51 protein-coding genes (1 of these 51 running past the window's edge) are annotated in these 57,671 nt (G+C 40.7%); 25 read left to right on the top strand and 26 right to left on the bottom strand.

Translation table 11 applies throughout. From position 1 onward, the window contains the following. Nucleotides 1-889, top strand: partial view of a TonB-dependent receptor gene (locus GGR22_RS06640; protein ID WP_182493017.1) — the 3' portion only. 1,808 nt of this gene lie to the left of the window's left edge; only the last 889 of its 2,697 coding nucleotides appear in the window; its start codon lies beyond the left edge, outside the window; the stop codon is at nt 887-889. Nucleotides 890-935: 46 nt separating this feature from the next. On the opposite strand, the gene GGR22_RS06635 is transcribed toward GGR22_RS06640, so the two are convergent. The 3 genes from GGR22_RS06635 to GGR22_RS06625 form a co-directional block, all read right to left on the bottom strand. Then, the gene (locus tag GGR22_RS06635) at nt 936-1,634 is read right to left on the bottom strand and encodes a DedA family protein (protein ID WP_182493016.1); all 699 of its coding nucleotides are present in this window, start codon (nt 1,632-1,634) and stop codon (nt 936-938) included. 26 nt (nt 1,635-1,660) lie between these two features. Next, complete coding sequence (locus GGR22_RS06630) at nt 1,661-3,904, bottom strand: cation:proton antiporter (RefSeq protein WP_121375566.1); 2,244 nt, start codon at nt 3,902-3,904, stop codon at nt 1,661-1,663. Nucleotides 3,905-3,977: 73 nt separating this feature from the next. Next, entirely contained in the window at nt 3,978-4,391 is a 414-nt protein-coding gene (locus GGR22_RS06625) for a hypothetical protein (protein ID WP_182493015.1), read from the bottom strand. 171 nt (nt 4,392-4,562) lie between these two features. On the opposite strand from GGR22_RS06625, the gene GGR22_RS06620 reads away from it, so the two are divergent. The 11 genes from GGR22_RS06620 to GGR22_RS06570 all read left to right on the top strand — a co-directional run bounded on the left by GGR22_RS06620 (nt 4,563) and on the right by GGR22_RS06570 (nt 14,683). Then, nucleotides 4,563-5,012, top strand: coding sequence for a hypothetical protein (locus GGR22_RS06620; RefSeq protein WP_121375564.1), 450 nt, complete (start codon nt 4,563-4,565; stop codon nt 5,010-5,012). Between the two features lie 85 nt (nt 5,013-5,097). After that, nucleotides 5,098-5,577, top strand: coding sequence for a septal ring lytic transglycosylase RlpA family protein (locus tag GGR22_RS06615; protein ID WP_121376245.1), 480 nt, complete (start codon nt 5,098-5,100; stop codon nt 5,575-5,577). Between the two features lie 11 nt (nt 5,578-5,588). Further along, the gene (locus GGR22_RS06610; RefSeq protein ID WP_182493014.1) at nt 5,589-5,969 is read left to right on the top strand and encodes a septal ring lytic transglycosylase RlpA family protein; all 381 of its coding nucleotides are present in this window, start codon (nt 5,589-5,591) and stop codon (nt 5,967-5,969) included. Between the two features lie 131 nt (nt 5,970-6,100). Further along, on the top strand, nt 6,101-6,580 hold the full coding sequence (locus GGR22_RS06605) for a GbsR/MarR family transcriptional regulator (protein ID WP_121375562.1): 480 nt from the start codon (nt 6,101-6,103) through the stop codon (nt 6,578-6,580). 30 nt (nt 6,581-6,610) lie between these two features. Next, on the top strand, nt 6,611-7,762 hold the full coding sequence (locus GGR22_RS06600; RefSeq protein WP_182493013.1) for an efflux RND transporter periplasmic adaptor subunit: 1,152 nt from the start codon (nt 6,611-6,613) through the stop codon (nt 7,760-7,762). 6 nt (nt 7,763-7,768) lie between these two features. Beyond that, nucleotides 7,769-10,939: an efflux RND transporter permease subunit gene (locus GGR22_RS06595; protein ID WP_182493012.1), complete on the top strand. Its 3,171-nt coding sequence runs from the start codon at nt 7,769-7,771 to the stop codon at nt 10,937-10,939. Then, nucleotides 10,929-12,329 (top strand): efflux transporter outer membrane subunit, encoded by a 1,401-nt coding sequence (locus GGR22_RS06590; RefSeq protein ID WP_121375560.1) that lies wholly within the window; start codon nt 10,929-10,931, stop codon nt 12,327-12,329. Before GGR22_RS06595 ends, GGR22_RS06590 begins: the two co-directional genes overlap by 11 nt. Nucleotides 12,330-12,466: 137 nt before the next feature. Beyond that, nucleotides 12,467-12,745, top strand: coding sequence for a hypothetical protein (locus GGR22_RS06585; protein ID WP_182493011.1), 279 nt, complete (start codon nt 12,467-12,469; stop codon nt 12,743-12,745). Between the two features lie 89 nt (nt 12,746-12,834). Beyond that, on the top strand, nt 12,835-13,284 hold the full coding sequence (locus GGR22_RS06580) for a DoxX family membrane protein (protein WP_182493010.1): 450 nt from the start codon (nt 12,835-12,837) through the stop codon (nt 13,282-13,284). A gap of 76 nt (nt 13,285-13,360) precedes the next feature. Further along, nucleotides 13,361-14,059 (top strand): GNAT family N-acetyltransferase, encoded by a 699-nt coding sequence (locus GGR22_RS06575; protein ID WP_182493009.1) that lies wholly within the window; start codon nt 13,361-13,363, stop codon nt 14,057-14,059. A 12-nt stretch (nt 14,060-14,071) separates the two neighbouring features. After that, a complete protein-coding gene (locus tag GGR22_RS06570; protein WP_182493008.1) occupies nt 14,072-14,683 on the top strand; it encodes a DapH/DapD/GlmU-related protein in 612 nt (203 codons plus the stop codon). 2 nt (nt 14,684-14,685) lie between these two features. On the opposite strand, the gene GGR22_RS06565 is transcribed toward GGR22_RS06570, so the two are convergent. After that, entirely contained in the window at nt 14,686-15,603 is a 918-nt protein-coding gene (locus tag GGR22_RS06565; protein ID WP_182493007.1) for an alpha/beta hydrolase, read from the bottom strand. Nucleotides 15,604-15,632: 29 nt separating this feature from the next. Further along, on the bottom strand, nt 15,633-16,106 hold the full coding sequence (locus tag GGR22_RS06560) for a CYTH domain-containing protein (RefSeq protein ID WP_182493006.1): 474 nt from the start codon (nt 16,104-16,106) through the stop codon (nt 15,633-15,635). Nucleotides 16,107-16,187: 81 nt separating this feature from the next. Between GGR22_RS06560 and GGR22_RS06555 the strand changes: the two genes are divergently transcribed. The 3 genes from GGR22_RS06555 (at nt 16,188) to GGR22_RS06545 (ending at nt 20,023) form a co-directional block, all read left to right on the top strand. Continuing rightward, entirely contained in the window at nt 16,188-18,269 is a 2,082-nt protein-coding gene (locus tag GGR22_RS06555; protein WP_182493005.1) for a recombinase, read from the top strand. Between the two features lie 70 nt (nt 18,270-18,339). Beyond that, the gene (dinB, locus tag GGR22_RS06550) at nt 18,340-19,428 is read left to right on the top strand and encodes a DNA polymerase IV (protein WP_182493004.1); all 1,089 of its coding nucleotides are present in this window, start codon (nt 18,340-18,342) and stop codon (nt 19,426-19,428) included. A gap of 79 nt (nt 19,429-19,507) precedes the next feature. Then, complete coding sequence (locus GGR22_RS06545; protein WP_317169775.1) at nt 19,508-20,023, top strand: PAS domain-containing protein; 516 nt, start codon at nt 19,508-19,510, stop codon at nt 20,021-20,023. A gap of 235 nt (nt 20,024-20,258) precedes the next feature. Here GGR22_RS06545 and GGR22_RS06540 read toward each other — a convergent pair whose 3' ends face one another. From GGR22_RS06540 to GGR22_RS06515, 6 genes are all read right to left on the bottom strand, one after another. Further along, entirely contained in the window at nt 20,259-21,032 is a 774-nt protein-coding gene (locus tag GGR22_RS06540) for a Bax inhibitor-1/YccA family protein (protein WP_182493003.1), read from the bottom strand. Between the two features lie 113 nt (nt 21,033-21,145). Next, on the bottom strand, nt 21,146-22,576 hold the full coding sequence (gene pyk / locus GGR22_RS06535; protein ID WP_182493002.1) for a pyruvate kinase: 1,431 nt from the start codon (nt 22,574-22,576) through the stop codon (nt 21,146-21,148). 2 nt (nt 22,577-22,578) lie between these two features. Continuing rightward, nucleotides 22,579-23,067 (bottom strand): IPExxxVDY family protein, encoded by a 489-nt coding sequence (locus GGR22_RS06530; protein ID WP_121375551.1) that lies wholly within the window; start codon nt 23,065-23,067, stop codon nt 22,579-22,581. A gap of 114 nt (nt 23,068-23,181) precedes the next feature. Beyond that, nucleotides 23,182-23,922 carry a ribonuclease III gene (gene rnc, locus GGR22_RS06525; protein WP_121375550.1) on the bottom strand — a complete coding sequence of 247 codons (741 nt, stop codon included), beginning with the start codon at nt 23,920-23,922 and terminating at the stop codon, nt 23,182-23,184. Nucleotides 23,923-23,929: 7 nt separating this feature from the next. Further along, on the bottom strand, nt 23,930-25,183 hold the full coding sequence (gene fabF, locus GGR22_RS06520; RefSeq protein ID WP_121375549.1) for a beta-ketoacyl-ACP synthase II: 1,254 nt from the start codon (nt 25,181-25,183) through the stop codon (nt 23,930-23,932). Nucleotides 25,184-25,361: 178 nt separating this feature from the next. Next, nucleotides 25,362-25,598: an acyl carrier protein gene (locus tag GGR22_RS06515; RefSeq protein ID WP_007137004.1), complete on the bottom strand. Its 237-nt coding sequence runs from the start codon at nt 25,596-25,598 to the stop codon at nt 25,362-25,364. Between the two features lie 175 nt (nt 25,599-25,773). Here GGR22_RS06515 and purN point away from each other — a divergent pair, with 175 nt between their 5' ends. From purN to rnhA, 3 genes are read left to right on the top strand one after another with little or no spacing between them, the layout of a single operon-like run. Then, nucleotides 25,774-26,334 carry a phosphoribosylglycinamide formyltransferase gene (purN, locus tag GGR22_RS06510; RefSeq protein WP_121375548.1) on the top strand — a complete coding sequence of 187 codons (561 nt, stop codon included), beginning with the start codon at nt 25,774-25,776 and terminating at the stop codon, nt 26,332-26,334. Between the two features lie 2 nt (nt 26,335-26,336). Next, the gene (locus tag GGR22_RS06505; RefSeq protein ID WP_121375547.1) at nt 26,337-26,936 is read left to right on the top strand and encodes a hypothetical protein; all 600 of its coding nucleotides are present in this window, start codon (nt 26,337-26,339) and stop codon (nt 26,934-26,936) included. Further along, nucleotides 26,936-27,415, top strand: coding sequence for a ribonuclease HI (gene rnhA / locus GGR22_RS06500; protein WP_182493001.1), 480 nt, complete (start codon nt 26,936-26,938; stop codon nt 27,413-27,415). Before GGR22_RS06505 ends, rnhA begins: the two co-directional genes overlap by 1 nt. Nucleotides 27,416-27,475: 60 nt before the next feature. Here the strand turns inward: rnhA and GGR22_RS06495 are convergent, their stop codons facing one another. From GGR22_RS06495 to GGR22_RS06440, 12 genes are all read right to left on the bottom strand, one after another. Then, the gene (locus GGR22_RS06495; RefSeq protein ID WP_182493000.1) at nt 27,476-28,069 is read right to left on the bottom strand and encodes a hypothetical protein; all 594 of its coding nucleotides are present in this window, start codon (nt 28,067-28,069) and stop codon (nt 27,476-27,478) included. A 71-nt stretch (nt 28,070-28,140) separates the two neighbouring features. Further along, the gene (locus GGR22_RS06490; RefSeq protein WP_182492999.1) at nt 28,141-28,653 is read right to left on the bottom strand and encodes a hypothetical protein; all 513 of its coding nucleotides are present in this window, start codon (nt 28,651-28,653) and stop codon (nt 28,141-28,143) included. A gap of 23 nt (nt 28,654-28,676) precedes the next feature. Further along, entirely contained in the window at nt 28,677-29,204 is a 528-nt protein-coding gene (locus tag GGR22_RS06485) for a hypothetical protein (RefSeq protein ID WP_121375530.1), read from the bottom strand. 208 nt (nt 29,205-29,412) lie between these two features. Then, nucleotides 29,413-29,868 (bottom strand): hypothetical protein, encoded by a 456-nt coding sequence (locus tag GGR22_RS06480; RefSeq protein ID WP_182492998.1) that lies wholly within the window; start codon nt 29,866-29,868, stop codon nt 29,413-29,415. A 16-nt stretch (nt 29,869-29,884) separates the two neighbouring features. Continuing rightward, complete coding sequence (locus tag GGR22_RS06475) at nt 29,885-30,298, bottom strand: hypothetical protein (protein WP_182492997.1); 414 nt, start codon at nt 30,296-30,298, stop codon at nt 29,885-29,887. A 319-nt stretch (nt 30,299-30,617) separates the two neighbouring features. Then, a complete protein-coding gene (locus GGR22_RS06470; protein WP_182492996.1) occupies nt 30,618-31,151 on the bottom strand; it encodes a hypothetical protein in 534 nt (177 codons plus the stop codon). 176 nt (nt 31,152-31,327) lie between these two features. Then, nucleotides 31,328-31,723, bottom strand: coding sequence for a hypothetical protein (locus GGR22_RS06465; RefSeq protein WP_182492995.1), 396 nt, complete (start codon nt 31,721-31,723; stop codon nt 31,328-31,330). Between the two features lie 202 nt (nt 31,724-31,925). After that, the gene (locus tag GGR22_RS06460) at nt 31,926-32,243 is read right to left on the bottom strand and encodes a hypothetical protein (protein WP_182492994.1); all 318 of its coding nucleotides are present in this window, start codon (nt 32,241-32,243) and stop codon (nt 31,926-31,928) included. Then, nucleotides 32,231-33,592 carry an RHS repeat domain-containing protein gene (locus GGR22_RS06455; RefSeq protein ID WP_246336918.1) on the bottom strand — a complete coding sequence of 454 codons (1,362 nt, stop codon included), beginning with the start codon at nt 33,590-33,592 and terminating at the stop codon, nt 32,231-32,233. Before GGR22_RS06455 ends, GGR22_RS06460 begins: the two co-directional genes overlap by 13 nt. Before the next feature lie 158 nt (nt 33,593-33,750). Beyond that, entirely contained in the window at nt 33,751-34,260 is a 510-nt protein-coding gene (locus GGR22_RS06450) for a hypothetical protein (protein WP_182492993.1), read from the bottom strand. Continuing rightward, nucleotides 34,260-40,856: a DUF6443 domain-containing protein gene (locus GGR22_RS06445; protein ID WP_182492992.1), complete on the bottom strand. Its 6,597-nt coding sequence runs from the start codon at nt 40,854-40,856 to the stop codon at nt 34,260-34,262. The genes GGR22_RS06450 and GGR22_RS06445 overlap by 1 nt, the downstream gene beginning before the upstream one ends. A gap of 194 nt (nt 40,857-41,050) precedes the next feature. After that, nucleotides 41,051-41,800 carry a hypothetical protein gene (locus GGR22_RS06440; RefSeq protein ID WP_182492991.1) on the bottom strand — a complete coding sequence of 250 codons (750 nt, stop codon included), beginning with the start codon at nt 41,798-41,800 and terminating at the stop codon, nt 41,051-41,053. A gap of 437 nt (nt 41,801-42,237) precedes the next feature. Here GGR22_RS06440 and GGR22_RS06435 point away from each other — a divergent pair, with 437 nt between their 5' ends. Both GGR22_RS06435 and GGR22_RS06430 read left to right on the top strand, forming a co-directional pair. Then, complete coding sequence (locus tag GGR22_RS06435) at nt 42,238-43,173, top strand: PfkB family carbohydrate kinase (RefSeq protein WP_121375524.1); 936 nt, start codon at nt 42,238-42,240, stop codon at nt 43,171-43,173. Between the two features lie 182 nt (nt 43,174-43,355). Next, nucleotides 43,356-45,254 carry an amidophosphoribosyltransferase gene (locus tag GGR22_RS06430; protein ID WP_182492990.1) on the top strand — a complete coding sequence of 633 codons (1,899 nt, stop codon included), beginning with the start codon at nt 43,356-43,358 and terminating at the stop codon, nt 45,252-45,254. 471 nt (nt 45,255-45,725) lie between these two features. On the opposite strand, the gene GGR22_RS06425 is transcribed toward GGR22_RS06430, so the two are convergent. Then, complete coding sequence (locus GGR22_RS06425) at nt 45,726-46,334, bottom strand: superoxide dismutase (RefSeq protein WP_182492989.1); 609 nt, start codon at nt 46,332-46,334, stop codon at nt 45,726-45,728. Between the two features lie 99 nt (nt 46,335-46,433). Between GGR22_RS06425 and GGR22_RS17170 the strand changes: the two genes are divergently transcribed. The 5 genes from GGR22_RS17170 to GGR22_RS06405 all read left to right on the top strand — a co-directional run bounded on the left by GGR22_RS17170 (nt 46,434) and on the right by GGR22_RS06405 (nt 55,374). Beyond that, a complete protein-coding gene (locus GGR22_RS17170) occupies nt 46,434-46,556 on the top strand; it encodes a hypothetical protein (RefSeq protein ID WP_262888863.1) in 123 nt (40 codons plus the stop codon). A gap of 29 nt (nt 46,557-46,585) precedes the next feature. Then, nucleotides 46,586-49,741 (top strand): UvrD-helicase domain-containing protein, encoded by a 3,156-nt coding sequence (locus GGR22_RS06420; protein ID WP_182492988.1) that lies wholly within the window; start codon nt 46,586-46,588, stop codon nt 49,739-49,741. 98 nt (nt 49,742-49,839) lie between these two features. After that, nucleotides 49,840-51,033: a glycine C-acetyltransferase gene (gene kbl / locus GGR22_RS06415; RefSeq protein WP_121375520.1), complete on the top strand. Its 1,194-nt coding sequence runs from the start codon at nt 49,840-49,842 to the stop codon at nt 51,031-51,033. A 110-nt stretch (nt 51,034-51,143) separates the two neighbouring features. After that, a complete protein-coding gene (locus tag GGR22_RS06410; protein WP_121375519.1) occupies nt 51,144-52,553 on the top strand; it encodes an OmpA family protein in 1,410 nt (469 codons plus the stop codon). Nucleotides 52,554-52,617: 64 nt separating this feature from the next. Further along, complete coding sequence (locus GGR22_RS06405) at nt 52,618-55,374, top strand: PD-(D/E)XK nuclease family protein (protein ID WP_182492987.1); 2,757 nt, start codon at nt 52,618-52,620, stop codon at nt 55,372-55,374. 20 nt (nt 55,375-55,394) lie between these two features. On the opposite strand, the gene GGR22_RS06400 is transcribed toward GGR22_RS06405, so the two are convergent. Next, nucleotides 55,395-56,177, bottom strand: coding sequence for an alpha/beta fold hydrolase (locus GGR22_RS06400; RefSeq protein ID WP_182492986.1), 783 nt, complete (start codon nt 56,175-56,177; stop codon nt 55,395-55,397). A 126-nt stretch (nt 56,178-56,303) separates the two neighbouring features. Beyond that, nucleotides 56,304-57,596: an aminopeptidase P family protein gene (locus GGR22_RS06395; RefSeq protein WP_182492985.1), complete on the bottom strand. Its 1,293-nt coding sequence runs from the start codon at nt 57,594-57,596 to the stop codon at nt 56,304-56,306. Nucleotides 57,597-57,671 lie beyond the last annotated feature (75 nt).

The following is a 57,671-nucleotide window of genomic DNA, read 5'->3' as shown; positions in this document are numbered from 1 at the left end:
TTCGGTCTACGTAAATGCAGGCTACTATTCTCGCCAGCCTTATCATGACAATATCTACCTGAACTTTACAAACCAAGTAAATCCATTAACTGAAAATGAGAAAATCTTAGGACTTGAAGCAGGATATAGCTTTAAGAGTACTTACTTCACGGCCAATGTGAATGGTTATAGAACTTCGTGGAAAGACAGGGTTAAGACGACTTCAAGAATCGCGGCGGCAGACGAAGTAATCAACGGAAACCCTGTATCGGCTGGAACAGAAATCTTTTCTACCAATGAAGGAGTGGAGCAGTTGCATACAGGAATCGAGTTTGATTTTGTGGCAAAACCATTGTCTAACTTAGATTTGAGAGGTTTTGTTTCTGCAGGAAATTGGGAATACAAAGGCAATGTTGTTACAACAGTAAGAGATCAAGATAGAAACGTCTTGAATGTTACAGAAGCGGATGTTGATGGCGGAAAAGTAGGAGATGCAGCTCAATTTTCAGCTGGTGCTGGATTTAAATTTACAGTTGTTGAAAGACTGTCTATTGATGCAGATTACAGATTTTACGATAAAATCTATTCTAATGTTGGAGCTGTAAAAGACAACCTTGAACTTCCTTCTTATGGTGTTGTCGATGCGGGCTTGACTTACAAAATGCTGGTAGGAAAAGATAAATCGAAATCTGTAAACTTCAGGCTTAATGTAGACAATTTATTGCATACCATTTATATCTCAGAATTGAGAACAAATATCAAGGTTACAGATAGAGTAAATCCTAGCAGTTCTACAGATTTCTCTACGTACCAATCTTCCGGAAAAGTATATGATGGAATCGCAGATGCCAACCAAGGATATTTCGGCCTAGGCAGAACTTGGAACTTTACGATTCGTTATAATTTTTAGTTTGTGTGTAGTTAGTTGAAAAAGCCTCTCATTTGAGAGGCTTTTTTTATTCTTCGGTATTATTTTCTGGTGTCTCTTTATTTCCTTTAAGGAATTTAACCACCAAAGGAATGGTCGTTGCCGCTACGATAATAAGAATGATGATTTCGATATGCTTTTTCAAGTCGATATCAAATTTGCTCAAGAATAAGCCATACAGATAATGTCCAGCCATGATCAAGCTGAATGCCCAAAGAAAAGAGCTTAAGATATTATAAAACATAAAACGTTTCTTGTCCATTTGTACGATACCCGCAATAATAGGAGCAAAAGTCCTTAATACAGGCATAAAACGCGCAATGATGATCGCTTTTCCGCCATATTTTTCGAAAAACACGCGTGACTGCTCAAGGTATTTTTTCTTGAACCAGAAGCTGTCTTCTTTTTTATATAAGTACCAGCCGCTTTTGGCGCCAAACCAATAGCCGACAGTATTTCCGATAATTCCAGAAAGAGCGACCAGAGTGGACAGCAGGGCCACATTCCCAAAATCATTTTCAATAAACACTAGATTCTCGATGAGTTCCCGGCTGTAAATTCCGGCTAAAAACAAAAGGCTATCACCTGGGAGGAAAAATCCGGCAAACAATCCAGTTTCTGCAAAAACAATAAAAAGCACAACATACAGTCCAATGCTAACGCCTCCAAGTTCCATGGCTATGTAGAATTCGGGGTTAATGAGCTGTTTCCAATCAAAATTATCCATTTGAAAATTTAGTTAAGTAAATAATATTAAGAAGCATTTAGTGTAATAGAATTCATTTTTTTCTTGTCGCCAACAATCCAGATGATGTCATCTTTTTCCAAAACGACATGCGATTCCGGATTCATCATTCGTCGGCCTTCCCGCTCGATTCCGACAACGAGTCCGTTTGTTTTTTCCCGCAATTGCGATTCGCGTATTGTCTTTCCGATAAAATCCTCATTTTTCAATTCGAAATTCTTCAAGACCGTTTCGGCATTGTCTTCGGGAACCGCGACAATACTCTGCTGCATGTAAATCTTGAATTTATCAATCTGTCTGTCGGTCCCGATGATATAAAGAACGTCGTTCGGATAAATCTGTTCGTTGCGATTCGGTACATTAATCGTAATATTCCCGCGCTTGATGGCCGCAATATTGATTCCGATTCGTTCTCGAAGCTCAAGCTGATACAATGGTTTTCCGACAATATTCGATTCGGCGCTGATTTCAAAAGTCGTCATGTGCGCATCCCAAGGAGAAAGTTCTTTCTTGCTTTTTGAAGCTTCTGTGTTTTCTCGGTCGTTTAAATTCTGCATAAAACGGTTCTCAATCTTGTCATACAACAATTGCAGTTTTTTCGGGAAAGCCAGATAGGCCACCACAAAAATAACTAGCGCGGCAAAAGCGATAAAATTAGAGAAGAAGCTGTTTAGTAGAAGTCCGATAAAAAATAGCGTGAAAAGAATCCGGATTAAATTCACGATTCGGATTGGTCCGAGAAACTTTCTTTCTTTTTTTAATTCTTCATAAGCGTTTACGGCAACCTTTCGCAAAGACAAAGCCCATAAAAAAGGAGAAATGCACAAAAGCGTTACTACTGCGATAACAACGTTGGCCCATTGCGAACCATTTACCATTGGCAACAAGACTCTCGAGGAAAGCAAGATAACAGCGATAATAACCACAGAATGTATGATAATCTGGATGATACTGGCTCGTAAGAACAATACCCAGTTGCTCGTAGCCTTGATGGTTTGCGAGCTTGAGCTGTAGCTTTCAATTGCCTTGGTCCATTTTTTCGGAAGATTTTTTTCCAGCATGTTGTACACCGGAATCGAAAGCTTGATCATAAAAGGTGTCGTAAATGTGGAAATAGCCGAAACGGCAACCACAATAGGATATAAGAAACTGCTGGTTACGCCAAGTGTCATACCCAAAGTCGCAATGATAAACGAAAACTCCCCGATCTGTGCAAGGCTCATTCCAGTCTGTACGGATTGTTTTAAAGGCTGTCCAGAAATAAGCGTCCCGATAGTAGAACTCAAGGTTTTTCCAAAAACGGTCAGCAAGGTGATTACAACTACAGGAATAGCATATTCAGCCAAAGTACTCGGATTGATAAGCATTCCTACCGACACGAAGAAAACGGCCCCAAAAAGGTCTTTTACAGGTTTTATAAGATGTTCGATACGTTCTGCCTTGGTAGTTTCGGCAATAATCGAACCCATAATAAAAGCTCCCAAAGCAGGCGAAAATCCAGCCATAGTTGCTAAGATTACCATCATCAAACATAAAGCTAGGGAAACAATCAGCAGCGTTTCATCACTCAAGAGATTCTTCGCTTTTTTTAATAATGTCGGAATGAAGAAAATACCACCGACAAACCATAATATCAAAAAGAACAAAAGTTTCAGTACCGATTCAAAAAGCTCCATTCCCGAAAACTGCTGACTGATAGCGACCGTAGAAAGCAATACCATCATCAAGATGGCGACAATGTCTTCAACAATCAAGGCGCCAAAAACAATTCCCGCAAATTTCTGGCCTTTTACACCCAATTCGTCAAAAGCCCGAAGAATAATAGTTGTAGATGAAATCGATAAGATAACGCCGAGGAAAATACTGTCCATAGACGACCAGCCCATCATTTGTCCGCACCAATAACCTAAAAATACCATGGAGACAATCTGGACGAGCGCGGTAATCGAAGCGGTTCCTCCAACCTTCATTAATTTCTTAAAGCTGAATTCCAGTCCCAAACTGAAAAGCAAGATGATGACGCCGATTTCTGCCCAGACTTCTACGTTCTGAACATCTTTTACTGAAGGGAATAACGTAAAATAAGGCCCTGCCAAAAATCCGGCAATCAAATACCCTAAAACCAAAGGCTGTTTTATTTTCTTGAAAAGCAAGATAGCAACACCAGCGGTCATCAGGATTAATCCCAAATCGCTTATCAGAGGATAAAGATGGTGTGAGGCTGCCGTTGCCGTATTTTCTAATTCATTCATGCTGTACTAATTTAATTGGACATTCTTTGAGAAGATTCTAAAAAGAATCTCAAAAACAAAACTCAATTAGTTATTACCAGAAAGCCTGAAAAGAATAAAATATGGAAAGCAGTTTCCCTTTAGGACAAAAAGAATTGTGCAAGGAATGCTCGGATGAAAAGACCAGCGATTCAAAATGCTTTTGGAATACAAATTTTGAATAAGGAATAGCGCCTAAAACCAAAGAAGAACTATAGCATTTTGATAGTCTTGCTATGCTATTATGAAAGGGATTTAAAAGGCGTTTCTTTTTATGGACTTTGTCAAAAGTATCATTGGCAACAGAAAATTCTTTTTTAGAAAGGCTTTGACGGCACTCTTTTGAGTACTGTTTTGCACTGTTTTCAAAAAAAGGCAATGATGAGTTTTTCTTATTGCTGGCATTACATTGCATTCCCAGCAGAAAGAATAAGCACAAAAAGGTAATATGTACGGCTTTTTTCATCATTTCCGCAAATTTAGGATATTGAATTTTAAATCATAACCCAAATCGATTAAAGAAATGTTAATTGTTAAGGTTTTATTTCGTAATTTGGATTCATTATTTATTGAATTGGTTACTTGTCAATAATTTTCGGACATTTCATTTTTTGATATATTTGTAAAAAACAATTTGACCATGGATACTTACAAAATTATTCTAGAAGCCCATTCAGGCATTGCCTACGTTGCACTTTTTACTGTAGGAGTTGCCGCAATCAATGCGTTGATTGGCTTATCTGCAAAAAATGAATTCAAACCAAAAGACAGAAGAATTGCCCTTTTCGGACTGATTGCTGCCCACATTCAATTTGTAATTGGACTGATATTATATTTTGTCTCGCCTAAAGGATTTTCTCTTTTTGGACAAGCAGGAATGAAAGAAATCATGGGAAATAGCGAATTGCGCCAAATGGCAGTTGAGCACCCAATCATAAATATTTTAGCTATTGTGTTTATAACGATAGGATGGAGCACGCATAAAAGAGCAGAAGGTTCTAACGCAAAATTCAAAAAGATAGCCATATTTTTTACCTTAGGATTGCTCTTGCTGTTGTCAAGAATTCCGTGGAACGTCTGGTTCTCATAAAAACATAAAGCTCAATTTTTTGAGCTTTTTTAATTTTGGGTATAGTAATTGTAAGATGAATTGGCCAAACATAAAAATATTTATCATGAAGTATAAGACTACAATTCTATTGCTGGCCTTTATTGCTTTGGTTTTTTCAAGCGGTTTTTCTTTAAGAGACAGGAACTTTCAAAAAACTCCTCCAGAAAAAACTCAGGCGTATCAAGATTCAGTAAAGAAAGTTGCAGTAGAAGATAGCTTAAAATTAGCCGAGTCAAAAAAATACAAGCTCCATAAAAAAAATGCCCATGCGTCGTATTATGCTGACAAATTCACAGGCAGAAGAACGGCAAGCGGTAAAATCTTTGACAACAAAAAATATACGGCAGCACATAGAAAGTTTCCTTTTGGTACAAAACTTCGAATCACGAATGAAGCCAACGGAAAATCGGTAATCGTTGAAGTTACCGACCGTGGTCCTTTTACAAAAGGAAAAGAAATTGATCTTACGAAAAAAGCGTTTATGGAAATCGCTTCGGCCCGATATGGCGGACATCTAAAAGTAACGATAGAAATTATTCAATAAACTAAGGAGTCATGAAAATCAGGATATTTTTAATCATAGCAGTCGTTGGAAGTATCTTGGCCAGCTGTTCTTCCAGCAAATCGGCTTCTGGGAAAGTATATAAAAAGAATGTCCACGCTTCTTATTATGCTGATAAATTCAACGGAAAGAAAACGGCGAGCGGGGAAAAATTCCACAACAATAAATACACAGCGGCTCACAAGAAGTTAGCATTCGGAACAAAGGTAAAAGTAACCAACATCGCCAATGACAAATCAGTCGTCGTAGAGATAAATGACAGAGGGCCATTTACGCCTGGGCGAGAAATCGATCTCACCAAAAAGGCTTTTATGGAAATAGCCGACAATAAAAACCACGGCTCCTTGAGAGTAACGTTAGAAATTATAAATTGACCAAAAGCCAGCAGAATACTGCTGGCTTTTTTAATGCTTAAATTTCATGAAAAAAAATTAACATAAATTTAAGTTCGTTTAGTTCGGTAATTACCGAACCTGATTTAAATTTGCATCAAAATTTTAAATCAATGACAGACATATCGAAAGAAAGAGAAGAGTTGGTGGAGATGTTTGGAGTTCATTTTGAAACCTATTTGAACTTTTCGCCCTTGTCAGGACGAATATTAGGTTGCCTTATTGTATGGAATGACGCAAAAGGATTGACGTTCGATGATTTGGTTTCAAGGCTAGGAGCAAGCAAAAGCTCAGTTTCTACAAATCTGAATCTTTTGCTGAAAATCGGAAAGATTCAGTATTATACTTTCCCTGGAGACAGAAAAAAATATTACAAACCGTCTTCTTTTAGCGACAGAATGCAAAACCACCTTAGAATGGTTTTAGATGAAAAAAAGATGGTCGAAAGAATGATAGAATATAGAAAAATGACCGCTGATACTGATGAATGCAGTGACTTAGAAAAAATTAAAATTTATCAAGAACATGTCATAGACTTCGAGAAATTCTTAAACAAGACGATTCAAAAATTAGAGAAAGTAGAGAACAAATAAAAATCAATCAACCAATTTTATAAAATGCAAATGAAGAATAAATCACTATTCAGTATTTTAATCGCAATAATTACCCTTTCCTCTTGCGGTAAAAAAGAAGAGCAGATGCCCCCACAAGGACCTATGCCTTTCCCAGTTCAAACTGTTGCAAAACAAGACGCCGTAGTCTACCAAGAGTATACTGCCAATCTTGAAGGACAGCAGAATGTAGAAATCCGTCCGAAAGTTAACGGATTCATCCAGAAAATTTATGTTGATGAAGGACAAGTTGTCAGAAAAGGACAATTGTTGTTCAAGCTAGAAACACAGACTCAAAACGAAGACGCTTCAGCAGCAAAAGCGGCCGTACAGGCAGCTCAAGTTGAGGTAGACCGATTGAAGCCTTTGGTTGACAGAAAAATCATCAGCAACGTACAATTAGAAACTGCCAAAGCAAAATTGGCGCAGGCAAAAGCATCTTATGGAGCGATTGCGGCTAACATTGGTTTTGGAACAATCACTTCGCCTGTTGATGGAGTTATCGGCGGACTTCCATTCAGAGAAGGAAGCTTGGTAAGCTCTAGCAGCGAAATGCCTTTGACTACCGTTTCGGATACACGAGTTATCCGTGCATATTTTTCTATGAACGAAAAACAACTTTTGTTTTTCAACAAAACGTTTAAAGGAGCTACAACTGCCGAAAAGCTAAAAGCTGCTCCAGAAGTTTCATTGCTTTTGGTTGACAATACAGAATACGACCAAAAAGGAAAATTGGCAACTATGAACGGATTAGTCAATCCACAAACAGGAACGACTCAGTTCAGAGCTGAATTCAAAAATCCAGAAGGAATTTTGAGAAGCGGAAGCAGCGGAATCGTTCGTTTGCCGATTAATGAGAAAAATGTAATTCTAGTACCGCAAAATGCTGTATTCGAAGTACAAGGAAAACAGACGCTTTACGTAGTTGGAAAAGACAACAAGGTAAAATCAAAAATTGTCCAAACAAGCGGTACATCTGGATTGAATTTCATCGTAACAGGAGGTCTTGAAGAAGGCGAGGTAATCGTAATCGAAGGAACTTCTAAGCTAAAAGATGATATGGAAATCGTACCTCAGCAAGGAAAACCAGAAGCTGCTGCTCCAGCCGGAAATGCTGTTGCCAAAGATTCTGCAAAAACAACTACACCACCAGCTAAAAAATAATTCTCAATGCTAAAGACATTTATAGAAAGACCAGTTCTTTCGACCGTAATATCCATCCTGATTACCATTTTGGGAATCTTGGGATTGATGTCCCTGCCGATAGAACAATATCCTGAAATCGCTCCGCCGACGGTTCAGGTAAACGCTACATACACTGGAGCCAATGCGGAAACGGTATTGAACAGTGTCGTGACACCGCTCGAAGAAGAAATCAACGGTGTAGAAGGAATGACCTATATGACTTCTTCTGCTGCCAATGACGGTTCTGCCAAAATTTCGGTGTATTTCGAGCTTGGAGTGGATCCGGATATTGCAGCCGTAAACGTTCAAAACAGAGTTTCTCGTGCCACAAGCAAATTGCCTCAGGCAGTTGTGCAGACTGGGGTTACTACCCTAAAAAGCCAGACGAGTGCCTTGATGTTCTTTGCACTTTATTCAAAAAACAAAGACTTTGACGAGACCTATATCCAGAACTACGCTAAAATCAATTTGGTTCCAAAATTACAACGTGTAAAAGGAGTCGGACAGGTAAACGTATTCGGAGCGAAAGACTACTCGATGAGAGTCTGGATCGATCCAGAAAAAATGGCTACGTATGGCGTATTGCCAAAAGACATCCAAGCCGCACTGCAAGAACAAAATGTGGAAGCCGCGCCAGGTAAATTTGGTGAAAATGCCGAAGGAGTGTATGAATACGTAATCAAATATAAAGGAAGGCTTTCCGAAATTGAAGATTATGAAAATATTGTAATCAAATCTACAGGAAATGGTAACTTCCTTCATCTGAAAGACGTTGCTACCGTAGAACTAGGAGGTTTCAACTACGGTACGAAAAACATTGCGATGGGCCAAGAAGGTGTAGCCGTTGGGGTATTCCAGACTTCAGGTTCTAATGCGCAAGATATCATCACCGAAGTAATGTCGATTTTGGAAGAAACAAAACCTGACTTCCCAAAAGGAGTAGATTACGTAATTCCATACAACACTAAAACCTTCCTTGATGCGTCGATCAGTAAAGTAATCTCTACTTTGGTAGAAGCGTTCATCTTGGTATTTATCGTGGTATTCCTCTTCCTGCAAGATTTCCGTTCTACGTTGATTCCTGCTATTGCTGTACCAGTAGCAATCATCGGAACGTTCTTCTTCCTTCAGCTCTTCGGATTCTCGATTAACATGCTTACGTTGTTCGCGATGATCCTTGCGATCGGTATTGTCGTCGATGATGCCATTGTCGTCGTCGAGGCGGTGCACGCCAAACTCGACGAAGGAGCCAAATCTGGAAAAGAAGCTACGCTTTCTGCGATGAGCGAAATCTCCGGAGCGATCGTTTCGATTACATTGGTAATGTCGGCGGTATTTATTCCGGTATCGTTCCTAAGCGGACCGTCGGGAGTATTCTACCAGCAGTTTGCGATTACGCTGGCGATATCGATTTTGATTTCGGCAGTAAACGCCTTGACATTGAGCCCGGCATTATGTGCCCTGTTCTTGAAACCGCATAAAGATTCAGATCATCATAAAAAGAACCTGAAAGACCGATTTTTCTTAGCTTTCAATACAGGGTTCAACAAGATGAACGACAAATATACAGGCTCGTTAAGATTCTTGGTACGAAAAAAATGGGTAACTGGAGTAGCATTATTGGTTTTTGTAGGGATTACTTATTTCTTGTTCCAGACGACTCCTGCAGGATTTATTCCTAATGAAGACAGGGGAATCATCATGGCCGATTTAACACTGCCTCCAGGAACAACATTAGAAAAAACACAAAAAGCAGTAAACGAATTAGATTCTATCTTGGCCTCTATGGATATCGTAGAAGCAAGGATGAGCGTTGTCGGATTCAGCTTGCTGAACAACGTAAACGGAGGTTCGTATGCCTTTACCGTAATCAAATTGAAAGATTGGGCTTATCGTAAAGAAGCCAACCAGCAAGTAGATGCTGTAGTTGGAGAGCTTTTCGGAAGAACTGCCCATTTCAAAGACGCTAGAGCTTTGTTCTTTACACCTCCGAGTGTTCAAGGATTTGGTACAGCAGACGGTTTCGAATTCAAGATTCAAGATAAAGGCGATGATGATTGGGCAACCGTCAGCAAAGTCAGCAACGAATTCTTGGGCGAATTGATGAAAAGGCCGGAAATCCAATATGCGATGACCAATTTCAACCCAAGCTTCCCGCAATACCAAATGGATATCAATGTGGAAAGAGCTAAAGATGCTGGAGTATCCATTTCAGACATCTTCAATACGATGCAAGGGTATTATGGAGGATTGTATACGACTGATTTCAATAAATTCGGTAAACAGTACCGTGTAATGATTCAAGCGAAACCATCAGACAGAGCGACAGAAGAATCGATTAATAATATCTACGTAAGAAATGCCAACAACCAGCAAGTTGCCATCAGCCAGTTCATCGATTTCAAAAGAATTTATGGACCGGAAGCTGTAGCGAGATTCAACATGTTGAAGGCAGTTAACGTAAACGGAAAAGCGAAGCCGGGCTACAGTTCTGGAGATGCTATCAAGGCAATTCAAGAAGTAGCGGCGCAACATTTGCCAAAAAGCTATACGTATGAATTTTCGGGTATGACCCGTGAGGAAATTTTGGCTGGGACACAAGCAGCAGGCGTATTCCTTTTAAGCTTGATATTTGTTTACTTCCTGTTGAGTGCGCAGTATGAAAGCTACTTAGTTCCATTGTCTGTATTGCTGTCTTTGCCTGTAGGTATTGCCGGAGCAATCGGATTTGTGAAGCTGGCCGGATTAGAAAATAACATCTATTTCCAAGTAGCGCTAATCATGCTTATCGGACTACTCGCGAAGAATGCCATCCTGATCGTGGAATTTGCCATCCAACGGCGACGCCACGGAATGGACTTGATGCAGTCTGCGATTGAAGGAGCAAAAGCACGTCTCCGACCAATCTTGATGACTTCCTTGGCTTTTATCTTCGGTCTGTTGCCATTGGCATTAGCTTCTGGAGTTGGAGCTGTAGGTAACCGATCTATTGGTATGGGTGCTGTTGGTGGTATGTTAATCGGAACCATATTCGGAGTATTCGTAATTCCGGTATTGTTCGTGATATTCCAGTCACTGCAGGAAAGAATTTCCGGCAAGCCATTTCAAGAAAAAGAGTCTGACGTTATACTTTTAAACGAAGAATATGAAGAATAAGATATATAAAATAAGCCTACTTGTCCTAGCGGCAGTTGTGATGCAGTCTTGCTTCGTCGCGAAAAAATACGACAGGCCGGAGATGAAAACAGAGGACCTTTACAGGACAGAAGTCGTTTCTACAGATTCTACTTCGCTTGCCAATGTTTCATGGGACAAAGTATTTACAGATCCTATCCTGCAAGGCCATATCAAAAAAGGATTGCAGAATAACTTGGACATCCGAATTGCCATGCAGAATATTGTAGCGGCAGAAGCAACGATGAAACAAGGAAAAGCAGGCTATTTCCCGACACTTTCAGGAAATGCTGATTGGACACACCAGCAGCTTTCCAAAAACAGCCAATTGGGTTCCTTTTTGCAAGACAGAAGTACCGACCAATATCAGTTGACAGGAACGCTTTCTTGGGAAGCCGATATCTGGGGGAAAATCAGAAGTAACAAGCGTGCAGCGAATGCAGCGTATCTTCAGACAATAGCCGCCAACCAAGCTGTAAAGACACAGCTGATAGCTAATATCGCATCTACTTATTACCAGTTGCTTTCTATGGATGCCCAAATCAAAGTAGCAGAACAGACATTGATCAACAGAAACGAAAGCATCGAGACTATTCTTGCCCTTAAAGATGCAGGAAATGTAAACGAGGTCGGAGTAAAGCAGACAGAAGCACAGAAATATGCTACCGAAATAATCATAGCCGATTTAAAAAACAATGTAATTATTTTGGAGAATGCCTTGAGTATTCTTTTAGGAGAATCGCCTAGAAAAATAGAAAGAAGCACGTTAGAAGACCAAGCGATGCAGCCTGAAATTACATTGGGTGTTCCAGCAACATTGCTTCGTAATCGACCAGACGTTATTGCGGCAGAATACAACCTAATTTCTACTTTTGAGCAGACTAATGTAGCCAGAAGCAACTTCTATCCTACATTCAAAGTAACGGCAACCGGCGGTTTTCAAAGTATTGATTTGCAGCAATGGTTCAGTGCCAACTCCTTTTTTGCGAATGTAGTTACAGGATTGACACAGCCGATTTTTAACCAAAGACAAATCAAGACTCGTTTTGAAGTGGCAAAGGCCAATCAAGAAAAAGCCTATCTGCAATTTGAGCAATCATTGCTTACGGCAGGAAGAGAAGTTTCTGATGCTTTGGCGCAATACAATAACGAAACGGCAAAAATTACGATTCGTGAAAAGCAAGTCGATGCCCTTAAAAAAGCAGCCGACTATTCTGATGAATTATTGACTTACGGTCTGGTAAATTATCTAGAAGTATTGACGGCTAAAGACAATGCCTTGAATACCGAATTGAATTTAATTGACAATAAATACAAACAATACAATGCCATTATCCAATTATACAGGGCCCTTGGAGGCGGATGGCAATAATATAGTTCCGCTTGCGGAATTATGATTGATTTTGTTTTTGTTCAAAACCACCGGATATTTCGATATTCGGTGGTTTTTTGTTTTTAGTGGCATTGATTTTGGTACGCCTCAAGAAACAATCTTAAAAACAATACATTATGAAGACAGATTTTTATACAAAACTGGTTTTAACGATCATTGCGCTATGCTTGACAATTCTGACATTGCAAAACATTGAGATCATTCCTAAAGCCTATGCAGCAGGACCAAACAATACGATGATTCCATCTAAAAATTACGCACAAGTTCCCCTCAATGCAGATGGCTCGATTGATGTGAATATCAGAAGCATCAATACTTCTGATGAATTAGATGTAAATATTGATGAGGTAGGAGGTTCGTCGGTATACCGTTCTATCCCTGTCAAAAACGAATAAGGCTACATAAATTACTGAGCCTGCATTTCTTAATGTAGTTTAAGTTTTCGTACGAGAATATTTTTGAAATTTGCTAAAAATAAATCGCTATGAAAATGAAAACTTTCTCTCAGGTTTTTTTAAGAACGGCCCTTTCGGTATCGTTCCTGTCAGCAGTAGCAGACCGTTTTGGACTATGGGGTGCGCCCGGCAGCAAATCAGTCAGCTGGGGAAATTGGAGCAATTTTCTTGAATATTCAAATTCGGTCAATTCCTTTGCTTCCCCAGAAGTTGGAACACTGCTGGCGTATGTCGCAACAGCCTTAGAAATATTGCTGCCTTTATTATTAATTATCGGTTACAAGCTAAAATGGGCTTCACTATTTTCGGGTATCCTGCTTGTCAGCTTTGCCATAGCAATGACGTTGAGCTTCGGATTAAAACCGCCGTTAGACTATTCCGTATTTACGGGAGCCGCTGCAGCCTTTCTTTTGAGTACGATCGGCAGCTATAACTATAGCCTAGATAACTATATTTTGGCAAAAAATAAGCAAGTATAGCTTGCTTTAGAAAACCTTGAAATCGCTATATTTGTGAGTGTGCGCCTGTTTCAGATAGCCACATCCTAGATTGATTATGAATTTTCAAGACGATACAAAATTAGACAATCCCGTTTGGCATTCTTTATCCGAAAGTCATCGGGATTTTGCAATGAATTACAAAAACATAAAATTTTACCATCCAGATTATTGTCCGTTTGGAGGTTTTCAAATCCAAGAAGACAACTCAGGCAATATCGATGCTTATTCCTTATTAGCCGATAGTTTTTTTATAGTAGGAGATAAGCCTGTGCTTTCTGACCAGTTGGTATTGAAGAACGAATTAATATGCGCCCAAATGATTGTTGATAGCAAAATTGCTGTTGAGCCGAAAGACACTATCATTCAATTGACAGAAGAACACATAGATGCCTTATATGATTTGGTCAATTTGGTTCAGCCGGGCTATTTCAAAAAGAAAACAGCCTTACTAGGGAACTATTTTGGGATTTTCGAAAACGACCAGCTAGTTGCCGTAACAGGAGAGCGCATGAAGATGAAAGATTTCGTCGAGATCAGCGCTGTAATTACGCATCCAGAACATACGGGAAAAGGCTATGCCAAGCAATTGGTCGCTCATGCCGCAAACGCCATCTTTGCTCAAAATAAGACGCCTTACCTGCATGTAGTCGAAAATAACGAAGGCGCCATAAAGCTTTATGAAAAACTCGGATTTAGAACAAGACGCAAGATTAGTTTTTGGCATATAGTAAAGCACAAAGAAAGCAAGATTTAAATACCAATGACAATGATTTCGATACATGATTTTATAGACAATTTTACGCAAAACTTCCCAAACCATACAGAAATGCTTCCGTGGGAAATAACCAACAACCTCAAAGAAATTCTATATAAGATTATTTCTGGATTGGGGGACGACTATAAAATACAAGACGGAATTGCCATCCATAAGACAGCCGTAATCGAAAGCGGAGCCATTTTAAAACAGCCGACCATAGTTGGAGAAAATTGTTTTGTTGGAGCCAATGCCTATTTCAGAGAAGGCGCCTATCTTGATAAATCGGTTAAGATTGGTCCGGGATGTGAAATCAAAAACAGTATTATCTGTTCTGGAACTGCTATTGCGCATTTCAATTATGTCGGAAATAGCATTGTAGGTAGGAATGTCAATTTTGAAGCCGGTTCTATTGCGGCCAATCACTATAACGAAAGGGAGGTCAAAAATATTTCTGTGCTCTATAAAGAACATGTCATCGACACAAAATCAGATAAGTTCGGCTCATTAATTGGTGACGATTCTCGGATTGGAGCCAATGCGGTACTGTCACCCGGAACGATATTAGAGAAGAAATCAATTGTGAAAAGACTAGAATTGATCGAACAATACAAGCCAGAATAATATCAGTCGCAAAATGTATAGGCAGCCGATTTGTCGTTTTTCTTTCCCGTAGCAATGATTTCATGATTTTGAAATTTCTTCCCTTTTGAGACATCATTTAAGAAATTCAAGATATGATGCTGTTCCTTTTCAAACAAGTAGCCGCTGTATTCATGGCCGCCGCCGCAAAAAGTATAAAGCGATACCGAACCATCCATCTCTAACAAACGGTTATAAATCGAATAAGACCCAAAAAGCATCAGCCAGCCCGAAGCATTTGTCTTGCAATAATGATGTGGCGCTGTTCCATAAGGTACGGTCGAATCGCCATTTCCGTGAAAAAAGAACATCGGGATTGTATTTTTCTGCGTAATAAGATTCAGGTCCATGATAGCGCCTGCTCCCGAAACAAGGCCCGCATATCTAAAATTCTCCGGCAACGAATTGTTGTAAAGATTCATTGTCTTGAAATCCCAAAAAGCGGCATGAAGCACGGTTTCGGCTCCAGCGCTAGAACCAGCAATAAAAATCTTTGAAGTATCAATAGTATATTTGGCGCTGTTTTTTATAAAAAACGAAGTGGCCAGCCACAAATCGTTCACCGCATATTGAAAAGCTTTTATTTTTTCTGAAAGAATACCGTCACAGCTGAATTTCTTGCCTTTCGCATATAAAGTGTACGTTATAGTTGCGCTTGCGTAACCATTTTTAGCCAAATAGCGACAGAGGTCATAACCCGACTGCCTTTCGCCTCCCGAAAATCCGCCGCCATGCACATACAAAAGCAAAGGAAGCTTTTCACTGGAAGCTTTTTCGGGAAGAAACAAATCCAAGTCGAGCTTTAACGTATCATTCTGGAAATACGTCAGCGTTGTCATTTTTTGGGCAACCATAGCGTAAGCTGCCAACAGCAATAAAAATGCGATAAAGTATTTTTTCATTCTATAAATAATGCAATTATAATCTGGAGTTATTTTTTCCAAGTCGTATACGGATGATTGCTTAAAAAAGCATTGTAATAGCGTTCATCGTTGGTAACTTCTTGACCTAGCCATTCGGGTTTCTCAAAAGCTTCGTCTTCCGATTGGAGCTCGATTTCAGCAACGACCAATCCTTCATTGTCGCCAAAAAATTCATCTACCTCAAAAATATGATTTCCTGCTTTTACTTCATAACGTATTTTATCGATAACGCCATTTTCACAAAGCTTGATGAGGCTTTTGGCTTCTGTTAGCGGAATTTCAGTTTCCCATTCAAGACGCGAAACCCCACTTTCATTGCCTTTTCCTTTTATGGTCAGAAAGCCGCTTTCTCCTTTGATTCGGATGCGTACGGTTCTTTCAGGATGGCTGTTGAGGTAGCCTTGTGCAATCTGGTTTTTGGCGAAAGCAACAGCCTTGAAATCATCAGATTTGACAAGGAATTTTCTTTCTATTTCGAGCATAAGATGTGTTTTTATAGACGAAGTTACTGATAAATGCCCTTCTATTCGTATTTTTACAATATAAGCTTAAGTTAAAACTCCATGAAAAACAGAAAATCCAAGCCGAAAATTTCCATCACCTCTTTTTTGACGCACTATTTTGACGAAAGCCAGTTATGGACGCAGGCGAATGATGAAATCGAACTATTAGTGCAGTTAGTCAGTATCATACGGCCGAAAAAACCAAAGACAGTGAAAACTGTCGACATACAAGAATTGTTAGATTTTCTTCATAAAAACGACTTCATTAGACTGCAGTTTTCGTACTATCTGAAAAAACTGCTTCACAATAAAAAATTCAACAAATTTCTTTCTGACGCAGGAATCCTGCGCGATGTCGATTTTATTTTTGAAGTTAGAAAGAGAATCTTTTCTAAATTATTACCCTACCAGCCAAACAAAAATTCCTTAGAATATGTACTCAATCAGGTATTTTATATGAATACCGATACGATCTGGGTAAATAAAATTTCTATTTCGCAGATTGAAAAACTTCATGATTTGTTGCTGTTCAAGCCGATTTATGATACGATTGAAGAAGATTCGGTACTGTCAGAAATGTTGCTTTCTATGAACATTATCACGCAGCGTATCAGTGGACGTGCGATGGAAACCGATGTCATAAAAATGGTTCCCGAATACGATAGTTTGGAAAGTCCTTTTGCTGCTTTTGAAAAAGAACTCCATCAGATTGATGACATTCTTCGAGATCCAAAAAACAAACATTTTATTACGTCTTCCGATCTTTATTACAAACAATTGCTGATACTGCACAAGCAATGCGATGATTTTGTCGAAAAAGCCTTTGCTAATTCTTCAAAATATGGAATTTCATTACGAGTTAACCAAAACCTGCTTCGCATTCGCCAACAGCTCCACCGATTGAAAGTATTGATTCCGCTTTTGGTTGTCGATCGGGAAGAAAACAAAACGAATAACGGAATCCAACTAGCGCTCAAGCTCATAAAATACAATTGCTATAAGAATGATATCCGAGGACTCGTAAGCGAAAGCACGCAGCTTTTGTCGTATGAAGTGACACAGCATACCGCAAAAACAGGAGAAAAATACATTACAGAAACCAGGCAGGAATATTTCAAGATGTTTCGCGCGGCTTTAGGAGGAGGGCTTATTGTCGGAATTCTTTGCATTATAAAAGTACTGCTCGGAAAAGTTGAGACGAGCGATTTCGGTCATGCTTTTTTATACAGCATGAATTATTCGCTCGGATTTATCGCGATTTACCTATGCGGTTTTACTTTGGCAACAAAACAGCCAGCAATGACAGCTTCGGCTTTGATTCGCGCTTTAGAACAGGGTATGAAAAAACAAGGCAATCCATCCGAAAAACACCAGGCGTTTGCTGTGCTTTTTGCCCGAGTTTTTAGGTCACAGTTTATTGCTTTTGTAGGAAACGTAATCATGGCTTTTCCAATTTCCTTGTTGGGAATCTGGCTCATTGATTATGCCTTCGGATACAATATCGCTGCTTCTAAATGGACAAAATTGCTTACAGATTTGAGTCCGGTTCATTCCATGGCCATTTTCCATGCGGCAATTGCAGGAATTTTTCTTTTCCTTTCCGGAATTATCTCTGGAAGCATAGCCAACAGAGACAAACATCACCAAGTGTATTATAGGATACAAGAGCATCCAGTCTTGAAGATGACTTTCGGCAGGAACAAGACCAAAAAACTAGCAGATCTTTATGAGAAAAAATGGGCAGGTGTCATCTCCAATCTTTGGTTTGGGGTTTTCATGGGCTCTACAGCCTCAATAGGCTTGTTTTTTGGACTAAATCTAGATGTTAGGCATATTACCTTCGCCAGCGGCAATTTGGCCTTAGGGCTGTACGGAGCAGATTTTATGGTAACTTTGTCGTTAATAGCATGGGGAATTATCGGAATTGGCGTTATTGGCCTAGTCAATTTCTTGGTAAGTTTTGCCCTATCGCTGGGATTGGCCTTCCGTTCTAGGGATATTCCACTGTTAGAAATACGATTTATTATCTCGTCCATCTGGAAACATTTCAAGAGCAAGCCGATGAGTTTCTTCTTTCCTTCAGAAAGGAGATCGAAATCACCAACAGAAGAAGTATATCTGGCTTCAGAGACTAAGAAATAAGAAGGAAAGGCAATTAAATAAGCTTTAAATTAGCGGATGTAGATCAAGAACTACTTTTTTCTTGTAGGTTATGCAGGAACAGGAACAAATTCAGAACCGGAAAATCATACATGTAGATATGGATGCATTCTATGCTTCTGTGGAACAAATGGACAATCCTGAATTAAGAGGAAAGCCGATTGCTGTTGGCGGAGGCGGAACCCGAGGCGTCGTGGCAGCGGCAAGCTATGAAGCACGGAAATTTGGCGTTCGTAGTGCCATTAGTGGCTATCTTGCGAAGAAAAACTGTCCCGACCTGATTTTTGTACGGCCACGCTTTGAACGCTATAAGGAGATTTCAGATAAGATCCGTCAGATTTTTTATGAGTATACCGATTTGGTCGAGCCGCTTTCGCTTGACGAAGCCTATCTCGACGTCACGGTAAACAAAAAAGGCAATCCAAGCGCTACGCTGATTGCGCAGGAAATCCGAAAAAGAATCTTTGAAGAAATCGGGCTAACGGCATCTGCAGGTATTTCCATAAACAAATTTATTGCAAAAGTAGCCTCCGATTTCAACAAGCCCAACGGACAAAAGACAGTCAATCCAGATGAAGTCCTTTCTTTTCTGGAAGAACTCCCGATTCGTAAATTCTACGGTGTAGGAAAGGTCACCACAGAAAAAATGTACCAGCTGGGCATCTTTACTGGCAAAGACCTAAAAGAAAAATCAGAAGAATTTTTGGCCAAGCACTTCGGGAAATCGGGAACTTTTTATTATGCGGTTGTCCGCGGCATTCACAATAGTGCCGTAAAATCAGAAAGAATAGCCAAGTCTGTAGGAGCAGAGCATACCTTTAATGAAAACCTGACTTCTGAAATATTTATGGTCGAACGGCTGGAGTCTATTGCGGCAACTTTAGAGCGCAGGGTAAAGAAATATGATATTGCAGGAAAAACAGTCACCCTAAAGATAAAATACAGCGATTTCTCGCTCCAAACCAGAAGCAAGACGATGCCTTATTTTATTTCGGACAAAAGCCTTATCCTAGATGTGGCCAAAGAACTGCTGTATCAGGAAAAGATGAAAGACTCTGTCCGATTGCTTGGGATTTCGCTAGGGAACCTCAATACAGAAGTAAAAAAGACGGTAGTCGTCCAGCTGAAATTTGATTTCTGATACCTTCAACAATAGTTAAACTTTAGGCAGATTTGAAAAACTCTATTCTATAAATTTATCTTTGCTTAAATTATTTAAAGTGTCAAACCTCACAGAATATGAAAATGCAATAGAAAAGCATTCCAGCACGCTGGACAGTATGCCCGTGCCTTTATATTCGTGGGATTTTTTTGGCGAATACCTTGACAATCTCAAGCTTGCTCTTTCTGACTTATCCAAACTGAAAGAACTTTCGAAAGCAAATCGTTGGAAATTCAACTGGAATTTTGAAGAAGAACTGCAGCAAGATCATGTAATCGTTGTGACGGACAATAGCTTAAAAATTGTTTTTACCTCAGAAAATACCCTCAAGATGACAGGCTATACTTCGGAAGAAATTGTTGGGAAAACGCCCAAAATGTTCCAAGGAAGCAAGACGTCTAAAAAAGACTTAAAGCAGATTCGGGAGGCGATTGATTTCCAAAAGCCTTTTGAAAAGACGATTATCAATTATAAAAAAAACGGAGAAACTTACTCCTGCCATATCAAAGCATTCCCGATTTTTAACAGCAAAAAGCAGGTCGTAAATTTCATTGCTTTTGAAAAAGCGGCTTAATAGCAGCTTATACTTTCACTTCTATAATTATTTCAGTCATTATCCCCCTAAAAAAGGGGAAATTTCCCCTTGTGGCATTTGGGTCGTTCGAATAGCTTTGCAACTCATTGAATTATATAATGGGGGTAAGTGGGCTTTAAACTTTAAGTGGGCAGATTAGTGGCTGCCTGCAAAAGTAAGCACGAAAAAAGGGTTGACGAAAGTCAACCCTTTTTAGTTATAGAAAGTTTTTAGGCTAGTTTCTACTAGAAAGCTTAGAAAGCAGTCTCAAGAATTCAATATACAGCCAAACTAAGGTAATCATCAATCCCATGGCGCCAAACCACTCCATATATTTTGGCTGGCGATTTCTTACGCCTTTTTCGATCAAATCGAAATCAAGGAATAAGTTCAGGGCAGCAATAATAATCACTACAACACTGATTGCGATACTCATCAAAGAATTTCCATGATGTACAGGCACGAAGCTCGTAAACATAGAAAGCAACCATGAAATTAGGTAATACGTAGCCACAGCCAATGTTGCGGCTATAACTACAGATTTAAATTGCTCGTTTACTTTTACTATTTGATATTTATACAATCCAAAGCAGATTAGGAAGGTTACAAACGTAGCGCCCACAGCTTGGATTACAATTCCTGGATACATAGCTTCAAAAACGGCAGAGATCCCTCCAACGAACAATCCTTCAAACAAAGCATAAGCAGGAGCCAGATAAGAAGAATATTGCGGTCTGAATGAAGAAACCAATACCAAAACAAGCCCGATGACAGCTCCGGCGATTGCCAAAGGAAGCGGATTCGTGCCGTTAAAGGCAAGCCACCAAGTAAGAGAAGCGGTTGCGGTGAGCAGCAAAAGCATAAAAAAGCTTTTGTTGATGGTTCCAGAAATGGTCATTTCTTGACCATAATCAATCAAGGTTGTGTTTTCGTCTTGGTTATAGGAATGAACAGCAGGCTTGCTGAAATTCTTGTTGCCTAAAAATGGATTATTTGATTTGAAATTCATAATCGTTTGTTTTAATTCAGCCAAATATAATTTTTTCTTTTCTATTTTCCTTGGAATAAGAGAATAAAAAAATCCGTTAGAAGCTAACGGATTGGGTTGTAATTTGTTTTTGGCTATTCTATTTCAGAAACCCTCAAGGTGTTTACCATTCCTTTATCAGCAACCGGCATAGCGGCCAAATTGATCAAGAAATCACCTTTGTCTACATATCCTTTTTCTCTTGCCATTTCGTTGACATCGGTAACAGTATCGTCCGTGCTCACGAATTTATCGTAGTAGAACGAATTCACTCCCCATAAAAGGTTCAACTGCGTAAGGATTCTTTTGTTGGAGGTAAAAACCAAAATATGCGACTGCGGTCTCCAAGCCGAAATCTGGAAAGCCGTATAGCCGCTATTCGTCAACGTACAAATGGCTTTCGCCTTGATTACGTTGGCCATCAAAGCCGCGTGGTGGCAGATGGATTTCGTAATAAAACGTTTCGTTCTGATTTGTGGCGTATTTTGCGGTACTTGAATCAGCGGAGAATCTTCCACGGCTTCAATAATCTGCGTCATTTTTTCAATAACCTGTACAGGATAGTTCCCGACAGAAGTTTCTCCCGAAAGCATAACTGCATCAGCTCCATCCATAACAGAGTTGGCGACGTCGTTTACTTCGGCACGTGTAGGCGTCAGGCTCGTAATCATCGTTTCCATCATCTGTGTAGCGATAATTACAGGAATACGGGCCGTTTTAGCGCGCTGTACCAATTTCTTTTGAATCAACGGAACTTCTTGTGCTGGAATCTCAACCCCAAGGTCACCACGAGCTACCATCAATCCATCGCAGAAAGCTACGATTTTGTCTATATTTTCAACGCCTTCTGGTTTTTCGATTTTGGCAATGATTGGAATCTTATGAGCAGAATTCTTAGAAATCAAGTCTTGAAGCTCTTGAAGATCTTCCGAAGTTCTTACGAAAGAAAGCGCAATCCAATCCACCTGATTTTCGATAGCAAAAAGAGCATCTTTGATGTCTTTTGGCGTCAAGGCTGGCAACGAAACTTTTGTGTTTGGGAGGTTGACTCCTTTTTTAGATTTCAACGGACCGCCTTGAACGACTCTACAAACTACTTCTGTCGTTCCGTTAGTTTCAATGGCTTCAAACATTAATTTTCCATCGTCAAGAAGGATTTTTTCTCCTGACTTTACATCTGCAGGAAACTGCTTGTAGTTCATATAGACTCTTTCGGCTGTTCCAGGAACATCTTCGGCCGTCTGGAACGTAATGATATCGCCTTTGCTTACAATGACGTCTTCTTTCATGACGCCAACACGAAGTTTCGGTCCTTGAAGATCTGCCAGAATTGCGGTATTGTATCCAAATTCATCATTCAGTTCGCGGATCATATCTATTCGGGCTTTTACATCGGTATAATCTGCATGGGAAAAGTTAATCCTAAATACATTTACTCCGGCATCAACCATGTCTTTCAGGACCTCTTTGGTGCTGCATGCGGGGCCTAATGTAGCTACGATCTTTGTTTTTTTTCTTGTCGACATTATTAGAAAATTAAATTGTTTTTAGATTTTATTTTGTCTGGAAACACCTCATATACGGTCGTAATCCATTCTATTTTGTTTAGTTTTTGCAGTATATCTTCGATTTCAAATGTGCTGCAGTTGTTTTCGATTTTTAAAAAATAATCTACTTTTTTGAGTTCCGGAAGAAGATAGACTTTAGTGGTTATCTCCACATTTTCATCCAAAAAAAGATCCTGTTTGTTGCTCTTTTTGTGAGTGATGATTTCGTTTTTGTTTTGAACCAAGCTCCATTGGATGTCTTTGGCAACATCATCATACCCAAATTTCGTGAACATAGCTTCTCCTTCTTTGGTTTTTACGCCAATCTCGTCACTGCTTCGGCTCAAGATAATAGGTAATTGCTGATTGATGAAGAAAGCCAATCTGAAATCTTCTAATGAAGTATGAATAGCAATCAGCTCATAGTCAACTTCATCAAATTCGTCAAGATGCAACTTATGGATGCCCATATTGAAATTAAATAAGTCGTAAATATAACTATATTTAATGAGGAATTATATAAAAAACAATTAGGTTAACGTTAATTTATCAACGAAAACGATATAGTTTTAAGATATTTACAATTATTTAGTATTGATTTTTTCTTGAAAAGCAAAATACGCTCTTTGAGAAGCTTTTTCCTCTGCCTTCTTTTTAGAAGTAGCTCTCGCTTTAGCAACTACTTTCTGGTCAATGCTCAGCTTGACGCCAAAGAAACGCTGTCCGTCGATGCCGTTGTCTTCAAAAACATCATAATGAAAAGTCCTTTTTTCTTTCTGGCACCATTCGATCAGCAAGCTTTTGTAGCTGATGACTTTGCCTTCCAGTTTGGCAATATCTACGTAAGGTAGGATAACTCTTTTTTTGATAAACTTTTCGCAATACATATACCCCTTGTCCAAATAAATAGCCCCTACAAGTGCTTCAAAGATATTTCCATGTATGTTTTCCCCAAAATGCTGTGCAGGAACCTTGCTTTCGATAAAGCGGATTAGGTTGAGGTCGCGGCCTAATTCGTTCAAGTGTTCGCGACTCACTATTTTAGAGCGCATTTTAGTCAGATAGCCTTCATCTCCCGAAGGAACCTGGTTGAACAGATGCGCTGCGATGACAGAGCTCAGCATGGCATCGCCTAAAAATTCAAGGCGTTCGTAATTGATCTGGTTTCCGTCAGAATCGAGCTTGTTAGAAGAGCGGTGTGTAAAAGCCCTTCGATAGCATTCAAGATTGTTAGGCTTGAATCCTAGTATTTTTTGGATATCAGTAAAAAAAATCCCGTCTTCTTGAGAACGGGAATTTGTAAATATTTTTCTAATGATACTCATTCGAATATTATAAGTCTAGTTTTTTCACCAAAACGCAAGCGTTGTGTCCGCCAAAGCCAAAAGTATTACTCATGACAACGTTCATGTCTCTTTTTTGAGCTTTGTTAAAGGTAAAGTTTAGTTTTGGATCAATGTTTTCGTCATCCGTAAAGTGGTTGATCGTAGGAGGAACTATACCGTATTTGATAGATAAGATCGAAGCAATTGTTTCAATCGCTCCAGCAGCACCTAGCAAATGTCCTGTCATTGATTTGGTCGAATTCAGGTTCAGCTTATATGCATGTTCTCCAAATACATGCTGGATTGCTTTTGATTCTGCAATATCGCCAAGTGGAGTAGAAGTACCGTGCATGTTCACGCCGTCTACATCTTCTGGTCTCAAGCCAGCATCTCTCAAGCAGTTCAACATTACGTTTTTAGCGCCTAATCCTTCCGGATGTGGTGCCGTGATATGATGCGCGTCAGCAGACATACCGCCGCCGCCAATTTCGCAATAAATAGTTGCGCCACGGGCAATAGCGTGCTCATACTCTTCAAGAATCAAAGCACCCGCGCCTTCGCCAAGAACAAAACCTTCACGGTCTTTGTCCATCGGTCTTGAAGCCGTTTTTGGATCATCATTTCTTGTAGAAAGTGCATGCATGGCATTAAATCCGCCCATTCCGGCAATTGTCACAGCAGCTTCAGAACCACCAGTAACCATTACGTCGGCATGATTAAGTCGGATATAATTGAAAGCGTCGATAAGCGCATTGGTAGAAGACGCACACGCAGAAACTGTCGTGAAGTTCGGTCCTCTAAAGCCGTATTTTATAGAAATATGGCCACCAGCGATATCAGCAATCATTTTTGGTATAAAGAAAGGGTTGAATTTTGGTACGCCGCTTCCTCTCGTAAAGTCCATTACTTCCTGCTGGAACGTTTCAAGACCTCCGATTCCGGAACCCCAGATTACCCCAACTCTGTCTTTGTCTAGTTTGTCAAGATCAAATTTGGCATCTTTTACAGCCTCGTCAGACGACACGATAGCATATTGCGCATAACGGTCCATTTTACGAGCTTCCTTGCGGTCTATAAAATCTTCTGCATTAAAGTTTTTCAGCTCGCATGCAAATTTAGTTTTGAAATGAGTGGTATCAAAATAAGTTATAGGAGCAGCACCGCTGACGCCATTGATCAGTCCGTCCCAATATTCTTGGACGTTATTTCCAATGGGTGTCAAGGCACCTAAACCAGTTACTACAACTCTTCTTAATTTCATACTTACAATTTTATAGTTATAAATTTATATAAAAAATACCCATGCTTTCTTCTTAGTCATAAAAAAGAGACAGGGGTATTGCATAATATCTTAATGATTGAAAGCAATCAAGGATTGAATCTTTTGTAAAAATAATAACTCCCGTGAACTCTAGGAATGCACGGGATGTTAATTGTTATTATTTTTTTGCTTCTTCTATGTAAGAAATTGCTTGACCTACAGTAGCAATGTTTTCCGCTTGGTCGTCTGGAATTTGGATATCAAATTCTTTTTCGAATTCCATAATAAGCTCAACAGTGTCTAATGAATCAGCTCCTAAATCATTTGTGAAGCTAGCTTCTGTTACAACTTCGTTTTCGTCAACGCCTAATTTGTCTACGATAATCGCTTTAACTCTTGATGCAATGTCTGACATAATCTTTTAATTTTTGAATTTAATTGTTGGCAAAAATAAAAAACTTTATTTTAAAACAACGTTTTAGTTGATAAATGTGAGTACTAATTTAAAAAAAATATTTCACAAAGCCCCCTAAAATGTATTTAATATCATTTATTATTCTTTTTTTTGTGCCATAATTAACGACGTCCCAATGAAAAAAATCATCCTGTTTGCTTCGGGTTCGGGTTCCAACGCTGAAAACATCATCCGATATTTTCAGGAGAAAAAGACCGCCGAGACAGTTGCGGTTTTTTCAAACAACCCAAATGCCAAAGTCCTAGAAAAAGCAGCATATCTTCAGGTTCCGACTCATATTTTTACAAAAGAAGAGCTCAATACAGGAAAAGTACTGGAGATTATTGCCGATTTAGAGCCCGATTTGATCGTGCTGGCTGGTTTTTTATGGAAATTTCCAAGCGATATTATAGCAAAATACCCTAACAAGATTATCAATATCCATCCGGCCCTGCTTCCAAAATATGGCGGAAAAGGAATGTATGGCATGAATGTGCATAAAGCCATTTTAGAGAATAAAGAAACGCACTCCGGTATCAGCATCCATTACGTAAACGAAAACTATGACGAAGGCGCTATGATTTTTCAAGCGGAAGTTGAAGTAAGCAGTTGCACGACTCCTGAAGAAATAGCGTTAAAAGTGCAGGAATTGGAGCATATCTATTTTCCTGAAGTTATTGAAAAAAAACTAAATTAATTATGAAATCATTATTGTTTCTTTTGCTGCTTCCCATTTTTTCCGTTTTTGGACAAGATAGATTTGAAGTTGAAAACATAGGCTTTTCAATTCAAGTCCCTAAAGGCTGGACAATATCAGAAGAAAAGGAAGTGTTGGAAAACATCAAAAAATTCGATTTCAATACTAAACAATTGAATGAACTAATCGTAAGTGATAGAGGAGGTTTGAATTTAGTGACTTACACAAAATACAATCCTAAAAAATATGCTGGAATAATCCCTACGATAAAAATTAGAGTTTTGAATACAAACGCTAAAAACATTGAAGACCTGTTGAAATCTGTAGAAATGTCAAATGTTGAAGCTGAAAAAGTACTTGATGATTTTACTTTTGCTAAGAAACCTTCAGTCGTTAAAATTTCAAAAAATGACGCTATTTCATTTTCAGTCAATTTTAAATTGAAAAACGCCAATAATGAATATAAAATCAATAGTGATAGTTATTATATCCTAAGAAAAGGATATTATATATCAATAAATTTTATTGAACAATTAGGTAAGGAAGATAATTCAGAATTATTCAAAACTTTAGTAGAAAGCATAATATTAAGGAATCAATAATGTCCCACGAAGTACACATCTATACCGACGGCGCTGCCAAAGGAAATCCAGGTCCCGGCGGCTATGGCGTAGTGATGGAGTGGGTAGGCAAGCCCTATAAAAAAGAATTCTACGAAGGTTTTCGCCATACCACCAACAACCGAATGGAGCTTTTAGCGGTTATCGTAGGGTTAGAAAAGCTCAAGTTTACAAATACCAAAGTCTTGGTCATTTCTGATTCAAAATACGTAGTAGATTCCGTCACTAAAGGCTGGGTCTTTGGCTGGGAAAAGAAGGGTTTTAAGGATAAAAAGAATCCCGACCTTTGGATGCGCTATCTCAAGATCCACAGAAAGCACCAGATCGATTTCAAATGGATAAAAGGGCACAACAACCATCCGCAAAACGAACGTTGCGATCAATTGGCCGTTATGGCATCAACATTGCCTAATTTGTCTGTGGATGCTTTTTATGAGCGGGAAGAGAAGGGGTTGTTATAATTTAAAACAAGGAATATGATGTCTGTTGTTTTATTTGAAATTGTTTTAAATGTCTTCTGTCTAATTTAAATACGATTTCCCATTTGCGACCAAAACAATAGGGTTATTGTTGCTAATTTTAAATAAATAACTATATGAAGTCCCATAAGATAATTCCTCTGAAGAAAGCATATCAGAATTAATAGTATTATCAAATTTTCGTAATTCACAATACAAGAAATCTTCTTGTTGTAATGAAAAAAAGCATACATATTTGGTTTTGTTGCTTAGCCTATTGTGTTTTGGACTCACTGCATTCTTTTGATTTCGTTTAAAATTTAAGTTATAAAGTTTGCTCTTTTGAGATAATGAATCCCTAACCTGATCAATCTTTTTTAATTCATCCTCGCTGTGTTTTTTCATCTCATCGTAATCAGTAATGTGTTTTTTTTGAACCATTCCAAGAGATAGTGTTTCTAAATTAAAAGGGATAGTTTCATCAGAAATAAAAATAACTTCTTTTTTTAAGGGGAGGTCTTTACTGTTATTGATAATCAGATTCACGGCTTGCGGGTAAATGTCAGTATTGCCCTCCAGTCTAGACTTGCAAGAATTTATAGTTAGTGATAAATTTATTGCTAGCAGTAATAATACATGTTTATATGGTACTCTCATGATATGTTTTCAATGGTTCGGATTGTAATCCGTGTTTAAAACAAATTATCTTAACCCTAATAAATTACCGATTATTTAAATACAATTTTCTTTTGAGTAAGATTCATAATGTAGAATTCTTGATTGTCTTGATAAAACTTACCACTGCCTAAACATAAAATTTTATCCCATCCCTCAAAATAGTCATTGGCTTTTTTCTGATTAGAAAAATTGAATAACCCTATATAAATAATACTGTCGTTTGAACTATTTGTATATCCAGCATATTGTCTATAGTACTTAAAGAATTTATTTTTGACCTTTTTAGGTTCTTTCAGCTTTGTATCTAGTTTATGGTTTGATTTAAAACTATCCAATACTTTTGTTCTATATTCATAATAGCTTGAAAAAAACAAATCTTCTGCTTGTTTAATTTGTTTTAGAGTAGGAGTAAAAGGCTCTTTATAATCAGATTCTATAAATGGATATTTATAATTTTTGTCAAATATTACTCCTTTGCCATCATAATATTCTTTCAAGGTAATTATTTGAGGCAATTGTAATCCTATAAATGTGCTGGCGATTAAAATAAGTGCTTTTTTCATATAATTATTTTATAACTCTTGGTTTAATCACAATTTAATTTTGGGACTTTATAATCTCCCATTCCTTTATTTGTAGTTACTTTTTTATAGTTCTTCAGATTTCTTTTGCAGAAATAATATTTAGCCCCTTTTTTTGCATCATCAATAATAAATTCGGCATGAGCAACAGTTTCAACAGAATCTATTAAATTATAATCATTGAGCTTGTAAATAATCTGTTCATTTGACTCAAAATTCTTGTCATTCCAATAAAACAGCTTTTTTTCATATTCTAAATATCTATTGGGTAATCGACTCCTCTTCCCGTCTTTTGTTATGATAAATTTACCGACGCTGCTTAATAAGCCAATACAAATTATTTCATCATTTATTTCTTTAATATCAACAATAAAAGTGCTGTCATTTTTGGCTAAAGAACTTTTATGACTGAAATCAATAATCGCATTTGTGATTGCAATTTCATATCCTCCATCTGATTTTATTGTTGATTTCCAAGAATTGCACGAAGAAAAAACCGTCAAGCCAACACAAATTACAAAATATTTCTTCATTTTAATGATTGTTATAAATTGTAGTTTGCTAATACTTTTTTGAATATTCTTGCCAATCTTTAGGATGAGTTCTTTTTATATCGTTTAGAATATAATCCGATAATGGTTCTTTGCTGTAATCTAATCCTCTTTTCTTTAAAAATTAATTACTAATTTACACAATTGAATACATTACCGGCGTCAATACTTCTTAGGCATTACCTCATATTTAATTTTTCTTACAATAGGGTATAAACTCTTGCGAATAACAAGCTTTTTCTGTTTTAAATATGCCTTTCTCAAATGCTTCTTTATGTAGTTTTGGTAGCTTTTTGAATCTTTTCATTCGAAGTCGGTCTACCTTCTTGAGAGTCATAAAATCATAGGTGTCGCTTAACATTATTACAACCTCAACTTCATCACATTTATTTAAAAGCTCTATACTTGTCGGATCCAATCCAACAGACCCGAAAAATATTTTTTTCACAGAAATAGGAATATCTATTTGGAAATAACCATTTAGATCTGTTTTACCAATATCGATCGAATCATTTATCATAATTGACACTCCTGGCATCGTTTCAAAAAACTCAGAAATCACTCTTCCTTTAATCGTTTTATTCTGAGAATAAGCACTGCATATTGAAATACTGAGTAACGCAATGATAAATAATAATTTCTTCATTTTTCTATTAAATTTTTTAGGCATCCTGAAACTCCTTGCCGTTGTACTTATAATTATACACAAACTGCGGCACGGGATCGACAGCGGCAGCCATCAGCATAAGCCCCGGTCCAGGATCCTTCTCCTTAAAGGCGAGCTGGTCCGAGTTATAATTCGCATGCTTGAGCCCGAACGGGTAGTAGTGGCTTTCCTCAATAATCTTAAGAGCGTTCGGGTTTTCCGGATCCTGCGCATAGCTCAGGCGGATGTTCCCCAGATGATCCATATAGTTATATACGTAGCTGTAGGCAAAGCCCACCTTGAGGGCCGTGGCCTGCACATAGCCTTCCGCAGTCGGAAAGAACTTCAGCGCCGTCCCCTGGTACTGGAACCCAGCCCAGATAGTCCATCGACATGATGCCGACGCCTCCCGCCACGCTTCCCGAGGCATAGGGGGCATCCTTGCGCACCTTCCTTCCATCTGCGGCATAAAGATACTCAATTTCCTATTCTGCTAAAATTAGATATATGTCTGTTTTATCGCCCATTTTGATACACTAAGATACTTCAAAAGTATTCTAAGACTTTAAAAGCCTTGAAAATAAAAGAGGCGACCAATTAGTCGCCTCTTTTTTAATTTGTAAACTTTAAACTGACATTCTTTATCAGGCAGTTAGGTGGCTATTTTGTAAAAACACCTAATCTGATACATTACCCGAATTCAAAGCCACTGTAGTCTTCAAAATGTATTGGTAAAGTTGTTATTTGCATTAATCGATATATTTAAAACTTTTTACCAATTCCAAGTACTTCTCAAAGTTTTTCTCCTTAACATTATACAACAAAATCAATGCTTTCCCGTCAGAATAAACTTTTGAAGCGCGACCTGACTTAGAGCCGTTTAAAGAATTTTCATCATATTTTCTTTTGTCCCAGTAGGAACTTAATTTCTTGTAAATCTCATCGCCATTAGTTTCCCTCATTGTCCATTTTCCTGCTTCTCCTTTGTTTTTATATCCAGAATTGATATAGATTATTTCTTTCCCGTCGTATTCAAAGAAAAATTCATTGCTTGAGCTTTGCCAATTTTTAATTTTCTTGGGAAGGTTGACGCTGAAGTGCGTTGTATAGTAAACTTTGCTGCCAGCAGATGCATTAATTTTGGATTTGTATATAAACTCATTGTACTTCTCCATATAATTGAAGTCCATATACTCTGTATGAATGTCGTTGCCATAGTCCAGATACGAACCGCATGAACTTATTAAGGTCGATACTATTATTATAGCTAAAATTTTTCTCATTCTGCGTTTATTTTTTTGATTGCGCTTTGTAAATCTGAAAAAGGAACAGTGATTATCGGATTGTTATTTGTATCATAGAATCCAGCCGTTGGCGTATAATTTACTTGAGGTGTACCTCCAATTTGTCCAGGTGGTAATGACTGGATTTGCTCCTTATATCCAAGAACAACCGACGGTTAAGTATATCCTCTATTATTTTCTGGTAAAACATCCGTCGGAGAGTCTTGTGGCAATCCGTAAGCTGTCATGTTGCCAGATGAATGCTTGAGCCCAAACGGATAGTAGTGGCTTTGCTCAAGAATTTTAAGAACGTTCGGGTTTTCCGGATCCTGCGCATAGCTCAGGCGGATGTTCCCCAGATGGTCGGTATAGTTGTACACATAGCTGTAGGCAAAGCCCACCTTGAGCGCCGTAGCCTGAACATAGCCTTCCGCGGTCGGGAAGAACTTCAGCGCCGTCCCCTGGTAGTGGAACCCGCCCAGGTAGTCCATCGACATGATGCCGACGCCTCCGGCCACGCTTCCAGAAGCATAGGGGGGCATCCTTGCGCACCTTCCTTCCGTCTGCGGCATAAAGATACTCAATTTTCTATCCTGTTAAAATTAGATATCTCCCTGTTTCATCACTTATTTTGATACACTAAGGTGCTTCAAAAGCCTTCAATAAAAAAGAGACGACCCAATTGATCGTCTCTTTTTTATTTGTAAACTTTACATTTATATCTTTATCAGATAGTTAGGTGGGTGTAAAAACACCTAATCTGATACATTGCCATTATAAGTGATTAAGTTCTTTAATTAAAATAAAAAGTAATGTAAAAAAAGCATAACCAAAAATCAGGATTGATGGTATGGTCAAATAAAGCCATTTAAAAGGCTTTTTGAAATTTTTAAAATAATAATTTAAAACTATAATTATGCTTATTAAGCATACTAACAAAGAAGGTAAAATAATAAAATATCCTAATATAGCCTTTATTCTTCGATAGACTATATATTCGCCATATAAAGATAATTGAGTTATTCCGGCCATAACGATTATTATGGCTGATAAGAAATTAATGCGTGCCGCTTTTTTTATTATTTTTTCCATTTTAAAAGAAGGTTTTTCATATAATTATAACCATTTTGTATTGCTCGTTGATCGGCTGGAGAATCTGAAAAACCTCCACTTCTATTTGTTGATAAAATAGTTGAAATAAAGTTGTTGACATGAGCTCCACCTTTTGCTTCAATCATTGTATAAGTATTTGATCTCATCCAAGCTCCCCATAAAAACTGTCCGAAATCGGCAAAATTATAAATGCTTTTTTGCCCTTCAACTCTAAAAAAAGATCCATCCCCTGCTTCGTAACCATCATATTCAGTATTGTATAGTTTAAAATGATCTCTCATTTGGCTATAGCCAAAGTCTGCGATTCCATGAGATTTCATGGCGGTTTTTAAATAACCAATTCCATTAAATCGTAGCCAAGGGCTCATACCTACTCCAGCTTTCATTAAAAAATTTAATATCATTTCATCGTCTATTAATTGATATAATTGATCATCTTCTTGAATAGCTCCCAGCCAGTCTGAGTCAAAATTACTATCATTAACATGTAGTTGATTTCCTTTTTCATCAAAAACTCTATGAGGCTTGTCATTTATTTTTACATTAGTAACTTTACCCTTTGAATCAACGGTTATATCATTATCAGATGAAGATTTCGTTTTATTTTTTAATTTATTAAATATATCTTCTGCTTCTTTTTCTGTATAGCTAACTCCCCAACTATATTCTTTTACTTCCATTCCGTCAGGATCAATAAATAATACAGGATTATTAATCCCATAATTATATGGATTAAAATTAAAATATTTTTCTGCCAACGGGTCCATATTCATCCATCTTCCAATGGCAGGATCGTAATTCCTCGCTCCATAATCATACCAGTTCATCCCCATCTCGTCCTGAAACTCCTTGCCGTTATATTTATAATTATACACAAACTGCGGCACGGGATCGACAGCCGCAGCGGCAGCCATCAGCATAAGTCCCGGTCCCGGGTCCTTTTCCTTAAAGGCGAGCTGGTCCGAGTTATAGTTGGTGTGCTTGAGCCCAAACGGATAGTAGTGGCTTTCCTCAAGAATTTTAAGAACGTTCGGGTTTTCCGGATCCTGCGCATAGCTCAGGCGGATGTTCCCCAGATGGTCGGTATAGTTATATACATAGCTGTAGGCAAAGCCCACCTTGAGCGCCGTGGCCTGGACATAGCCCTCTACGGTCGGGAAGAACTTCAGTGCCGTCCCCTGGTAGTGGAATCCGCCCAGATAGTCCATCGACATGATGCCGACGCCTCCGGCTACGCTTCCAGAAGCATAGGGGGCATCGTTACGTACCTTCCTGCCGTCTGTTGTATAAAGATACTCAATTTTTATATTATTAGTTTTGATACACAAAGTTGTAGTTATTCATTATAATCTTTTGTTTAAGACATAATTTAAAATAAAAAAAGACAAGCAATATTGTTTGTCTTTTTTTTATAAATAAAATAATTATTGATAATTAGTTAATTTTTTTATAAAGATATAATAACTAACTCTGATACTTTACGCAATTATTCCAAAATTAAAACAGGTCTTTTTATTAAATTAAATTCTTTAAAAACGCTAACGAGCGAGTCTCTATTAACTGCATCTGCCCATCCAATTGATTCCCCTTGTAATCCAATAATGTTTTTGCTTAGAGCAATCTTAGAACTTAGAATCAGTTTCTTGTTATGATAAATTAAAATTTCACTTTCGCAAGTTGCCATATCTCCTCCAGATTTTTTATGATAGAAATTCTTTGCTAATCTATCTAATACATTGTTATCAGAGCAAAATAGAACTTTTCCTTTCTTTATTCCATCTGGAAGTTCTTCAATGTCCTGATGTGAAATTAATAGATATGCTTTATTATCTCCTACGTTAAAATCTATATTTTGTAATGGATTAAATGTCAAGCTATCATTATATTCGACATAAATAATTTCCTTATTTGGTTTTTTAACCCAAGGTGAAAAATATAGTGCAAAAACTAGAAATAAAATTATTAGAATTACTATTGATACTGTCTTTTTTTTCATTATTTTGTTTTTTTGATAGGGAGTTCTCCTTTTTTTTCTACAATACTACCTTTATTTTTTTCTACTAATTTTGAATCACTCATGACTCCTCCATTATAATAAACTCTCACGTCAGAAGCATAAACTGTTGAGTTTTTGTCTAATTTTTCAGCAAATTGTGTTGCTACGCTATCTTCAAAAAAACCATCTATTGCTGTCCTACATCCGCCAACTAAATTTATGTGAGCACCACTTACAAAAGCATTAGAGTTAAATTCACTTGGATCAAAATCTTCGCCAGAACCTTGATAGCCAACATCTAAATCCCCCGGAGTGGCATGACCCACATAATAAAAACTTGTTATTTTATCATTTTTACGTGTTTCTCCTCCATCTTTCTTATTTACATATTCAACAATTTCATCAGCATTTGAGACTATTTTTAAGATTATTCCAGCTTTTTCTGCTTTTTTTGTATATTCTTTAATCTGTTCATTTGAATACCCTCCTTTAGGGTCATTGTAAATTATCCATGTAACTTTCTCCTGTTTCTTTTTTGTGCGTTTTTTTGCAGCACTGGCTCTATCTAAGCCATTAGCAAGAAAATGTTCTTTATTATCATGATCCCCTGGAGAACCTGATACCACGATTCCTTCTTTCCCATCTGGATCTATAAAAATATTTGGACTATTATAACAGAATATAAACGGAGAATTTGTAGGATATTTTTCTGCTAGTGGGTCCATATTCATCCATCTGTCTATAGCAGGGTCATAATTCCTCGCTCCATAATCATACCAATTTAGCCCCATCTCATCTTGGAATTCCTTACCGTTGAACTTATAATTATACATAAACTGCGGGACGGGATCAACAGCCGCTGCTGCAGCCATAAGCATAAGTCCTGGTCCCGGATCCTTTTCCTTAAAGGCGAGCTGGTCCGAGTTATAATTGTTGTGCTTGAGCCCAAACGGATAGTAGTGGCTTTCCTCAATAATTTTAAGAGCGTTCGGATTCTCTGGATCTTGCGCATAGCTAAGCCGGATGTTCCCCAAATGGTCGGTATAGTTATATACATAGCTGTAGGCATAACCGACTTTGAGCGCTGTGGCCTGTACATAACCTTCTGCCGTCGGAAAGAACTTTAATGCTGAACTCTGGTAGTGGAACCCGCCCAGATAGTCCATCGACATGATCCCGACGCCTCCGGCTACGCTTCCAGAAGCATACGGAGCACTCTTGCGCACTTTTCTTCCGTCTGCGGCATAAAGATACTCAATTTTCCAAGATTCCGAGCCAAAGACGATTTTTGTCGGCAGGTTCAGATGGTTATAGGTGATGGATGTGATGCCCTTGTTCTGGTCGGAAGTCAGGTTTCCGAAGCCGTCATAGGCATAATCGTCGTCCGGATCGGTAATCCCGTTGCTGTCGTCGTCAAAGCCTTGCGGGCTTAGGGAGGTATCGAACACCTTGCGCAGCTGGTTCGGCTTCTGCGTATCGTAGGCATACGACAGCAAGTCGATCCCCTGTGCGGCGATATGCGAGTCGCTGCCCCCGTTTCGGTTCAGCGATCGGATATTCCCGTTCTTGTCATACAGGATGTCCTCGTTATACGAATGCGTGGCCTGCCCGTTCTTCTGGTAGAAAGCCCTGTTCAGACGGTTTAAGGCATCGTAGGCATAATCGTAGCTTCTCAGGTGGTTGTCGCTGGCGCTCCTCCAGAAAGTCTCGGCGATATTGCCATTATACAGGGGCTTTACCTCATAGCCGGTCGTGTTTTCAACCTGACCGTAATTAATCTTAAAAGCAAACAAGTCCAAAGGAGCTCCCGCCTGGTTGAGCGAATCTGTGTCGTTGATGGCCTTCAGCCACCCACGCACGGTAAAGGAATAGTCCGCCTTCTGAAGCGGAGCGTTTCCTGTTAAGTCGGCACCGCCGACTTTCTTGGAAATTAGTTGCCCTCGCTCGTCATACTCGTTTTTGGCCAGCAGCTCGGTCGGATTGCTGTTGACCTTGTGCGTATGGGTAAGCAGCCGGTCCTGGTCGCTATATGTAAAATCCTCACGTATTGTCAAGACAGTACCCGTTGCGGCGCGTCTGTGCGTGGTCAGGGTATAGAGCATCTTTCCCGAAAAGTCTAGTTTGGTGTCCGTCTGGTTATAGCCGCCTAGATAGTTTGAAGTCCATGTGCGTATTGGTCTTGCTTTATAATCATAGAGTGTATAGTTGAGTTCTCCAGTGACCAATGTGCTGGATTCCAATACTCGAGTCCAAGATCCTGTCACTTGCCTTTTCGGTTTTACTGTAAGGTTATAGTATACGGCCTGCCCTTCTACATTAGTAAACGAAGAAGGGGCTCCCGGATAGTTATAATCGTCATAATAGCTCACGGTCAGCACATGCCATCCAGTTCCCGTCGGCCATGCCGTATTGGTATAGCGGAAGGCGACTCCGTTGACGGTGTTGTCAGAAGGAGCCTTGGCTTCGCTCAGGTTTGCGGTCTGTGCATCGCGAGCCGCCTGTAAGGTGGAACGTTCGGCACTGTTCACAGTGGCAGGCATCCATCCGGTATAGGCAACACGATTGAAAGCATCGTATTTGGTAAAGAGCCACCCCGTGCCCGTCAGGTTGCTGAAAGGCGAGAGCGCCGGGCCTGTAGCGATGACGCGGTCTAGATTGTCATACACGATAAACTCCCAGTCCTTTCCAGGCAGCTTCTTCTCCACCAAGCGGTTGCGCTTGTCATAGCGGTACTGGTAGCAGAGCCCGTCAAGATCCTGCGTGCTGCCGCTGCCATCAGACAACGGTGGCAGCACGAATGTGAGGTTCCCGAATTGGTCGTAAATATAATAGGTGTCATGCCAGCTCTCAGCCAGGTTGCCGTTGGCGATGGAAGAACCCCAAGTGCGTTTCAGCACGATTTGACCTTCCTTGTTCTTGAATTCCTGAACTGTATGATTATTGTTGGAAGAAGGAGTCCAGTTCTCGTCTTTTGTGACGGTCTTGTAAAGCTCTCCGGCGGCATAGTTGCCTTGCTGTGTAAGAGCAGCCGGATAATATCCGTTAGTGCTGGTTCCGGTCGTTGCCTTATAATACTTTACTTCGTCGGTAGCATTGGCCAGATAATCAATCTTTACTTCATGCCCCGATCCCATGGCCCAGGCATCGCCGGGTGTTGCCTGCTTCAGTACACGGTTGAGAGGAGAGGCCTCGAAGAGTTTCTCGCTGAACGGGTTTGCGGTCGTCTCGAACCCTCCCACGGCAGGTGAAGGCGTGCTGGCATAGTAAAACAGGGCGGCATTCTCCGCATTGGCATCATAGGCCAGCGAAGCAACCGTAGTCGGGTAGGGCAGATATTCCTTGGACTGCCTTCCAAGGTGATCGTATACAACAGGAGTTACTAAGTCCTTACCGGTCCCGGATCGCTTGTGAGATCGTTGTTGTATAGGTCTTCCCAGCCCGTCGAAAAAGGTAATATCTTGTGCTCCTTGTGCTATAGAGGGAGTAGTTATTGATGAGGAAGTTTCTATTTTATAAGTTGTGGTCTTAATATAATTATGGTCAGTTGGAGATGTCTTGTAAAAGTACTCGTATTCGGAAAGTATCTTTTCGTTACAATCATAGCTGGCTTTGAGACGGCCGAAACTGTCATAATCGTAGCGTATTTTGTCGTTATTCGGATCTGTGATAGTGCTTGGTCCTATAAGTAACTTATGGCTACAAGTAGTGACTTGTGATGTCGACAGTTCTGGCGCATTTCTTAGGTTTTGTAATGCCGTCATTAGGTTGGCCTCCACATAAGGCACGGCATCAGAAGCAGTCTGTATAGCGGTAATCAGGCCGGCAGGAATAGCACCATAGGACATGTTCTCAATCTTGGCGACCATCTGTGTCTTATTATAGCCCCAGATATACGAGATTTTCATGCCATTTTCCTGCTGTATTTCCAATGGATTACCATTGGTGATATCCACAGCATTAAATCGGATTTTGGTTTCCAATACTTCTTTGGCTTTGGTAGCTTGGACAAGTTCGGGAGCCAATAGGCTGCCGCCCCAATTCTTATAGATGATTTTTTGCTCAGAAAGTTTGTCCATGTTGCGGAAACGTTCTGTTTTTAATACTCCGTCGACCATATTCTTGGCCAATAGCGCTGCGGTATTGGGTTCGCCAGGCAGCTCGTGCGCATAATAATAGTCGGTGCGTTCCTTGCTGCCGTCAGAAGTAAATTTTGTCACGGTTTCCGGTTTCAGTACGGTAGGATCCAATATCGTTACCGATTTTTCCGTAATCGTGGCAGAAGGAGTGTAGCTATATAAGTCAGACTTGGTGTAAGATTTTCGGATATAATCGCTGTTGACATAAAAATTCGTAGCCCCTTGTCGCGAAGAATAATAAAAATACTGCAGGGTGTTGGCCTGCGCGATTTCATAATAATACTTGTCCTTTTTTAGGAGCCTTCCTTGGCTGTCATATACTTCAGAATAATTCAGGAGCCCTTCGTCCAATACCGTAAAATACTTCCACAAATCATAGCTGCTGCCTGTTGAAGACGGATTCTTGTCATAAGGCGTATAATAATACAATTTGGTATAGCCGTTGTCGGTTCCTTGCGTAATCTTTACGTTTTTATAGAACACCTTGCCCTGCTGGTTTTCTTCATCCATGACTTTTTCAAGAATCAGCTGCCCGCTGGAGCTGTATGGGTCGTTAAAATCTTCATACGCATAAGCTGTAGAGGTGCTCGCAACCGCAGCGCCGCTATCGGCAAAATGGCTGATCTTCTTGATACGCAGTCCGCCCTCATAAGCCCATTTGCGCAACGGCTGTGCCGGTTTCCCCTTGATAAAAGTATAGGTGCCGTAGCCGCCGTAGTTGCTGATAAGGTTTAAGGAATGCGTTCCCGCTTCCAGCCTAAACTTCCGGATTTTAATGCATCGGTCATTAATGACGGTACTTTCGATGACGGCACTGCCCTTCTTGATCGAATAGTCGATAAAAAGCGGATCATTCAAGAACTCCGAAGGATAAGGCGTTCCATGAAAAAGCACATACAGTTCTGTAGCCTCGGTCAGCGTAAACGGAAAGCTGGCGTTCCCCACATGGCTGTCGTAGTCGTATTCGCCGATAAGCTCATAGGTCCTGTTTTCAGGATTGATATTGCTCTCATAGATCCAGCTCTGGTCGCTCGGCTGGAATGTATAAGTATTCGTGTTCTGGTCCGTAAAAAGACTTTCGTTAAAATTATCGTCTGTGTTCAGGTTCTCAAAGCTAAGATTGCTGGCCACATAGTCCACATAGTTCACCTTATGAGGCTCAAAATCAAATCTGACCTGCCCTCCTGTCGGCAGGGTAACGCTTTCAAGCACGCCATGGGCGGCCGACTGCGGATTGCGTCCAAAAACAGCATCAAGGTTGCACGTATCGATTATTTTCGAAAAGCCATAAAGGTCGGTCTCATGGATAGCAGCAGTCTGCAGGTTATAGGCAAACTCAAATTTTTCTACAGGGACATTGTTTTTGTCGGCAATCTCAAACTTGCTGAGAAAACGCACCAGATCCGGCCTGTTGGCCTTGGGCTGGTGGTTTTGCATCGTATAGCTGAAGTTGCAGTATTTGATGGCCTCGCCATAGGTATTCTTCAATACGATAGAATTCAGCTGCGAGATATCGTTTCGCGTACGCTCAAGCGTTGTATTGGTGCCAAAGCTGAATTCAAGCTTTCCGATGCCCGGAGACGTTATGCTTTTGAGCTTGCTGACAGATTCAGACTTTATCGTAGATCCCGAAGGAGTAGTAAAATAGACTTCCTCATACTGGAGATTGGCGATTTCCGTTCCGGTCGTATCATAAACCTTGGTAAGGAAAAAAGCGCTCCTGTAGGCCATAGGAACAGGGTTCAAGAGCTGTACGTTTGTGATGGTGTTTATTCCATAGTTGCCAAAAACATATTTCATGCCCTTTTCATCAGTAATCGTAAAAGAATCGATCTCCAATCCCGGATAAGCCGAATTCACGAATTCAAATTTCAGCTTGTTGGGCTTTAGGTTCAGGATAGAATAGGCGCCGGTAGCAGCATCCCTGTTGATCTTGAATTTGCCGGACTGTCCCGGAAGATTATAATAATATTCGTCATCAAAAGTAGCATTGGCAGGAATGGTGGGCCTAGTGTTGTACCTTCTGTCAGGATCTCCTACTACTGCTACAGAAATGACGCCAGCACCAAAAAGGCTCCATCCCAATCCCACATCAGAAGCCGCATTAAAGTGCGAGATGTTGTTAGGGTGGTACTGCAGCGCTAGGTCAAAGCTCGTATTTCCCGATCGGGTCGGTAGCGAAAACAGGGGATATTGGATATTGGGAATCCCTGTATAAGTATCCACGGGGATATCGACATAGGTCGAAAAAGAAGAAGCGGTAGGCGCCTGGGGGGCAGCCGCAAAGCCGGGATCTTCTTCCTGTGCCTGTAAGCTCAAGGTGGCAAACAATAGGGCCAGCAGCAAGGCTGTTTTTTTAAAGCCCGATAAAAAGGAAGAGGCTAGTAAGGATGCTTTAGCATTAAGCAATGCGCATGCGGCGGCCAAAAGGTGCGCCTTGGAGGGTTGGAGGAGGGTCATGTGCTTGTCTTTTATTAAGTTATGGCTTGTTAAATCGTCTTTAATATAACGGCAAAGAAATAAATTTATGATAGAATTATATAACAAATGATAAGAAAAAATATAAAAAAGAATAAATAAGTAAAAGTAAAACGAAAAGTAATGCCAGAAAAAGCCCCTGCTAGCAGGGGCTTTTAAAAACAATACCCTAAAGGCTAGGCTGTTTCCAGCACATGCAGCACATTATGCGACCCGTTTTTTAACGGATACTGCACCCCGTTGACCTCTTGAAAAAACTCAATCAGCAGTAAGTAGAGCAGCACGCCATTGCCTTCAGGCAGGCCCGGCGGCTCCAGCGAAAAATTAGCCGCTTCTGGTGCCAGTGCCGCATTCTGGATCTCGCTGGCAGAAAGGCCATACGTCTTGCCGGCCAGGTCGATCTGCAGCACGGCTGCCTGCATCGAATAATGCGTAGCGCCGCTCGGGCTGCTCAAATGCTCAGACGCTTTAAAGCCGCTAAAGCTGATGGCGCCAGTGGCCGTATCCAGCGCTTTGTCCGAACGCAGCACGCTGTCCATAGTGGCCTTGCCGTTAAAGTCAAACCCCTTTAGCAACGATTTTCCCTGTGCGGTTTCCAATCCCTTCGCTACGCTGCGCTGTCCGCGCGGCGACACTAAGTCGTTGTTTTTCACTTTAGAGAGCACGCTGGTTAGGCGGCTCGTAAGCTTGCCGTCTTTCGCTCTAGAAATCAAGCTCCCCGCAGCCTGGCGGAATAATTTTCCTGCCGTAGCACACTCTCCAAATTCCGAAACATTCTCGCGTGTTCGGATAAAAGCAGGATCATGCAAGATCCTGTTGCGGCTTACGCCGCCTTTCTTGCGCACGCGGTATCCGTCCGTGCTTTTGTAAAACGTTAGGCTCTCTAACGTACCCTCGATCTTTAAGATCCCATCTTGTTTTGCCATGATAAAATAATTTAATGTTAGAAGACAAACGTATAAAATATAAGAATATAATCCAAATAATTATAATATTATTTTCATATAAAAAGAGGATTTAAGTCAAATTGGCTGTAAATAAAGCGATTTATGAACTATCGTTTAATAGAAAATATTCTAGCATCTGTAAAATGGTTTTTTACGGCTTGCTATACCGTTACTCCATAGATACTCCACGGATACTCCATAGATAGTCCATGTAGAGTCCATGTCAAGGACAGCGAAACCCAAATTGCGGCGATACCGTATTTCAGCTTCCAGACAATTGGGGCGCTTGCTGAAGAATAGAGCAGCGATAAATGGCTAAAATACAGGCCGCTATCTTAATAAAACTTTGTGAAGCACGGGCGTTGCAAGTTTGCAAGTTATAAAGTATCTTTGCGCCTTAATTCGAAAACCTAAAGATGAATAAATTATTGATTGTTGGAACGGTAGCTTTCGACGCTATAGAAACCCCTTTCGGAAAGACAGATAAGATTTTAGGCGGTGCCGCGACATACATCGGATTGTCTGCCTCATTCTTCAACCTTAAATCTGCCATAGTTTCTGTTGTGGGCGACGACTTCCCTCAAGAATATTTAGATCTATTAAAAGACAGAAACATCGATATCTCAGGATTAGAAATCGTAAAAGGCGGCAAGACCTTCTTTTGGAGCGGACGCTATCACAACGACCTGAACTCCAGAGACACCCTAGATACGCAGCTCAATACATTGGCCGATTTCCAGCCAAAAGTACCGCAAGAGTTCAAAGACGCCGATGTCGTGATGCTGGGCAACCTCCATCCGCTAGTACAAGCCAGCGTTTTAGACCAGATGGAAAAAGAGCCAAAATTAGTAGTGCTCGACACCATGAACTTTTGGATGGACTGCGCGCTTCCAGAATTGCTAGACGTCATCAAGCGCGTTGATGTCATTACAATAAACGACGAAGAAGCACGCCAATTGACAGGAGAATATTCTCTAGTAAAAGCAGCCGCAAAAATCCATACCATGGGACCGGAATACGTGGTCATCAAAAAAGGGGAGCACGGAGCCCTATTGTTCCACGGAAAAGAAATTTTCTTTGCGCCGGCCCTGCCGCTCGAAGAAGTTTTTGACCCGACCGGAGCAGGAGATACTTTTGCAGGCGGTTTTGCAGGATTCATCGCGCAGAGCGAAAACGTATCCTTCAAGAACATGAAAAACGCAATCATCTACGGTTCCAACCTCGCTTCATTCTGCGTAGAAAAATTCGGGACAGAAAGAATGGTCGGACTCGAAAAAGCCGCAGTGCACGAAAGGCTGCAGCAATTCAAAGCCCTGACCCAGTTTGATATCGTAGTAGAAAATAACGGATAAGACCGAAGCCTCATGATGGGGCTTTTTTTAATCCATAAACACACCTTGTATACGCCATAGAACAGACAAGCTGTCAGAGAAAAGGCCCTTAAAAAAGAAGCCCGATCCCTGATCGTTCAACAAAAAGTACTTCGGTACAAAAATTGCTTTAATAACACAACAACTACAACAACACAACAACAATGAGCGACGCTTTAAAACACGAGTGTGGTATTGCCCTTTTAAGACTTAAGAAGCCGTTAGAATTCTACAAAGAAAAATACGGTTCCGCATTTTACGGAGTACAGAAGATGTACCTCCTCATGGAAAAACAACACAATAGAGGACAAGATGGAGCCGGATTTGCCAGCATCAAGCTCGATGTAGAGCCGGGCGAACGATACATCAGCCGCGTGCGTTCCAACGACCCGCAGCCGATCCAAGACGTTTTTGCACAGATCAATGCCCGCATCAACGAAGAACTGTCGCAGCACCCAGAATATGCCGACAGCGTTGAACTTCAGAAAAAAAACATACCCTATATAGGCGAACTCTTCCTGGGCCACGTGCGCTACGGAACGTTCGGAAAAAACAGCATCGAAAGCGTGCACCCTTTCCTGCGCCAGAACAACTGGATGCACAGGAACCTTATCGTTGCCGGAAACTTCAACATGACCAACGTAAAAGAACTTTTCGACAGTCTTGTAGAACTCGGGCAGCACCCTAAAGAAATGGCAGACACCGTGACCGTAATGGAAAAGATCGGCCATTTTCTAGACGATGAAGTTACCGGACTGTACCAAGACTGCAAAAACGAAGGCTTTTCTAAAAGAGACGCTTCTCCAGTCATTGCAGAACGCCTTGATGTCGCAAAAATACTCCGCAGGGCCTCAAAAGGCTGGGACGGCGGGTATGCCATGGCCGGATTGTTCGGACACGGAGATGCCTTTGTCTTTAGAGATCCCGCAGGAATCCGTCCGGCCTATTTCTACGAAGACGATGAGATTACCGTAGTAGCCTCAGAAAGACCCGTTATCCAGACCGTATTCAACGTGCCGTTCGAAAAAGTACAAGAACTCGATCCGGGCCACGCCCTGATCATCAAGAAAAACGGAAAAGTTTCCAAAGAAGAAATCATAACGCCAACGGTAAAAAAAGCCTGCTCGTTTGAAAGAATTTATTTCTCTCGCGGTAGCGATGCCGAAATTTACCAAGAAAGAAAAGATTTAGGAAAGCTGATTCTTCCGGCCGTATTGGACGCCATAGACCAAGACACAGACAATACCGTTTTCTCTTACATCCCGAACACGGCAGAAACCTCCTTTTACGGAATGGTCGAAGCCGCTCAGGATTTCCTCAACCAGAGAAAAAACAACTACATACTCGAAAACAGGAACACGCTCACCAAAGAAACCCTGCAGCAATTGCTCGAAGTAAAGATCCGTACCGAAAAAGTAGCCATCAAAGATGCCAAGCTTCGTACCTTCATTACCGAAGACAGCAGCCGCGACGATTTGGTAGCCCATGTCTACGACGTGACCTATGGCGTAATCAAGCCGACCGACAACCTCGTCATCATCGACGACAGTATCGTAAGAGGAACCACGCTCAAGAAAAGCATCATCAAGATGATGGATAGGCTCAATCCTAAAAAAATCGTCATCGTTTCCTCCGCACCGCAGATTCGCTACCCGGACTGCTACGGAATCGACATGGCCAAGCTCGAAGGGCTCGTAGCCTTCCAAGCCGCTTTAGAACTATTAAAAGAAAGAAACCTCTACCAAATCGTAGACCAGGTCTATGCCAAATGCAAGGCACAAGAAAACTTCAAAGACAGCGAAGTAGTCAATTATGTCAATGAAATCTATGCCCCGTTCCAGCCACAAGAAATCTCAGACAAGATTGCCGTGATGCTGAGTTCAGAAGGCATCAAGGCCGAAGTCAAGATTATTTTCCAGACCGTAGAAAACCTCCACGCTGCCTGTCCAAAAAACCTAGGCGACTGGTATTTTACAGGAGAGTATCCGACGCCGGGAGGAAACAGAGTAGTCAACAGAGCGTTCATGAACTTCTACGAAGGAAAAGACTCAAGAGCCTATTAAAAAAACACAAGATGTTGCAGTTGGTCGACTTTATGAAATAGTTCGTCTATTTAATTTTGTCGGTTAGCGCAAAATATAGTATATTTGGGGTACCATAGCATTAGTAGGTTAAGTTTATGGTAGATTTGGGGCAAAAAGGGTGGAAGAAATTCCGCCTTTTTTATTTTTAGCCCTTTGGCAGCAACGCCTGCCGTGCTCCCTCCGAATCCATTTTCAAGCCGTTTGGCACTCCCGTCAAGGCTCATTTCCGCACTTTATCGATTATTTTATTCGTTCAACAGAAATAGTTGCACGGCAACAAGCACACCACTACATTTGGAGAACCATAGCATTAGTAGGTTAAGTTTATGGTAGATTTGGGGCAAAAAGGGTGGAAGCAATTCCACCTTTTTTATTTTACGGCGCTGTGAAAAGCACAAAAAAAAAGCGTCCCAAACAATCAGGACGCTTTTTCGCTTAAGGGGGAAAATACTATTTCTCCAAAGCATATCTTCTCGAAACCTCTTCCCAATTAATTACATTGAAAAAAGCCTCGATATAGTCAGGTCTTCTATTCTGGTAATTTAAATAATACGCATGCTCCCAAACATCCATGCCCAAGATCGGAGTACCGCCGCAGCCCACATCCGGCATCAAAGGATTATCCTGGTTAGGCGTGCCGCAAACCTCTAGCTTGCCGCCCTTGTGAACGCAAAGCCAAGCCCATCCAGAACCAAACTGCGTAGCGCCCGCCTTAGAAAACTTAGCCTTGAACTCCTCAAAAGTTCCAAAGTCCCTCTCGATAGCATCCAAAAGATCCCCTTTAGGAAGTCCGCCGCCAGTAGGAGATATCACCTTCCAGAACAAGTTGTGGTTGTAGAACCCGCCCCCGTTATTGCGGACAGCAGCATTCTTTTTGTCAAGATTGATAAGGATATTTTCGATAGTCAAGCCATCTAGATCAGTGCCCTGAATAGCCGCGTTCAAGTTGGTTGTGTAAGCATTATGGTGCTTTGAATGATGAATTTCCATTGTTCTAGCATCAATGTGAGGTTCCAGTGCATCATAAGCGTACGGTAATTTTGGTAATTCAAAAGCCATAGTATATATTTTTATTCAGATTAATAAATATTTTATTCAAAATTAAACATTTAACTTTGGAATAAGAAATACTATTTTGTTATAATTACATTAAAGAAAATGATAATACCTCAAAAAAACAAAAGAAATGTGAAAAGCCAATACGGCAACTATCAGAAAATAAGCCAAGTAAACAATACGAGCCAATACCAAAACAATAAGACCCATAACCACGCTCCCTAACTATTGCAAACAAATTTGTTTATCGCCTAATGCACAAGACCGCATTCACATTATACGACGCCTCTGCCGGCTCAGGAAAAACCTTTACCCTCGTAAAAGAATACCTGAAGATACTCCTCATGTCTTCCAAAAACGACGCCTACAGGAATATCCTTGCCATCACCTTTACCAACAAGGCCGTAGGCGAGATGAAAAGCCGTATCGTCACCAGCCTCTCCGAATTCGCCAAAGACGACCCCAGTCCCAAAGCCATGGAGCTCATGCTGGCCATACAGCAAGAAACCGCCCTCAATCCCATAGCAATAAAAACAAAGGCCAGGCAGATCATCAAGAACATTATCCACAACTACGCCTCCTTTGACATTTCGACCATAGACAAGTTCACCCACAAAGTCATCCGCGCCTTTGCCCATGACCTTGGCCTGCCCATCACCTTCGACGTGTCCCTGGAGACCGACAACCTGCTGGCAGAAGCCGTAGACGCCATCATTGCCCAAGCCGGAGAAGAAGAAACCCTGACCAAGCTCCTCGTAGACTTTACGATGGAAAAGACCGACGATGACAAAAGCTGGGACATTACCCGCGAAATCCTCGACACCGGAAGGCTCCTTCTCAACGAAAACAACCGAAACGAAATCGTCCACTTCCAAGACAAGACGATAACCGAATTCGTGGCCATAAAAAAGAAAATCCAAGAAGCCGTAAAAGAACTCGAAACCCAATGCGTAGGCTGGGCCGAAGAAGCCCTGTCTAAGATAGCCGCGGCCGGCATAGACGAAAAATCCTTTTCCGGAGGCTATTTTCCAAAACACCTGCTAAGCATCAAGGAACGGAAATTCAATCCCAAAAACAAGACCTACCACGAAGCAGACGACATCAAGGTCAACAAGACCGCCAAAGACAAAGACGCTATCGAAGCCCTCATTCCAGAGCTGCTCTCGATACTCGGCTGCGTATACAAAAACCAAGAAAAGATAGCCTTTTACAGCGCCTTCCTAAAAAACATTACGCCCCTGTCGCTGCTCAATACCGTGAGCCAAGAACTCACAAAAATCCAGAAAGAACAAAACATCCTTTCCATTTCAGAGTTCAACGCCATCATCCACAAAGAAATCCAAAACCAGCCCGCTCCCTTCATCTACGAAAGGCTGGGCGAAAAATACAAGCACTTTTTTATAGATGAGTTTCAGGATACCTCCGAAATGCAGTGGCAGAACCTCATTCCGCTTATCGACAACGCCCTTTCCAGCGAAGACCTTGAAGGCGAAAGAGGCTCGCTCATGATTGTAGGCGACCCAAAACAATCCATCTACCGCTGGCGTGGCGGAAAAGCAGAACAATTTATAGAGCTCGGCAAAGAACACAACCCGTTCAACAATCCCGACAAAAGAATCGAGCATCTCGACAAGAATTTCAGGAGCTACTCCCAGATCATCCAGTTCAACAACCAGTTTTTCAAGATGCTCTCGGGTCAGTTCACCGATCCCGATTACAAAGACCTCTATGAAAACCACAGCCACCAAAAGCCCAATTCAAAAACAGGCGGCTACGTTAATATCTCCTTCATTCCCAAAATAGAAAAAGCCGAAGGCGAGGAAGAAGAAGCTCCAGACAAGACCCGCCAATTTGTGCTGGCCACTTTAGACGCCATCCGCAAGTCGGTAGCCCGAGGCTTCGAATACAAAGACATTGCCATCCTGACGCGCAAGCGCGACCAAGGAATCGCCGTTGCCAATTACCTGACGCAGCAAGGCGTGCCCATCCTCTCGTCAGAAACCCTGATGATCGAGAATGCCACCGAAGTCATCTTTATACTCAACGTGCTCCGCTACCTCAAAAACAGCAGCAACCTTGAGGCAAAAGCCTATCTGTTGCACTACATTGGCGAATACGTGCAGCAAGAACTTCCAGTCCACGACTTTATTTTTCAAGGGATGGAAAGAAAAGAAGAAAAAGAATTCGAAAGTTGGCTCACCACATTCGATATTTCCCTGTCGTTCCAGAACCTCAGGAGAAAATCGCTCTATGAAGCCGTAGAAAGCATCGTTTCCAAATTCATCAACCTCAAGCAGAACAATGCCTACATCCAATATTTCCTAGACCTGGTGCTCGAAAGAGACATCAAGAACCAAGCAGGAATTACCGATTTTCTTTCCTATTGGGAGAAAAACGGACACAAGTTCAGCATTCCCTCTCCCGACGGAAAAAATGCCGTGCGCATCATGACCATCCACAAATCCAAAGGACTGGAATTTCCGGTCGTCATCATGCCCTTTGCCGAAGAAGACTATTCCCGAAAGCCCAAAGACAAGCTCTGGCTCGACAGCGAAGAAAACATTTCAGAACTGCCGCGTGTCCTTATCGACAACAACAGCTCCGTCGAAGGCTTTGGAGAAGAAGCCTCCTTTGTCTACCAGCAGAAAAAACAAGAAGACCTGCTCGACAACGTCAACGTACTCTACGTAGCCCTGACCCGTGCCGAAGAACAGCTCTATATCATATCGAGCATGAACCTTTCCGCAAAAGGAGAGCTGCCAAAGAACAACATGGCCACGTTTTTTATCAATTACCTAGAGAACTACGCCGATTTTAAAGTAGACAAGCTCGAATACGAAATCGGAAGCCCCGAAAAGCTGTCGCCAGAAAATGCGATGACCGAAGAAGCACAGAAAGTACCTTTCGTACAGCACGTCCTAGACCCAAAAGCCATCAAGATAGCCCAGCGCGAATCCCTCATGTGGGGAACGCACCAACAGAAAGCCATCGAATACGGAAACGTAGTCCATGAAATACTATCCTATATAGAAACCAGTTCCGATGTAGAGCTCGCCCTAGCCAAGGCCGTCGAAAACGGACTGATCGTCGCAGCGCAAAAAGAAGAAGTCGCGCAGACGATCCTGCATATCCTCAACCATCCCGAGCTTTCCGACTATTTTTCCGAAGGCTACAAAGTGATGAACGAGCAGACCATCATTCAAAAAGAAGGCACGCCGATCAAGCCCGACCGCATGGTCATGGCAAAAGACAGGCAGGTCTATCTGCTCGATTACAAAACCGGAATGCACAACCAAAAATACCAGCAGCAGCTCGAAGCCTACCAACAGGCCATCGAGAAAATGGGCTTTCAAGTAGTCAAAAAAGCACTTGTATATATCGGGGAAGAAGTAAATGTAGTAAATTTGTAAAGTCAGAAAGGCGAAAGACATAAAGGCGAAAATCAGAAAGTCAAAAGGTAAGATAAGCCTAAAATCATAAATCATAAATCCAAAATCATAAATCCAAAATGTACGGAAAAATAAAAGAACACCTTCAGTCGGAATTGCAAACCATAGAAGACAATGGTATTTTCAAGAAAGAAAGAATAATTACTTCGCCGCAAGGAGCAGAAATCACGATCTCAACAGGAGAAACCGTCCTGAACTTCTGCGCCAATAACTACCTCGGGCTGTCTTCGCACCCAGAAGTCGTACAGGCTGCCAAAGACGCTTTAGATACCCACGGTTTCGGAATGTCGTCCGTTCGTTTTATCTGCGGTACCCAAGACATCCACAAGACCCTAGAGAAAAAAATAGCCGATTTCTACGGAACGGAAGACACGATCTTATACGCCGCTGCCTTTGATGCCAACGGCGGTGTCTTTGAGCCGCTGTTTGGTGAAAACGACGCCATTATCTCCGATTCCCTAAACCATGCCTCTATTATCGATGGAGTCCGCCTGTGCAAGGCCGCCCGCTACCGTTATGAAAACAGCAACATGGAAGACCTGGAGCAGCAGCTTATCAAGGCAAACGAAGCCGGACACCGTTTCAAGATTATCGTGACCGACGGAGTCTTTTCTATGGATGGATTGGTAGCGCCGCTAGACAAGATTTGCGACCTCGCAGACAAATACGATGCCCTGGTAATGGTAGACGAATGCCATGCCGCAGGATTTATCGGAGCCACCGGAAAAGGGACCTTAGAAGCCAAAGGCGTTATGGGCAGAGTCGATATCATTACCGGAACCCTAGGAAAAGCCTTAGGCGGTGCAATGGGCGGCTATACGACAGCAAAAAAAGAAATTATCGAGCTGTTGCGCCAGCGTTCAAGACCGTACCTGTTTTCAAACTCGTTAGCGCCGTCGATTGTCGGAGCATCCATCAAAGTTTTTGAGCTTTTAGAAAGAGATACTGTCTTGAGAGATAAGCTAGAATGGAACACCAATTACTTCAAAAAAGGAATGAAAGAAGCAGGATTTGATATCATAGATGGAGACTCTGCTATCGTTCCCGTGATGCTTTATGATGCCAAATTATCACAAAATATGGCTAACGAATTGTTAAAAGAAGGCATTTATGTAATAGGATTTTTCTTTCCAGTTGTCCCAAAAGACAAAGCAAGGATAAGAGTACAGCTTTCAGCAGCACATTCGAAAGAACACTTAGATGCTGCTATTCAGGCATTTACGACTGTAGGAAAAAGGTTAAACGTAATCTGAATTAACATTTAACTAAATTTGAGTTAATTTTTTAACATAAATCTTTGTAATTACCTTTTAACATATTACTTTTGTCTTAATTAACGTATTGTAATCTAATAAAATTAAGTATGAAACATCTAAACAAAATTTTTGCTGCTATGTTGTTAGCTGTAGGCTTAAATGCCACTGCACAGGATAGCGACAATCCATGGGCTATTTCCTTTGGAGCTAATGCTGTAGATACAAGATTTAGTGCAGCTAAGAAATTTGAAGATCAGTTTTCGAATTTTTTTAATGCAAAAGACAACTGGAACATCTTGCCTTCAGTTTCTTATTTGAATGTATCTAGACACATAGGTTCTGATTTCTCTTTTGGAGTTACAGGGTCTATTAACAAGATTGATAAGTTTGTGAATAAAGTTCCTGGTACTTTAAGCACTTTTGAATCAACTAATCCAGGGGATTTGACGTACTACGCTGTAGATGGTATCATCAAATATAGCCTTATGAACCTAATCGGTTCTAAAGTTATCGATCCTTATGCTCACGTTGGTGGAGGTTATACTTTCTTCGGAGACGCTAGCTACGGAACAGTGAATGGTGGTTTAGGTTTGACTTTCTGGTTTACAGAAACTGTAGGTCTTACACTTCAATCTACTTACAAACATTCATTCGACGAAAACTTGAGACGTCCTAACGGAGATGTTCCTTCTCACATGCAGCACTTCGCTGGTCTTACTTTCAAATTTGGAGGAAAAGATACAGATGGTGACGGAATCTACGATAAAGATGACGCTTGTCCAGATATCGCTGGTCTAAAACAATTCCAAGGATGTCCTGATACTGACGGAGACGGAATTCCAGACAAAGATGACGCTTGTCCAGATGTTGCTGGTTTAGCTGCTTTCCAAGGATGTCCTGATACTGACGGTGACGGAATCGCTGATAAAGATGATGCTTGTCCAAACGAAGCTGGTACTAAAGCTATGAACGGATGTCCAGACAGAGACGGTGACGGTGTTGCTGACAATGTTGACAAATGTCCAGATACTAAAGGTCCAAAAGAAAATGGTGGATGCCCTTGGCCAGATAGAGATGGTGACGGAGTTTTCGATAAAGATGACAGATGTCCAGACGTGAAAGGTACTGTTGCTAACAACGGTTGTCCAGAAATCACTGAAGAGCAAGTTAACAAATTGAACGCTTACGCTAAAACAATCTTGTTCAACAGCGGTAAAGCTACTTTCAAACCAGAAACTATGCCAGTATTGGAAGCTATCAACGCTATCCTTAAAGAATACCCAACTTCAAGATTCTCTATTGAAGGTCACACTGACAGCGACGGTTCTAACGCGTTAAACCAAACGCTTTCTGAAAACAGAGCTGCAGCAGTTAAAAACTTCTTGATTGAAAACGGAATCGAATCTTCTAGATTGAGATCTACAGGTTTCGGTGAAACTAAACCAATCGATACTAACAAAACTGCTAAAGGTAAAGCTAACAACAGAAGAGTTGAAGTGAAATTGATCAAAGATTAATTTTATCCTAAAATAAGTTTTAAAAACGCCTCGATTTATCGGGGCGTTTTTTTATTTTTATCCTATGGCAGAGACTACGTTTTTAGACAAAATAGCGTCCACGATAATCGATGGCTATAATCACAAATTATCCGACTTGGTCGTGGTACTGCCCAATAAAAGAGCCAAGGTCTTTTTGATTGAAGCCCTCAGGAAGAAGACCCAGAATACCATATTTGCCCCGCAGATTATCAGCATCGAAGACTTTATCCAAGACATTGCAGGAATACGCTCTGTCGATAGCATTGAACTGGTCTTCGAATTCTACGAAATCTATATCGAGATTACCGACAAAGAAAAACAACAGCCCTTTGAGCTCTTTGCCAATTGGGCAAAAACCCTATTGCAGGATTTCAATGAAATAGACAGGTATCTGTTAGAGCCCAGCCACGTCCTTTCGTACCTCAAAGACATCGAAGACATCAAGCACTGGTCGGTCGATGCCGAAAAAAGAACCACGATGATTGATAATTATCTACAGTTCTGGAACCTGCTGCCAGTTTACTACGAAGCCTTATACGGACATCTTTTAAACAAGGGAATCGGCTACCAAGGTCTGATCTATAGAGAAGCTGTCAAAAACCTAAACCACTTTTCTAATGCAATAGGAAATAAAGAATTCCTTTTTGCCGGTTTCAATGCCCTCAATGCCTCCGAAGAAAAAATAGTGCAGCACCTTTTGGTCACCGACAAGGCAAAAATCTTCTGGGATGCAGACGAAGCATTCCTAAACGATCCATTTCATGACGCAGGACTGTTTTTGAGACGGTTTAAAGAAAGCTGGAAGCATTATAAGGCCAATCCCTTCGAATGGATCGTAAAAGACTTTTCAGAGCCTAAAAACATCCAGGTCATCGGAACGCCAAAAACCATTGGCCAAGCCAAGATTGTCGGAAGCATAATCGAAAAACACGCACAGCGCGAAAATTCCCTTAACAAGACAGCAATTGTCTTAGGCGAAGAAAACCTTCTGGTACCGTTGCTTTATGCATTGCCGGCATCAGTCGAAGCCTTGAACATCACGATGGGATACTCCGGAAAGAACAATCCCGCCCAGATTCTGATAGCAAAACTCTTCAAGCTGCATTCAAATGCGCTATCAAGAAACCCGAGCAGCTATGTCTTCTACTACAAAGATGTTTTAGATATTCTGACGCACCCTTTGGTAGAACCCTATGCCCAAGCCGCCGCTTTGGTGAACATCATAAACCAAAACAACTATACGTTTATTACCCATAACAAGCTTTTGGAACTGAGTCCGAACCAAAGCACGCTCTTTCTATTGCTATTCCAAAAATGGGAGCACGGTTCGATGCAAGTGCTCGAGACGATTTCAAGCCTGCTGCTGCAGATCAAGTCCAATCTGAGCAACGACAACGACGAAGAGAAAATTACCAAAGCCTTTGTCTATTCCATTTTCAAGGTCATCAACAAGCTGATGAACTATTACTCCAGACATCAGCATATCGATACGATAGAAACGCTATTTGCCGTCTATAAGCAGATTATCGACCTTGCCGAAGTCTCTTTTGAAGGAGAACCGCTCAACGGATTGCAGATTATGGGAGTGCTCGAAAGCCGCGTATTGGATTTCGATACCGTAATCGTCACGTCGATGAACGAAGGAAAGTTCCCTGCCGGGAAATCACAAAACTCCTTCATTCCGTATGACGTAAAACGCGAATTGGGACTGCCGACGTTTAAAGAAAAAGACGCGATTTATACCTATCACTTTTACCATTTGCTGCAACGAGCAAAAAATATCTACCTGCTGTACAATACAGAAAGCGAAGGCTTGGACGGCGGAGAAAAAAGCCGCTTCATAACCCAGCTCGAAGTTGAAAAGCAGAAAAACCACACGCTTACCCACGAAATTTATAATGCTGCTTTGCCCGATATCGCCTACAAGCCAATTGTAATTCCGAAATCAGAAAGTGTCATGTCGCGCTTGAAAGAAATTGCCGTTAACGGTTTTTCACCATCGGCCTTGACCAGCTATATCCGAAATCCGATCCAGTTCTATATGCAGAAGATCCTGCGCATACGAGAAGTGGAAGAAGTCGAAGAAAACATTGCCTTAAATACCCTTGGGACAATCATACACGAAACCCTGCGTGTCTTGTATGAGCCTTTTATTGATAAATTCCTATTCGCAGAAGACATCAAAAACTGCATCAAGCAGATTGATGATGAGGTCTTAAAGCAGTTCAAGATTGTCTACAAGGAAGGGGAAATCAAAAAAGGCAGGAACCTGCTGGCCTTTGAAGTAGCTAAAAGAAACGTCCTCAACTTTCTGAAACTAGAATTGCAGGAAATCGAAAATGGAGATGCCGTAAAGATAATCGCTCTAGAAAAAACCTATGAAAGACTGTTAGAACATCCAAAATTGCCGTTTCCGGTATTGATTAAGGGAAACGTCGATAGGATCGAGCAACGCAACGGAAAAATCAGGATCATCGACTATAAGACCGGAAAAGTAGACGGCAAAGAAGTGTCGTTGAAGCAATGGGAAAAATTAACCTCAGAAATCAAGAACGACAAGATCATTCAGGTATTAGCCTATGCCTTTATGTATGCGCCCAATCTGCAGGGCCAAGAAATGGAAGTCGGTATCCTATCGTTTAAGAATTTAAAATCAGGCTTCCTTCCTTTTAATTTCAAAGAGGACAAGACCGAAATTTCAGTTGTAGATGATACTATTTCAGGGAATTATATCGAACAATTGGTGTTGCTTTTGAACGAAATCTTAGATAAGGAGATTCCGTTCCAAGAAAAAATCTAATTTCCAAAAGCGTAGTGTTTTTAGATGCTTTTAAAGAAAGCCGTCAGCTCTTTTTTTAGTTCCTCTCGGTTTTCAATCGGACTCATGTGCCCGTCGGGGAAAGTAAGCAGTTTAGCAGAAGTATTTTCAATCTGGTCAAGACTTTCTTCGTAATTCAATACCGGATCATTTTTCCCTAAGACCAATAGGATAGGATAGGGCGCAAAATGAAGAATGACTTCCCGATCCTTGCGTATTTTCATTCCTTCCAAAGAAGCAACGATTCCTTGAAGCGGCGTCTTCAGAGCCTCCTCTTTTACGCTTTCAATTTCTGAAGCTAACCTTTCGCGATTGTTTTCGCTGAACAGATTGGCGATAGACAGCCTTACGAAGTTAGTATAGTTCTGCTTTACCGCTTTGATAGCGCGGTCGCGATTGGCTTTCCGTTCGTCGCTATCAGCCCTTGAAGTCGAATTAAGCAAGACAATTCCTTTGACGTTGTCAGGATACAATTCGGCAAAAGCCAGAGCCACATAGCCGCCCATAGAATGCCCCACAAACAGTGCTTTCCGGATTTTCAATTCAGATAAGACGGCATGCACCGCATCGGCATTGTCATCCATAGAATGTACGTAACCTAGTGGCTCGGTTTGGCCGTGGCCTAACAAATCGATAGCGATAATGCGGTATTTCTTAGAAAAATCAGGAACAAAATAATCCCACATCGTACTGTTTTCTAAAAAACCATGGAGGAATACGATAGCCGTTCCTTTTCCGGAATCCGAATACGAAATTTTTGTGTTTTTGTAGATGATCTCTTTCAAAGCTTTTGTTTTGTCCTGCAAAAATAAGGATTATGTTCCTTAGCAAAAGCTTCTTTAAAATATAAAATAAAAACGGCCTGCAATCCGCAAGCCGTTTTCTAAATCTGCAATCAAAAATCTGCAATTTTATTCGTTCATCAAACTTTCGATTTCTTCAATCTCAATAGGAATATTGCGCATCAAGTTGAACGGCTCGCCGCTTTCTTGAACGACAACATTATCCTCAAGGCGAATTCCGAAGCCTTCTGCAGGAATGTAAATTCCAGGTTCAACGGTAAACACCATGTTTGCCTGCATCGGTTCGTGAAGCAATCCGTAGTCATGCGTGTCCAGCCCCATATGATGGGAAGTTCCGTGCATGAAATATTTTTTGTAAGCAGGCCAGTCCGGATTTTCGTTTTGCACATCCGCTTTGTCGATAAGTCCCAAGCCTAACAATTCAGAAGTCATCAGTTTGCCAACTTCTACGTGATATTGTTTCCAAAGTGTTCCCGGTACCAGCATTTTTGTAGCTTCGTTTTTGACTCTCAAAACAGCATTATAAACGGCTTTTTGTCTATCTGTATACTTTCCAGAAACAGGAATAGTTCTAGACAAATCGCTAGAGTAATTCGCATATTCTGCGGCAACATCAAGCAGTATCAAATCGCCGGCCTTGCATTGCTGGTTGTTTTCGATATAATGCAAAACGTTCGCATTGTTTCCAGAAGCGATAATCGGCGTATACGCAAAACCTTTGGAACGGTTTCTGACGAATTCATGAATCAATTCTGCTTCAATTTCATACTCCATCACATTAGGTTTTACAAAAGAAAGCAATCTTCTAAAACCTTTTTCTGTAATGTTGCAGGCATGCTGGATCAAATCGATTTCTTCGCTTTCTTTCACAGAACGCAAGCGCTGTAAGATTGGATTGGACTTTTCGACTTTATGAGCTGGATAATTTTCTTTCCACCATTTTACAAAACGCGCTTCGCGAGTCTCTGTTTCAATCGTAGCACGGTAATGCTCGTTGGTGTTGATGTATATCGTATCAGAATAGGCCATGATTTCCTTCAAAGTCTTGTTGAAATCTTGCAACCAGATTACGGTCTTGATTCCAGAAACCTCAAAAGCTCTTTCTTTAGTCAGTTTTTCGCCTTCCCAGATGGCAATGTGCTCGCTGGTTTCTTTCAGGAAAAGGATTTCTTTTAAATTCTCGTAAGGAGCATCCGGAAAAAGCAACAGAATGCTTTCTTCTTGGTCAACGCCGCTCAAATAAAAGATGTCGCGGTGTTGTGCAAAAGGTAAAGTACTGTCTGCGGAAACTGGATAAATATCATTAGAATTAAAGATGGCAACGCTATTTGGCTTCATTTGAGCCGTAAACTTTTGGCGATTTTTGATAAAAAGCTGGCGGTCTATTTGATGGTATTTCATAATAATTTCGTTTTTTGAACTTCGATTTCAAAATTACTGTTTTTTTGCAGAAGCGGCATAAGATTGATTTATTAA

This window comes from Flavobacterium gossypii (assembly GCF_014138495.1).
Taxonomy (GTDB): domain Bacteria; phylum Bacteroidota; class Bacteroidia; order Flavobacteriales; family Flavobacteriaceae; genus Flavobacterium; species Flavobacterium endophyticum.
Note: the sequence above shows the minus strand (reverse complement) of the source record. Positions and strands in the feature narration are given on the sequence as shown.

Bases quoted from the DNA above. Each gene is read 5' to 3' on its own strand.
- GGR22_RS06635 (WP_182493016.1), bottom strand. From the start codon at position 1,634: ATGGATAATTTTGATTGGAAACAGCTCATTAACCCCGAATTCTACATA.
- GGR22_RS06630 (WP_121375566.1), bottom strand. From the start codon at position 3,904: ATGAATGAATTAGAAAATACGGCAACGGCAGCCTCACACCATCTTTAT.
- GGR22_RS06625 (WP_182493015.1), bottom strand. From the start codon at position 4,391: ATGATGAAAAAAGCCGTACATATTACCTTTTTGTGCTTATTCTTTCTG.
- GGR22_RS06620 (WP_121375564.1), top strand. From the start codon at position 4,563: ATGGATACTTACAAAATTATTCTAGAAGCCCATTCAGGCATTGCCTAC.
- GGR22_RS06615 (WP_121376245.1), top strand. From the start codon at position 5,098: ATGAAGTATAAGACTACAATTCTATTGCTGGCCTTTATTGCTTTGGTT.
- GGR22_RS06610 (WP_182493014.1), top strand. From the start codon at position 5,589: ATGAAAATCAGGATATTTTTAATCATAGCAGTCGTTGGAAGTATCTTG.
- GGR22_RS06605 (WP_121375562.1), top strand. From the start codon at position 6,101: ATGACAGACATATCGAAAGAAAGAGAAGAGTTGGTGGAGATGTTTGGA.
- GGR22_RS06600 (WP_182493013.1), top strand. From the start codon at position 6,611: ATGAAGAATAAATCACTATTCAGTATTTTAATCGCAATAATTACCCTT.
- GGR22_RS06595 (WP_182493012.1), top strand. From the start codon at position 7,769: ATGCTAAAGACATTTATAGAAAGACCAGTTCTTTCGACCGTAATATCC.
- GGR22_RS06590 (WP_121375560.1), top strand. From the start codon at position 10,929: ATGAAGAATAAGATATATAAAATAAGCCTACTTGTCCTAGCGGCAGTT.
- GGR22_RS06585 (WP_182493011.1), top strand. From the start codon at position 12,467: ATGAAGACAGATTTTTATACAAAACTGGTTTTAACGATCATTGCGCTA.
- GGR22_RS06580 (WP_182493010.1), top strand. From the start codon at position 12,835: ATGAAAATGAAAACTTTCTCTCAGGTTTTTTTAAGAACGGCCCTTTCG.
- GGR22_RS06575 (WP_182493009.1), top strand. From the start codon at position 13,361: ATGAATTTTCAAGACGATACAAAATTAGACAATCCCGTTTGGCATTCT.
- GGR22_RS06570 (WP_182493008.1), top strand. From the start codon at position 14,072: ATGATTTCGATACATGATTTTATAGACAATTTTACGCAAAACTTCCCA.
- GGR22_RS06565 (WP_182493007.1), bottom strand. From the start codon at position 15,603: ATGAAAAAATACTTTATCGCATTTTTATTGCTGTTGGCAGCTTACGCT.
- GGR22_RS06560 (WP_182493006.1), bottom strand. From the start codon at position 16,106: ATGCTCGAAATAGAAAGAAAATTCCTTGTCAAATCTGATGATTTCAAG.
- GGR22_RS06555 (WP_182493005.1), top strand. From the start codon at position 16,188: ATGAAAAACAGAAAATCCAAGCCGAAAATTTCCATCACCTCTTTTTTG.
- dinB (WP_182493004.1), top strand. From the start codon at position 18,340: ATGCAGGAACAGGAACAAATTCAGAACCGGAAAATCATACATGTAGAT.
- GGR22_RS06540 (WP_182493003.1), bottom strand. From the start codon at position 21,032: ATGAATTTCAAATCAAATAATCCATTTTTAGGCAACAAGAATTTCAGC.
- pyk (WP_182493002.1), bottom strand. From the start codon at position 22,576: ATGTCGACAAGAAAAAAAACAAAGATCGTAGCTACATTAGGCCCCGCA.
- GGR22_RS06530 (WP_121375551.1), bottom strand. From the start codon at position 23,067: ATGGGCATCCATAAGTTGCATCTTGACGAATTTGATGAAGTTGACTAT.
- rnc (WP_121375550.1), bottom strand. From the start codon at position 23,922: ATGAGTATCATTAGAAAAATATTTACAAATTCCCGTTCTCAAGAAGAC.
- fabF (WP_121375549.1), bottom strand. From the start codon at position 25,183: ATGAAATTAAGAAGAGTTGTAGTAACTGGTTTAGGTGCCTTGACACCC.
- GGR22_RS06515 (WP_007137004.1), bottom strand. From the start codon at position 25,598: ATGTCAGACATTGCATCAAGAGTTAAAGCGATTATCGTAGACAAATTA.
- purN (WP_121375548.1), top strand. From the start codon at position 25,774: ATGAAAAAAATCATCCTGTTTGCTTCGGGTTCGGGTTCCAACGCTGAA.
- GGR22_RS06505 (WP_121375547.1), top strand. From the start codon at position 26,337: ATGAAATCATTATTGTTTCTTTTGCTGCTTCCCATTTTTTCCGTTTTT.
- rnhA (WP_182493001.1), top strand. From the start codon at position 26,936: ATGTCCCACGAAGTACACATCTATACCGACGGCGCTGCCAAAGGAAAT.
- GGR22_RS06495 (WP_182493000.1), bottom strand. From the start codon at position 28,069: ATGAGAGTACCATATAAACATGTATTATTACTGCTAGCAATAAATTTA.
- GGR22_RS06490 (WP_182492999.1), bottom strand. From the start codon at position 28,653: ATGAAAAAAGCACTTATTTTAATCGCCAGCACATTTATAGGATTACAA.
- GGR22_RS06485 (WP_121375530.1), bottom strand. From the start codon at position 29,204: ATGAAGAAATATTTTGTAATTTGTGTTGGCTTGACGGTTTTTTCTTCG.
- GGR22_RS06480 (WP_182492998.1), bottom strand. From the start codon at position 29,868: ATGAAGAAATTATTATTTATCATTGCGTTACTCAGTATTTCAATATGC.
- GGR22_RS06475 (WP_182492997.1), bottom strand. From the start codon at position 30,298: ATGCCTCGGGAAGCGTGGCGGGAGGCGTCGGCATCATGTCGATGGACT.
- GGR22_RS06470 (WP_182492996.1), bottom strand. From the start codon at position 31,151: ATGAGAAAAATTTTAGCTATAATAATAGTATCGACCTTAATAAGTTCA.
- GGR22_RS06465 (WP_182492995.1), bottom strand. From the start codon at position 31,723: ATGCCGCAGACGGAAGGAAGGTGCGCAAGGATGCCCCCCTATGCTTCT.
- GGR22_RS06460 (WP_182492994.1), bottom strand. From the start codon at position 32,243: ATGGAAAAAATAATAAAAAAAGCGGCACGCATTAATTTCTTATCAGCC.
- GGR22_RS06450 (WP_182492993.1), bottom strand. From the start codon at position 34,260: ATGAAAAAAAAGACAGTATCAATAGTAATTCTAATAATTTTATTTCTA.
- GGR22_RS06445 (WP_182492992.1), bottom strand. From the start codon at position 40,856: ATGACCCTCCTCCAACCCTCCAAGGCGCACCTTTTGGCCGCCGCATGC.
- GGR22_RS06440 (WP_182492991.1), bottom strand. From the start codon at position 41,800: ATGGCAAAACAAGATGGGATCTTAAAGATCGAGGGTACGTTAGAGAGC.
- GGR22_RS06435 (WP_121375524.1), top strand. From the start codon at position 42,238: ATGAATAAATTATTGATTGTTGGAACGGTAGCTTTCGACGCTATAGAA.
- GGR22_RS06430 (WP_182492990.1), top strand. From the start codon at position 43,356: ATGAGCGACGCTTTAAAACACGAGTGTGGTATTGCCCTTTTAAGACTT.
- GGR22_RS06425 (WP_182492989.1), bottom strand. From the start codon at position 46,334: ATGGCTTTTGAATTACCAAAATTACCGTACGCTTATGATGCACTGGAA.
- GGR22_RS17170 (WP_262888863.1), top strand. From the start codon at position 46,434: ATGATAATACCTCAAAAAAACAAAAGAAATGTGAAAAGCCAATACGGC.
- GGR22_RS06420 (WP_182492988.1), top strand. From the start codon at position 46,586: ATGCACAAGACCGCATTCACATTATACGACGCCTCTGCCGGCTCAGGA.
- kbl (WP_121375520.1), top strand. From the start codon at position 49,840: ATGTACGGAAAAATAAAAGAACACCTTCAGTCGGAATTGCAAACCATA.
- GGR22_RS06410 (WP_121375519.1), top strand. From the start codon at position 51,144: ATGAAACATCTAAACAAAATTTTTGCTGCTATGTTGTTAGCTGTAGGC.
- GGR22_RS06405 (WP_182492987.1), top strand. From the start codon at position 52,618: ATGGCAGAGACTACGTTTTTAGACAAAATAGCGTCCACGATAATCGAT.
- GGR22_RS06395 (WP_182492985.1), bottom strand. From the start codon at position 57,596: ATGAAATACCATCAAATAGACCGCCAGCTTTTTATCAAAAATCGCCAA.